The sequence below is a fragment of the Microbulbifer sp. Q7 genome (assembly GCF_001639145.1).
GTDB lineage: Bacteria > Pseudomonadota > Gammaproteobacteria > Pseudomonadales > Cellvibrionaceae > Microbulbifer.
The window spans coordinates 2,501-60,171 of record NZ_LROY01000001.1 but is presented as its reverse complement, the minus strand read 5'-3'; the positions used below and the strand labels follow the sequence as shown (position 1 = coordinate 60,171).

General features: G+C 60.4%; 49 protein-coding genes (2 of these 49 running past the window's edge). 28 read left to right on the top strand and 21 right to left on the bottom strand.

Annotated features, from left to right (window positions below):
• On the bottom strand, positions 1-796 hold the start of the coding sequence (locus tag AU182_RS00250; RefSeq protein WP_066959249.1) for an LPS-assembly protein LptD. The gene continues 1,832 nt to the left of window position 1, outside the view; only the first 796 of its 2,628 coding nucleotides appear in the window; its start codon is at positions 794-796; its stop codon lies beyond the left edge, outside the window.
• 321 nt (positions 797-1,117) lie between these two features.
• Between AU182_RS00250 and AU182_RS00245 the strand changes: the two genes are divergently transcribed.
• The 14 genes from AU182_RS00245 (at position 1,118) to oppF (ending at position 18,156) form a co-directional block, all read left to right on the top strand.
• Positions 1,118-2,227: an aminoglycoside phosphotransferase family protein gene (locus AU182_RS00245; protein WP_066959247.1), complete on the top strand. Its 1,110-nt coding sequence runs from the start codon at positions 1,118-1,120 to the stop codon at positions 2,225-2,227.
• Between the two features lie 8 nt (positions 2,228-2,235).
• Positions 2,236-2,931 carry an N-acetylmuramate alpha-1-phosphate uridylyltransferase MurU gene (gene murU / locus AU182_RS00240; protein WP_066959245.1) on the top strand — a complete coding sequence of 232 codons (696 nt, stop codon included), beginning with the start codon at positions 2,236-2,238 and terminating at the stop codon, positions 2,929-2,931.
• 212 nt (positions 2,932-3,143) lie between these two features.
• Positions 3,144-3,812 carry a ribulose-phosphate 3-epimerase gene (gene rpe, locus AU182_RS00235; protein ID WP_066959243.1) on the top strand — a complete coding sequence of 223 codons (669 nt, stop codon included), beginning with the start codon at positions 3,144-3,146 and terminating at the stop codon, positions 3,810-3,812.
• 673 nt (positions 3,813-4,485) lie between these two features.
• Complete coding sequence (gene trpE, locus AU182_RS00230) at positions 4,486-5,967, top strand: anthranilate synthase component I (protein ID WP_066959235.1); 1,482 nt, start codon at positions 4,486-4,488, stop codon at positions 5,965-5,967.
• A 35-nt stretch (positions 5,968-6,002) separates the two neighbouring features.
• Positions 6,003-6,860 (top strand): ion transporter, encoded by an 858-nt coding sequence (locus AU182_RS00225; RefSeq protein WP_066959234.1) that lies wholly within the window; start codon positions 6,003-6,005, stop codon positions 6,858-6,860.
• Positions 6,857-7,435, top strand: coding sequence for an aminodeoxychorismate/anthranilate synthase component II (locus tag AU182_RS00220; protein ID WP_066959225.1), 579 nt, complete (start codon positions 6,857-6,859; stop codon positions 7,433-7,435). Before AU182_RS00225 ends, AU182_RS00220 begins: the two co-directional genes overlap by 4 nt.
• 211 nt (positions 7,436-7,646) lie before the next feature.
• A complete protein-coding gene (gene trpD, locus AU182_RS00215) occupies positions 7,647-8,681 on the top strand; it encodes an anthranilate phosphoribosyltransferase (protein ID WP_066959223.1) in 1,035 nt (344 codons plus the stop codon).
• 4 nt (positions 8,682-8,685) lie between these two features.
• On the top strand, positions 8,686-9,480 hold the full coding sequence (gene trpC / locus AU182_RS00210; RefSeq protein ID WP_066959221.1) for an indole-3-glycerol phosphate synthase TrpC: 795 nt from the start codon (positions 8,686-8,688) through the stop codon (positions 9,478-9,480).
• Between the two features lie 299 nt (positions 9,481-9,779).
• The gene (locus AU182_RS00205) at positions 9,780-11,972 is read left to right on the top strand and encodes a M3 family metallopeptidase (protein WP_066959219.1); all 2,193 of its coding nucleotides are present in this window, start codon (positions 9,780-9,782) and stop codon (positions 11,970-11,972) included.
• A gap of 679 nt (positions 11,973-12,651) precedes the next feature.
• Positions 12,652-14,199 (top strand): peptide ABC transporter substrate-binding protein, encoded by a 1,548-nt coding sequence (locus tag AU182_RS00200; RefSeq protein WP_066959217.1) that lies wholly within the window; start codon positions 12,652-12,654, stop codon positions 14,197-14,199.
• A gap of 105 nt (positions 14,200-14,304) precedes the next feature.
• Entirely contained in the window at positions 14,305-15,228 is a 924-nt protein-coding gene (gene oppB / locus AU182_RS00195; protein ID WP_066959215.1) for an oligopeptide ABC transporter permease OppB, read from the top strand.
• Positions 15,229-15,243: 15 nt separating this feature from the next.
• Entirely contained in the window at positions 15,244-16,152 is a 909-nt protein-coding gene (oppC, locus tag AU182_RS00190; RefSeq protein WP_066959213.1) for an oligopeptide ABC transporter permease OppC, read from the top strand.
• A gap of 10 nt (positions 16,153-16,162) precedes the next feature.
• Positions 16,163-17,140: an oligopeptide ABC transporter ATP-binding protein OppD gene (gene oppD, locus AU182_RS00185; RefSeq protein WP_066959211.1), complete on the top strand. Its 978-nt coding sequence runs from the start codon at positions 16,163-16,165 to the stop codon at positions 17,138-17,140.
• Positions 17,140-18,156 carry a murein tripeptide/oligopeptide ABC transporter ATP binding protein OppF gene (oppF, locus tag AU182_RS00180; protein WP_066959209.1) on the top strand — a complete coding sequence of 339 codons (1,017 nt, stop codon included), beginning with the start codon at positions 17,140-17,142 and terminating at the stop codon, positions 18,154-18,156. Before oppD ends, oppF begins: the two co-directional genes overlap by 1 nt.
• Before the next feature lie 118 nt (positions 18,157-18,274).
• Here the strand turns inward: oppF and crp are convergent, their stop codons facing one another.
• A complete protein-coding gene (gene crp / locus AU182_RS00175; protein ID WP_066959206.1) occupies positions 18,275-18,910 on the bottom strand; it encodes a cAMP-activated global transcriptional regulator CRP in 636 nt (211 codons plus the stop codon).
• A gap of 366 nt (positions 18,911-19,276) precedes the next feature.
• On the opposite strand from crp, the gene AU182_RS00170 reads away from it, so the two are divergent.
• Positions 19,277-19,684, top strand: a complete 408-nt coding sequence (locus AU182_RS00170; protein WP_066961856.1) for an OsmC family protein — start codon at positions 19,277-19,279, stop codon at positions 19,682-19,684.
• A gap of 92 nt (positions 19,685-19,776) precedes the next feature.
• Here the strand turns inward: AU182_RS00170 and coq7 are convergent, their stop codons facing one another.
• From coq7 to AU182_RS00115, 11 genes are all read right to left on the bottom strand, one after another.
• Complete coding sequence (gene coq7, locus AU182_RS00165) at positions 19,777-20,424, bottom strand: 2-polyprenyl-3-methyl-6-methoxy-1,4-benzoquinone monooxygenase (RefSeq protein ID WP_066959202.1); 648 nt, start codon at positions 20,422-20,424, stop codon at positions 19,777-19,779.
• 21 nt (positions 20,425-20,445) lie between these two features.
• Entirely contained in the window at positions 20,446-21,741 is a 1,296-nt protein-coding gene (gene purD, locus AU182_RS00160) for a phosphoribosylamine--glycine ligase (RefSeq protein ID WP_066959200.1), read from the bottom strand.
• Between the two features lie 276 nt (positions 21,742-22,017).
• Positions 22,018-23,592: a bifunctional phosphoribosylaminoimidazolecarboxamide formyltransferase/IMP cyclohydrolase gene (purH, locus tag AU182_RS00155; protein WP_066959198.1), complete on the bottom strand. Its 1,575-nt coding sequence runs from the start codon at positions 23,590-23,592 to the stop codon at positions 22,018-22,020.
• Positions 23,593-23,905: 313 nt separating this feature from the next.
• Complete coding sequence (gene fis / locus AU182_RS00150) at positions 23,906-24,205, bottom strand: DNA-binding transcriptional regulator Fis (RefSeq protein ID WP_066959196.1); 300 nt, start codon at positions 24,203-24,205, stop codon at positions 23,906-23,908.
• Positions 24,202-25,212: a tRNA dihydrouridine synthase DusB gene (gene dusB / locus AU182_RS00145; RefSeq protein WP_082859105.1), complete on the bottom strand. Its 1,011-nt coding sequence runs from the start codon at positions 25,210-25,212 to the stop codon at positions 24,202-24,204. Before dusB ends, fis begins: the two co-directional genes overlap by 4 nt.
• A 184-nt stretch (positions 25,213-25,396) precedes the next feature.
• Positions 25,397-26,629, bottom strand: coding sequence for a DUF3426 domain-containing protein (locus AU182_RS00140; protein ID WP_066959194.1), 1,233 nt, complete (start codon positions 26,627-26,629; stop codon positions 25,397-25,399).
• Positions 26,630-26,865: 236 nt separating this feature from the next.
• Positions 26,866-27,756 carry a 50S ribosomal protein L11 methyltransferase gene (prmA, locus tag AU182_RS00135; protein ID WP_066959193.1) on the bottom strand — a complete coding sequence of 297 codons (891 nt, stop codon included), beginning with the start codon at positions 27,754-27,756 and terminating at the stop codon, positions 26,866-26,868.
• A 410-nt stretch (positions 27,757-28,166) separates the two neighbouring features.
• On the bottom strand, positions 28,167-29,510 hold the full coding sequence (gene accC / locus AU182_RS00130; RefSeq protein WP_066959191.1) for an acetyl-CoA carboxylase biotin carboxylase subunit: 1,344 nt from the start codon (positions 29,508-29,510) through the stop codon (positions 28,167-28,169).
• A gap of 15 nt (positions 29,511-29,525) precedes the next feature.
• On the bottom strand, positions 29,526-30,002 hold the full coding sequence (gene accB / locus AU182_RS00125) for an acetyl-CoA carboxylase biotin carboxyl carrier protein (RefSeq protein WP_066959189.1): 477 nt from the start codon (positions 30,000-30,002) through the stop codon (positions 29,526-29,528).
• Between the two features lie 68 nt (positions 30,003-30,070).
• Positions 30,071-30,505, bottom strand: coding sequence for a type II 3-dehydroquinate dehydratase (gene aroQ / locus AU182_RS00120; RefSeq protein WP_066959187.1), 435 nt, complete (start codon positions 30,503-30,505; stop codon positions 30,071-30,073).
• A gap of 305 nt (positions 30,506-30,810) precedes the next feature.
• Positions 30,811-32,700: a protein-disulfide reductase DsbD gene (locus tag AU182_RS00115; protein WP_066959185.1), complete on the bottom strand. Its 1,890-nt coding sequence runs from the start codon at positions 32,698-32,700 to the stop codon at positions 30,811-30,813.
• Positions 32,701-32,974: 274 nt separating this feature from the next.
• On the opposite strand from AU182_RS00115, the gene AU182_RS00110 reads away from it, so the two are divergent.
• From AU182_RS00110 to AU182_RS00095, 4 genes are all read left to right on the top strand, one after another.
• On the top strand, positions 32,975-33,709 hold the full coding sequence (locus AU182_RS00110; RefSeq protein WP_193754264.1) for an N-acetylglucosaminyltransferase: 735 nt from the start codon (positions 32,975-32,977) through the stop codon (positions 33,707-33,709).
• 78 nt (positions 33,710-33,787) lie between these two features.
• The gene (locus AU182_RS00105) at positions 33,788-34,348 is read left to right on the top strand and encodes a copper chaperone PCu(A)C (protein ID WP_066959184.1); all 561 of its coding nucleotides are present in this window, start codon (positions 33,788-33,790) and stop codon (positions 34,346-34,348) included.
• Between the two features lie 51 nt (positions 34,349-34,399).
• On the top strand, positions 34,400-34,978 hold the full coding sequence (locus AU182_RS00100) for a YajG family lipoprotein (protein WP_066959182.1): 579 nt from the start codon (positions 34,400-34,402) through the stop codon (positions 34,976-34,978).
• A 208-nt stretch (positions 34,979-35,186) separates the two neighbouring features.
• Entirely contained in the window at positions 35,187-36,956 is a 1,770-nt protein-coding gene (locus tag AU182_RS00095; protein ID WP_066959179.1) for an EAL domain-containing protein, read from the top strand.
• Positions 36,957-37,095: 139 nt separating this feature from the next.
• On the opposite strand, the gene AU182_RS00090 is transcribed toward AU182_RS00095, so the two are convergent.
• Complete coding sequence (locus AU182_RS00090; RefSeq protein WP_066959177.1) at positions 37,096-38,103, bottom strand: adenosine kinase; 1,008 nt, start codon at positions 38,101-38,103, stop codon at positions 37,096-37,098.
• A 292-nt stretch (positions 38,104-38,395) separates the two neighbouring features.
• Between AU182_RS00090 and mrcB the strand changes: the two genes are divergently transcribed.
• The 3 genes from mrcB (at position 38,396) to AU182_RS00075 (ending at position 44,289) form a co-directional block, all read left to right on the top strand.
• Positions 38,396-41,095 (top strand): penicillin-binding protein 1B, encoded by a 2,700-nt coding sequence (gene mrcB / locus AU182_RS00085; protein WP_153039069.1) that lies wholly within the window; start codon positions 38,396-38,398, stop codon positions 41,093-41,095.
• A gap of 157 nt (positions 41,096-41,252) precedes the next feature.
• Positions 41,253-43,577: a TonB-dependent siderophore receptor gene (locus tag AU182_RS00080; protein WP_227718061.1), complete on the top strand. Its 2,325-nt coding sequence runs from the start codon at positions 41,253-41,255 to the stop codon at positions 43,575-43,577.
• A gap of 31 nt (positions 43,578-43,608) precedes the next feature.
• Complete coding sequence (locus AU182_RS00075; RefSeq protein WP_066959174.1) at positions 43,609-44,289, top strand: Fe2+-dependent dioxygenase; 681 nt, start codon at positions 43,609-43,611, stop codon at positions 44,287-44,289.
• A gap of 27 nt (positions 44,290-44,316) precedes the next feature.
• Here AU182_RS00075 and hemB read toward each other — a convergent pair whose 3' ends face one another.
• Entirely contained in the window at positions 44,317-45,327 is a 1,011-nt protein-coding gene (gene hemB, locus AU182_RS00070; protein WP_066959173.1) for a porphobilinogen synthase, read from the bottom strand.
• Between the two features lie 91 nt (positions 45,328-45,418).
• Between hemB and AU182_RS00065 the strand changes: the two genes are divergently transcribed.
• Positions 45,419-45,811: an MAPEG family protein gene (locus AU182_RS00065; RefSeq protein ID WP_066959172.1), complete on the top strand. Its 393-nt coding sequence runs from the start codon at positions 45,419-45,421 to the stop codon at positions 45,809-45,811.
• Positions 45,812-45,873: 62 nt separating this feature from the next.
• Here AU182_RS00065 and hemL read toward each other — a convergent pair whose 3' ends face one another.
• The 4 genes from hemL to AU182_RS00045 all read right to left on the bottom strand — a co-directional run bounded on the left by hemL (position 45,874) and on the right by AU182_RS00045 (position 50,585).
• On the bottom strand, positions 45,874-47,157 hold the full coding sequence (gene hemL, locus AU182_RS00060; RefSeq protein WP_066959171.1) for a glutamate-1-semialdehyde 2,1-aminomutase: 1,284 nt from the start codon (positions 47,155-47,157) through the stop codon (positions 45,874-45,876).
• Positions 47,158-47,345: 188 nt separating this feature from the next.
• Positions 47,346-48,137: a hydroxymethylpyrimidine/phosphomethylpyrimidine kinase gene (locus AU182_RS00055; protein ID WP_066961848.1), complete on the bottom strand. Its 792-nt coding sequence runs from the start codon at positions 48,135-48,137 to the stop codon at positions 47,346-47,348.
• A gap of 130 nt (positions 48,138-48,267) precedes the next feature.
• On the bottom strand, positions 48,268-48,690 hold the full coding sequence (hemJ, locus tag AU182_RS00050) for a protoporphyrinogen oxidase HemJ (protein WP_066959170.1): 423 nt from the start codon (positions 48,688-48,690) through the stop codon (positions 48,268-48,270).
• 77 nt (positions 48,691-48,767) lie between these two features.
• On the bottom strand, positions 48,768-50,585 hold the full coding sequence (locus AU182_RS00045; protein ID WP_066959168.1) for a chloride channel protein: 1,818 nt from the start codon (positions 50,583-50,585) through the stop codon (positions 48,768-48,770).
• 118 nt (positions 50,586-50,703) lie between these two features.
• Between AU182_RS00045 and argC the strand changes: the two genes are divergently transcribed.
• From argC to erpA, 4 genes are all read left to right on the top strand, one after another.
• Positions 50,704-51,759, top strand: a complete 1,056-nt coding sequence (gene argC / locus AU182_RS00040) for an N-acetyl-gamma-glutamyl-phosphate reductase (protein WP_066959166.1) — start codon at positions 50,704-50,706, stop codon at positions 51,757-51,759.
• A 75-nt stretch (positions 51,760-51,834) separates the two neighbouring features.
• The gene (locus AU182_RS00035; protein ID WP_066959165.1) at positions 51,835-52,575 is read left to right on the top strand and encodes a DUF6776 family protein; all 741 of its coding nucleotides are present in this window, start codon (positions 51,835-51,837) and stop codon (positions 52,573-52,575) included.
• Positions 52,576-52,677: 102 nt separating this feature from the next.
• Complete coding sequence (locus AU182_RS00030; protein WP_227718060.1) at positions 52,678-53,088, top strand: polymer-forming cytoskeletal protein; 411 nt, start codon at positions 52,678-52,680, stop codon at positions 53,086-53,088.
• A gap of 153 nt (positions 53,089-53,241) precedes the next feature.
• Positions 53,242-53,595 (top strand): iron-sulfur cluster insertion protein ErpA, encoded by a 354-nt coding sequence (gene erpA, locus AU182_RS00025; RefSeq protein WP_066959162.1) that lies wholly within the window; start codon positions 53,242-53,244, stop codon positions 53,593-53,595.
• Between the two features lie 33 nt (positions 53,596-53,628).
• Here erpA and AU182_RS00020 read toward each other — a convergent pair whose 3' ends face one another.
• A complete protein-coding gene (locus tag AU182_RS00020) occupies positions 53,629-54,741 on the bottom strand; it encodes an anhydro-N-acetylmuramic acid kinase (protein ID WP_066959160.1) in 1,113 nt (370 codons plus the stop codon).
• Positions 54,742-56,127, bottom strand: a complete 1,386-nt coding sequence (locus AU182_RS00015; protein WP_066959158.1) for a peptidoglycan DD-metalloendopeptidase family protein — start codon at positions 56,125-56,127, stop codon at positions 54,742-54,744. It lies immediately after the preceding gene.
• A 354-nt stretch (positions 56,128-56,481) separates the two neighbouring features.
• Between AU182_RS00015 and tyrS the strand changes: the two genes are divergently transcribed.
• Positions 56,482-57,671: the 5' portion of a tyrosine--tRNA ligase gene (gene tyrS / locus AU182_RS00010; protein WP_066959156.1), read on the top strand. The gene runs 118 nt beyond the window's last position; only the first 1,190 of its 1,308 coding nucleotides appear in the window; the start codon lies at positions 56,482-56,484; the stop codon falls past the right edge of the window.

Below are 57,671 nucleotides of genomic sequence, written 5' to 3'. Positions count from 1 at the left end.
CCGGGAAGCGCAGATAGGGGAAGTAGAACACCGGGATATCGGCAATTTCCAGGCGCACATTGCGCGCGGTGCCCTGGCGTTCCACATTGTCGATGGCGATCTCTCCGCCGCGCATTCTCCAGAAAACGTCGTCCGGTTCACAGCGGGTGTAGTTGCCATCGGTCAGAATCAGCTCCCCACTGGCTTCTCGGGAAGCGAAGCGCGCGGATCCATGCACGAACTCGTCGTGCACCACGTAGGTGGCATCTTCGATGGAGGCCGCTTTGCTGTCGGTATGGATCTCGGCGGCCTTGCCGCGCACCAGCAGGCTCGGTTCGCGCATTTCGATGGCGCCGCTCAGGTAGGCGGTGCTTTCCGCCCGATTCACATTGACCTGGTCGGCAAACAGCTGCCGGTAGCCCTGGGTAATGTGCACATTGCCGCGCAGCTGCGCGGTACCATCTTCCAGCCAGTTAGAGCTGTCGGCCGTGGCGCGCAGAGGGGCCTGTTCCGGCAGCAGGTCGGCGTTGGGATACAGTCGTGGGGGCTCGATAAACGCGCCGCCACACACCGGCGCCAGCGTGTGGCGGTAGGTCGGGTCCAACTGGGACTTGGAAAACCAGTCCAGGTGCAGGTAGGGGTTGTCGGATGATAGGGTGCCCGTTACCGCCGAGGCCCGGGGCGAGTCGGTGTCGGCCGCATCCGCCGCCGCCAGCCACAGGGGCTGGGCAGCGAGCAGGCCGAAAGCGAGGGAGCGCGGGCGTGATAATTGTCCAATAGCCAGCGCAAGGCGGCGCCAGCGGGAAGCTTCCAGCATCGAGTGATTGGTTCCAGCTATCTTTAGAATCTGTTCTGGTGGCGAGAATGTGCGATCAGATCGCATTGCGCGGCCCCCAAAAGGGAACTAACGCCGGGCAGTGTGACAGAAACTGCGGTGAAGTCCGCAACAATGTGTGCTGCCGGCAAAAGCTGGTGCGCAAAAATCAGCGGTCGATTCTACTTGAATGGCCGTACCCATGGAAACAATAGCGGGTGAACCCGGGCGCCGGCGCAGTTACAATGCGCAGTTTTTAGGCGGCTGACGGGCCGGGAAGGCTGAAAACCCGCCGTAAAATGAATTGATTTATGCAGGTAGCGGATGAATGAACGTGTGAACGAAGCCCCGGATGAGCGCCGCCAACAGCTGCGCCAGTGGGCGGCCCGCGCCCTGCAGAGTGGCCACGACGCGCTGCAGGTGCCGCCTGTGGCAAGCAGCCTGGATTTGAAGCCCCTGTCAGGAGACGCCGGATTCCGGCGCTATTTTCGTACCGATACCGCCCCGACGCTGATCGCGGTGGACTCTCCGCCGGGCAAGACCAACGTCAGCCGCTTCGTCGCCCTGGCCGACTACCTGCGCCGCAATGGGATTCACACCCCGCTGGTAATCGCCGCAGACATCGAGCAGGGCTATATGCTGCTGGAAGATCTGGGTGATACACAGCTGTTGCGTGAGCTGAACCCAGACAGCGTCTCTGGCCTCTATGCGGAAGTCATGAACGAGTTGCTCTGCCTGCAGCAGATCAGCCGCCCAGAGGGCATGTTCCCGCCCTATGACCGCGCACTGTTGCACATGGAAATGCGCCTGTTGCCGGAGTGGCTGATTGGCAAGCTGCTGCAGCGGGAGATTTCCGAAGAAGAGAATCAGCTGCTCGAGCGCACCTTCGCACACCTGCTGGACAGCGCCAGTGCCCAGCCCCAGGTGCTGGTGCACCGGGACTACCACAGTCGCAACCTGATGATCCGCGACGGCGAACGGCCGGGAGTGGTGGATTTCCAGGATGCGGTGTGGGGGCCGGTCACCTACGACCTGGCTTCGCTGTTGCGCGACTGCTACATCCGCTGGCCTCAGGAGCAGGTAGAGCGCTGGGCGCTGGCCTATGCATCGTCGGCGATCGATAGCGGTGTCATCCCGGAAGTTCAGGCGGAAACCTTCCTGCGCTGGTTCGACTGGATGGGCCTGCAGCGCCATTTCAAAGTACTTGGCCTGTTCCCGCGCCTGTATCTGCGCGACGGCAAGCACGGCTACCTGCCGGATCTGCCCCTGGTGATCCGCTACACACTGGAAGTGTGTGATAAATATCCGGAGCTTCAGCCATTCTCCGACTGGTTCCGCCAGGAAATCCTGCCCCTGATCGAGCTGCAGGACTGGTACCGCGACTACCGAACCGCCGGCGAACGCCAGGCCCTGGAAACCGAAACCCCCAAATAAGTGCCAAGATGACCAGCAGACACAATTCCGCTCCTGCCGCCATGGTGCTCGCCGCCGGGTTCGGCAAGCGCATGCGCCCGCTCACCGATCACACCCCGAAACCGCTGATCCCGGTGTTGGGCAAACCCCTGATCGAATATGCCATCGAGCGCCTTGCGCAGGCGGGGGTCACCAACCTGGTCATCAACCTCGCCCACCTGGGTGGCAAGATCCGCGATCACCTGGGCAGCGGTGAACGCCTCGGCGTCACTATCCAGTACTCCGCAGAAAGTGAGCCCCTGGAAACTGCCGGCGGCATAAGCAAAGCCTTACCGTTACTGGGTGATGCGCCGTTTCTGGTGGTCAACGGCGACGTCTGGTGCGATTTCGACTTCAGCCACTGGGTCAATAACCCGCTGCCGCAACACTGCCCCGGCCGCCTGTTGATGGTGCCCAATCCACCGCACAATCCCGAGGGCGACTTCGGCATCGACCAAGGCCTGCTCTCCGGCACCACCAAGCCCAGATATACCTTCGCCGGCATTAGCTACCTGCGTCCGGAGATCCTCACCAGCTACCCCAATGCCCGCGAGCGCTACGGCCTGGGTGAGGTCTTTGCCTTTAACGAAGACAAGATGCAGGCGGAAGTCTACGAAGGTGACTGGTGCGATGTGGGCACCCCAGAAAGGCTGAATAAACTGGAAGAAAGACTGAGAGCCAGTTAACCCACCCGTTAACGAAGCACAAAAGTAGAAATCGAAGGCCGGGTACCCAGTGGAGCTTTTCGGGATCGTCGCAAACAGGATGTTTGCGCCGAAGCGCCCAGGGATGGGTTCACAGCGGTCCCGAAAAGCTCCACTGGGTGCCCGGCCGCCACCGGCGGTCGTAAAAAACTTCAAGGACCCCGGAGCTACAACCAAAGCACCGAGACGAGAAAATGCCAGACTACAAAATTGCACCTTCCATCCTTTCCGCCAACTTCGCCCGCCTGGGTGAGGAAGTCGATAACGTCCTCGCCGCCGGCGCCGACTGGGTGCATTTCGACGTAATGGACAACCACTACGTCCCCAACCTCACCATCGGCCCCATGGTCTGCAAAGCCCTGCGCAACCACGGCGTCACCGCCCCCATCGACGTCCACCTCATGGTTGAGCCCGTCGACGACATGATCCGCATGTTCGCCGACGCCGGCGCCACCTACATCACCTTCCACCCGGAAGCCAGCAAACACGTCGACCGCTCCCTGCAACTGATCCAGTCACTGGGGTGCAAGGCCGGCCTGGTATTCAACCCGGCCAGCAGCCTCGACGCCGCCAAATACGTAATGGACAAGCTCGACATGATCCTCCTCATGTCCGTAAACCCCGGCTTCGGTGGCCAGAAATTCATCCCCGCCACCCTCGACAAGCTCAAAGAAGCCCGCAAACTCATCGACGACTCCGGCCTCGACATCCGCCTGGAAATCGACGGCGGCGTCACCAAAGACAACATCCGCGAAATCGCCCAGGCCGGTGCCGACAGCTTTGTTGCCGGCTCTGCCATCTTCAATGCGGATGACTATGCGGAAGTGATCAAAGTGATGCGTTCGGAGCTGGCTCAGGTGTGAGCTTCGTAGCCTTGGTGGCTTCGTAGGCGAGTCTGTGGCGGCCGGGCACCGGGTGGCGCTTTTCGGGACCGCTGTGAATACGTCCCTGTACGCTTCGTCGGCAACATCCCTGTTGCCGACGATCCCGAAAAGCGCCACCCGGCACCCAGCCTTCGCATCGTATTTCAGTACTCTGTTCGTACAGCCGTTCAGTGCACTCTGAGTTTGGATCGAAGCCGGAGTACCGGGTAAAGGTTTTTGAAAGCGTCGCAAACAGGATGTTTGCGCCGCAGCGCCCAGGGATGGGTTCACAGCGGTTTCAAAAACCTTTACCCGGTGCTTCGGCGCCTCTGCGACAGAAAAGAACCACCAAGGACCACAAATGGTCTAAAACGGCCAATTTCAAGTCACGAAATCTCAAGCTTGCCGCCTCTACCAGAGATTTGTACACTTGCTCGCCGGAATACAGGGAAGCAACTCGACGCTGCGACCCCAACGCTGCGAGAAAGTGACATTGAACTGCACTGCCCCCCACATCAACAGCTGGCGATGGCGCCACTGATCCGCTGAAGCCTGCAGGCCCATACAAGGGGTCCGACGGGCGCCTTTCCCGCGGGTAGGATTCCACCAACGATGTGCAATCCAAAATAAGACCCGCAGTAAAAATCGAAGCATTGCACAGACCGGAGTCGCCATGACCCCCAGCGAATACGCCCAGCTTACGTCTGCAGGTTACAACCGCATACCCCTAGTCCGCCGCGTACTGGCCGACATAGAAACCCCGCTCACCACCTACATGAAGCTCGCTGCCCGCGATGGTGGTCGCTACAGCTACCTGCTGGAATCCGTGCAGGGCGGTGAAAAATGGGGGCGCTACTCCATTATCGGCTTGCCGGCGCGCACCGTTCTCAAGGTGACCGGTCACGACGTGGTGGTCGAGCGCGATGGCAAAGTCGTCGAGCAGAAAACCGTTGCAGACCCGCTGGCCTTCGTCGAAGAGTTCCGCGGCCGCTACAAGGTGCCGGAAATCGAAGGCCTGCCGCGCTTTAACGGCGGCCTTGTGGGTTATTTCGGCTATGACGTAGTGCGCTATATTGAGCCCAAACTGGCCGACAGCTGCCCGCCGGATACCCTCGGTAACCCGGATATCCTGCTGATGGTCAGCGACGAGCTGGTGGTGTTCGACAATCTGGCCGGCGCGGTGCTGTTTATCGTGCACGCGGACCCGGAGCAGGAAAATGCCTTCGAAGGCGCCCAGCGTCGCCTCGACGAGCTGGTTGGTCAGTTGTCCCAGCCGCTCGCCAGCGTCGAACCCCTGGGTATCGACGGCGACCACACCGCGGAAGACACGTTTACCTCCCATTTCGGCGAAGAAGCCTTCAAGCAGGGCGTGCACAAGGTCAAGGATTACATTCTGGCCGGCGATGTCATGCAGGTGGTGCCTTCCCAGCGACTGTCGGCACCCTTCACGGTACCGCCACTGAACCTCTACCGGGCCTTGCGCAGCCTGAATCCGTCGCCATATATGTACTTCCTCGATCTGGGCGACCACCAGGTAGTGGGTTCCAGCCCGGAAATCCTGGTGCACCTGGAAGACGGCGATATGACCGTGCGCCCGATTGCCGGCACCCGCCGCCGCGGTGCCACCGAAGAGCAGGACCTGGCACTGGAGCAGGACCTGCTGGCGGACCCGAAAGAGATCGCCGAGCACCTGATGCTCATCGACCTGGGCCGCAACGACGTGGGCCGGGTTGCGCAGACCGGTAGCGTCAAGGTGACGGAAAAGATGGTGGTGGAGCGTTATTCCCACGTGATGCACATTGTCTCCAACGTGACCGGCAAAATTAAGCCGGAGCTGCACGCAATCGACGCCCTGCGCGCGGCGCATCCGGCGGGCACCCTCTCCGGTGCGCCCAAGATTCGCGCCATGGAAATCATTGATGAACTGGAGCCGGAAAAGCGCGGCGTCTACGGCGGTGCCGTGGGCTATCTGGCGTGGAACGGCAACATGGATACTGCCATCGCGATTCGCACTGCAGTGATCAAGGACGAAAAAGTTTACGTGCAGGCCGGTGCCGGCCTGGTGGCGGATTCTGATCCGCAATCCGAGTGGGATGAGACCATGAACAAAGCGCGGGCCCTGTTCCGCGCCGTGGCCATCGCCACCGGGCAATAACCCTATTGTTAGGAACCATTGGAAGAAGTAACCCGATGAGTAGCGAAATTTCGGTACAGCAGAAGCGCGGCTTTGCCGAGCAGTGTCGTCGCCTTGTGGAGGCACCTATTTTTAATCAGGTGATTATTGGCCTGATTATGGTGAATGCCGCCGTTGTTGGCCTGGAAACCTCCACCTGGGTGCTGGAGCGTTTCAGCAGCACCTTGTATGGCATCAACCAGCTGATCCTGCTGGCGTTTATGGTGGAAGCGGCGATCAAGATTACCGCCCATGGCAATCGCCCGTGGCGCTACTTCGCCAATGGCTGGAACTGCTTTGATTTCTCGATCATCGTGCTCAGCCTGATTCCGGCTGCGGGGCCCATGGCCACGCTGGCGCGCCTGGTGCGGGTACTGCGGGTCTTGCGATTGGTGTCGGCGTTCCCGGAATTGCGCTTACTGGTTGACACCCTGCTGCGCAGCCTGCCGAGCATGTTCCATATCAGTCTGCTGATGGGGATTATTTTTTACATTTACGGGGTGGCCGGGTACTTCCTGTTTCACGAAATTGACCCCACCCACTGGCGCACACTGCCCATCGCCCTGTTGAGTCTGTTCCGTATCGTCACCTTTGAGGACTGGACGGACATCATGTACACAGCGATGGAGTCCATGCCCTACAGCTGGATCTATTTCCTGAGCTTTGTGGTGATGGGCGCGTTTGTGATGATCAACCTGTTTATCGGGGTGGTGCTGAACAACCTGGAAGAGGCCAAGCTGCGCCGACTGGATGAGCTGGCAATGCCACCGAGCCAAACCGAAATCCTGCGCGAACTCCGCGCAACCCAGGACTCCCTCGCTCGCCTGCAGAAGCGGCTGGGTGATATGGGGAATGAGAAAGGGACTGAATCATGATCCTGATGATCGACAACTACGACTCCTTCACCTTCAACATCGTGCAGTATCTGGCGGAGTTGGGGGCGGAGGTTGTGGTGAAGCGCAACGATGAGATTTCCGTTGCTGATATCGAGAAGCTGAACCCGGAGAAAATCGTCATTTCACCGGGCCCGTGTACGCCGAACGAAGCGGGTATCTCCATGGAGACCATTCGCACTTATGCGGGCAAGCTGCCGATCCTTGGTATCTGCCTCGGCCACCAGAGTATTGGTCAGGTGTTCGGTGGCCGGGTGGTGCGTGCGGGGGAAGTGATGCACGGCAAAACCTCGCCGATCATTCACAACAATCTCGGTGTGTTTAACGGGCTGTCCAATCCGTTCGAGGCGACCCGTTACCATTCGCTGGTGGTGGAGAAGGGCAGTTTGCCGGATTGCCTGGAAGTTACTGCGTGGACCGAGACCGAAGACGGTGAGATCGACGAGATTATGGGTATCCGCCATCGTGAACTGCCGATCGAGGGGGTGCAGTTTCATCCGGAGTCGATTTTGACTCAGCATGGGCACGATATGTTGCGGAATTTTTTGGAGTCTTGAGGTATTGGTACGGCGCTCCGTAGATGGCTTGGTGGCGGCGCTGCTGCCGGTATCCGTTTGCGAGACACGCCGTGAACCCATCCATGGGGGCTCTTCTAAAACGTCCCTGTTTTAGAAGGTCTCGCAAACGGATACCGGCATCAGCACCTTAGCTTTGACCGCCGGATAATTTGCGAGCCTCAGGAACACATACTTAGGGGAGGGGAGAATAATGAATATCCAGCAGGCCATCGGAAAACTGGTCGAGGGTGAACATCTCACCCGCAAAGAGATGCGCAAGGCCATGGGCCAGATTATGCGCGGGGAAGCGGAAGACGCACAGATCGGCGGTTTCCTGGTGGCCCTGCGCATGGCCGGAGAATCGGTCGAAGAAATCACCGGCGCGGTGGAAGTCATGCGCGAGCTGGCTACCAAGGTCGAAATCGACCACACCAATGCCGTGGACATTGTGGGTACCGGCGGTGATGGTGCCAACCTGTTTAATGTGTCCAGCGCCTCCAGTTTTGTCGCCGCCGCCGCTGGTGCGCGAGTGGCCAAGCACGGTAACCGTTCGGTTTCGTCGTCCTCCGGCTCCGCCGATCTGCTGGAAAAAGCCGGTATCTATCTGCCGCTCACCCCGGAACAGGTCGCCCGCTGCATCGACGGCGTGGGGGTGGGCTTTATGTTTGCACCCAGCTATCACAGCGCCATGCGCCACGCCATCGGCCCGCGCAAGGCACTGGGCCTGCGCACCATTTTCAATCTGCTGGGGCCGCTCACTAACCCGGCGGGGGTAAAACGGCAGGTCATCGGGGTATTTGATTACCAGTATTGCCGGATGCTGGCGGAGGTGCTGCAGACCCTGGGCGCGGAACATGTGCTGGTGTTACACAGTGACGACGGCCTGGATGAGGTCAGCCTGGCGGCCGACACCCGCGGTTGGGAACTGAAGAGCGGCGATCTGAAAAAAGTCACGATTACCCCGGAAGATTTTGGTATCGAGCGCCAGAATCTGGACGGGTTGTGTGTTTCGGGTTCTGAAGATTCGCTGGCATTGATTCGCGATGCCCTCGGCAAACGGGAAACTCCCGCGGGTGACAAGGCAGCTGATATCATTGCGCTCAATGCCGGCATGGCCATCTACGTCAGTGGTGTGGCCGCAAGCCGGGCGGAAGGGGTGAGCATGGCGCAGGACGCCATCTACAGCGGCCTCGCCGGAGAAAAGATCAACGAGCTGGCCGCCTTTACCAGCGCATTCCGAGAGTGAAGTAATGAGTACCCCAACAATTCTGAAGACCATCGTCGCGCGCAAATGGGAAGAAGTGGCCGAGCGCAAGCAGCTGGTCAGTCAGGATGAGATGCAACAGCGCGCGCTCAAGCAGCCACCGTGCCGTGGTTTTGTGAAGGCCATCGAGGCCAAGCGCAACGCCGGCGAAGCGGCGGTCATCGCCGAAATCAAAAAGGCCTCCCCCAGCAAGGGGGTGATCCGCGAAGACTTCATTCCCGCTGAAATTGCCACCAGCTATGAAAAGGGCGGTGCCGCCTGTCTGTCGGTGCTGACCGATGTGGACTTTTTCCAGGGCGCCGATGAATACCTGCAGCAGGCGCGCAACGCGGTGCGCCTGCCGGTCATCCGCAAGGATTTTATTGTCGATCCGTATCAGGTGTACGAGGCGCGGGCCATCGGTGCCGACTGCATTCTGCTGATCGCCGCCTGCCTGGACGACGCGCAGTTGACGAGCCTGAATGATCTGGCGCTGGAGCTGGGGCTGGATGTGCTGGTGGAAGTGCATGATCGCGAGGAGCTGGAGCGGGCCCTGAAGTTGCCCAATCGCCTGATCGGCATCAACAACCGCAACCTGCACAACTTCGAGGTGCAGCTGGAAACCACATTCAAGCTACTGGACCTGATTCCCGACGATCGTATCGTGGTGACCGAAAGCGGTATCCATACCACGGATGACGTTGCGGCCATGCGTGGTCACAATGTGGATACCTTTCTGGTGGGGGAAGCCTTTATGCGTGACCCGGAGCCGGGTCGCCGTCTGATGGAGCTGTTCAACTAGGCCAGTTATTGGAAGGTAATAACGGAAGTACTGGAAAACCGGGCAATTTGCCCGGTTTTTTTATGCGCTGTGTTGTTCAGGCGGCGGTGGCCTTCGGGGCCGTTGACGGGACGAATGGTGGCCTGTGCGGGTTAAAACGCAAGGTGGTGAATTTCTGGTCAGGCTCGAAATGGTGTATTGTCACGTTAGTCACTTTCAGTGGGGCAGGTTGCTTTACTGTCGTGGCTGTCCTTGCGGGTAAGCCTGCGCATGGCGCAGGTGCCTGGCATCGGTACCAGAAATACACACCGGAGAATGAAATGCGTAAATCCCTGCTCGCGGTTGCCATTTTGGCTGTGGCTGCCTGTTCCGAGGCGCCCAAGCCCGACGCGAACCAGTCTGAAACGTCTGCCGCGGTTGAAAATACCCAGGCCGCGACGGATCTGAACACCGCCGCAGGGCAGGACAACCCGCTGTTGCAGCCGAGTCTCCTCCAGTATCAGGCGCCGGACTTCGGGAAGATCAAGGACAGCCACTTTGCGCCCGCGTTCGAGCAGGGTATGCGCGAGCATCTGCAGGAAATCGAGGCGATCGCCAGCAATCCTGAGCCGGCCAGCTTCAACAACACCGTTGTGGCGATGGAGCAGGCAGGTGCTCTGCTGACCCGGGTTTCCAGCGTCTTCTTCAACCTGGTTGGTAGTGATAGCAACGAAGCCCGCCGGGCGCTGCAAAGCCAGCTGGCGCCGAAACTGGCGGCGCACTCCGACAGCATCTACCTGAATGCCGACCTGTTTGCCCGCGTGGAGGCTCTGTACAAGCAGCGGGTTGCGCAAGAACTGGATGCGGAATCCGCGCGCCTGCTGGAAGAGTATTACGACAAGTTCGTAAAAGCCGGTGCCAAGCTGTCTGCGGAGCAGAAAGCCACCCTGCGGGCATTGAATGAAGAGCACTCCAAGCTCGCCACCCAGTTCAGCCAGAATCTGCTGAAGCTGAGTAAGGATATTGCGGTGATCGTCGATGACGAGCGTGAGCTGGATGGCCTGTCGGAAAGCCAGGTCAAGGCTGCCGCAGAGGCCGCCAACAGCGCCGGTCATGCAGGCAAGTACCTGATCAGCATCACCAATACCACCCGCCAGCCGATACTGGCCTCTTTGAATAACCGCGCGCTGCGTCAGCGCGTCTGGGAAGCCTCCGCGTACCGCGGAACCTCGGGCGAGCTGGATAACCGGCCGCTGGTCAAACGCCTGGTGCAGATTCGCGCGGAAAAAGCCGATCTGTTGGGTTACGGCAACTGGGCAGAGTACCGGTTGACCGGCACCATGGCGGAGAAACCGGAAAACGTCCTCAACATGCTCAGTTCCATGGTGCCGGCGGTGGTGAAAAACACCCAGGCCGAACAGGCTGATATTCAGGCCATGATTGAGCGCGAGGGCGGTGAGTTCGCGGTGCAACCCTGGGACTGGGCCTACTACGCGGAGAAAGTGCGCCAGGAAAAATACGACCTGAACGAAAGCGAGGTACGCGAATACTTCGAGTTCAACCTGGTGCTGAAAGATGGTCTGTTCTACACCATGAACCGCCTGTACGGCATCACCTTCAAGCCCCGCCCGGACCTGCCGGTATACCACCCGGATGTTCAGGCCTTCGAGCTGTTTGATCACGATGGTGAGAGTCTCGCGATTTTTTATGCCGATTATTTCGCGCGCGAGGGCAAGCGCGGTGGTGCCTGGATGAACTCTTTTGTCGGGCAGTCGCACCTGCTGGAGCAAAAGCCGGTGGTAGTGAATGTGATGAACATTCCCAAAGGCCCGGAAGGCGAGCCGACGCTGGTGAGCTTCGACCATGTCACCACCATGTTCCACGAGCTGGGACACGGCCTGCACGGCATGCTTTCGCAGGTTCACTACCCGAGCCTTGCGGGCACCGCCGTCTCGCGCGACTTTGTCGAGTTCCCGTCAACCTTCGAGGAAGACTGGGCGAGCCATCCGGAAGTGCTGGCAAATTACGCCTACCACTACAAGACCGGCGAGGCCATTCCCGAAGCGCTGCTGGCAAAAGTGCTGAAGGCGAAAAATTTCAATATGGGCTTCGATACCCTGGAATACATGTCTGCGGCATTGCTGGATATGGAGTGGCACTCCCTGCCGGCGGATGCGGAGCCGCAGGATGTCGAGCAGTTTGAAGCCAGGGCGCTGGCGAAGCATGGGGTGGACCTGGCCGCGGTGCCACCGCGTTACAAATCCACCTACTTTGCCCACTCCATTGGCGGCGGCTACTCGGCCAGCTACTACGCCTACATGTGGAGTGAAATCCTCGCTGCAGACGCCTTTGCCTACCTGCGCGATCGCGGCGGACTGACCCGGGAAAACGGCGCGCTGTATCGCAAGAATATCCTGGAGGTGGGCAACTCCCGCGCACCTATGGAGTCGTACGTCAAATTCCGCGGCAAGGAGCCGACCACCGACGCGCTGCTGATCCGCCGCGGTCTGCAGCCGGTTGCCGGTGGTCAGTAAGTGATCACCTGAAACATCGCGCAGGGGCGCCAGTCCCTCGCTACTGAAAAACCGGGCTTCGTGCCCGGTTTTTTTATGAGCGACCAGCCAGGCTCAGGGTAGAGCAAGTCTTGGGCGGTTTGCGGTAAATGCCGCGCCCCGTGCCCGATACGGGGCATTGGTGTTTGCGGAAACTTCTTTCCTGCCGTGCTTGGCGGGTTTCTGCCATAAATGGTAGCGGGCCTCTGCTAGCCGATCTGCACACGCCCGGTCGACCTGGGCCTTTCCCACGCTACAGCCAAATATTCAAGGAGGCTGCTAGTATGAGGGTGCGCGAGAATGAACGACCGGTTCTGCTTATTCGATTTATTCGATGAAGTATCGGTGTGAGCACCCCAGAGATGGCTCACAGTTGTATGGCAGTATTTTTGCATCACTGTCACTTCTCAGGTGGCCTCCGGCGCCTGAACAGAACTTTTCGCGGCCAATGCTGTATAAGTTCTAACCTGCGGGCTGATCGCCAACAGGGCCAAGCAAACAATAAATGAAGTTCCACAAGAACGAGAAATAAATGATGCGACGCAACCAATCTTCTAACCTTCGCCGTACCTGGTATTTGGGACCTGTACTGACAGCCTTATTCGCACTTGCCGGGTGTGGGGGACCCTCAGAGCCCGCTGCGGAGTCCAGCACCCCCGCAGTGAAGCTGGACCCAACCAGGCTTGCCGCAGACCAGACCCTGGTTCGGGGCGGTGGCTCGGAGCCGGAATCCCTGGATCCGCACAAAATTTCCGGGAACATAGAATCCGCGTTGCTGCGCGATCTGCTGGAGACGCTGGTTATTGCCGCACCAGACGGTGGGGTTCGCCCTGCGGTTGCGGAAAGCTGGCAGACAACCGACAACCAGACGTATATTTTCAACTTGCGCGAAGACGCCAAGTGGAGCAATGGTGACCCGGTCACCGCCCAGGATTTCGTCTACTCCTGGCGCCGACTGGTGGATCCGGCTACAGCCTCAAAATACGCCTGGTACCTCGCCGCCGGCAAAGTAGCGAATGCGCAAGATATTAGCGAGGGCAAGCAGCCTCCGGAAAACCTCGGTGTTGAGGCAGTGGATACGCATACCCTCAAGGTCTCCCTCGAAGTGCCGGTGCCTTACTTTGTCTCCATGCTGGTTCACTCCTCCACTTCACCGGTGCACAAAGACACGGTTGAGCAGTATGGCGATCAGTGGACCCGGGTTGGGAATTTCGTCGGCAACGGCGCCTTCAAACTGACCGAGTGGGTCGTAAATGAACGTATCGAGTATGTAAAGAATGATCTCTACTGGGATGCGGCCAACGTAAAACTGCAGAAAGTGCGCAACCTGCCGATCGCATCGCCCAATGCAGAATTGAAACGCTACGAAGCGGGTGAAATAGATTTTGCTTACTCGATTCCTATCGAACACATCAGCCGCCTGAAAAAAGAGCGTCCGGATGAAGTTAAAACCACGCCCTTTATCGGCACCTACTACTACGAGTTCAATAATACCAAGGCACCGTTTGACGACGCGCGTGTGCGCAAGGCATTGGCCTACGCCATCGACCGCGAAATCATGGCATACAAGGTCATGGGGCGTGGCGAGGAGCCTGCATTCCACCTGACACCTGCAGTGGTCAAGGGCTTCGATGCTCCGCCGACGGCCTGGAGCCAGAAGAGCCAGCAAGACCGCGCGGCCAAAGCCAGAGAGTTGCTCGCCGAAGCGGGCTACAACGCGCAGAACCCGCTCAAGTTCAGCATCCTCTACAACACCAACGACAACCACAAGAAAGTGGCGGTCGCGATTAGCGCGATGTGGAAACAGAATCTGCAGCACGTGGATGTCACTCTGGAAAACCAGGAGTGGAAAACCTACCTCTCCACCCGCGCCAATACCGATTTCGATATTGCCCGCGCCGGCTGGATTGGTGATTACAATGAGCCGTCCACCATGCTGAAGTTGCTGTTGACCGATGGCGGGAGCAACTATGCCAAGTACAGCAATCCCATGTACGACGCGCTGCTGGCGAAAAGTTCGCAAGAAATGGATATCACCAAGCGTGCGGAGTATTACGCCCAGGCCGAAGAAATTCTCGCTGAGGATATGCCGATCGCACCGATTTATCAGTATGTAATCCAGCATATGGTCAAACCCCACGTGGGCGGCTATGCCGCTGATCCGCTGGATAATTATTATTCCAAAGATATGTGGATCATCGAACATTAACCGTTAACCCGGCGCCTTACACGAGGCTCCGGGTAGTTTATACAAAGGTATGGAAGCGTTTCAGAACAAGTAAGTTGCTAACAAAACGATAAAAAGAAATTCTATATGCTGAGATTTATCGCCAAACGTGTGCTGGAAGCCATTCCCACACTGTTTATTCTGATCACGGTCTCCTTTTTCCTGATGCGCTTTGCGCCCGGTAACCCGTTTTCTGCCGAAATAACCATGACGCCGGAAGTCATGGCGAACATCGAGGCAAAATACGGCTTCGACAAGCCGGTCTACCAGCAGTATTTCAATTATCTCGGCAGCCTGTTACAGGGCGACCTGGGGCCATCCTTTAAATACAAAGATTACAGCGTGAATGAGCTGGTCGCCCAGGCCTTGCCGGTTTCGGTCAAGATTGGCCTTTTTGCGTTTATCGTTGCGGTCACCTGTGGTGTCTGTTTCGGTACTATAGCTGCGCTCCGGCAGAATACCTGGCTCGACTACACGATCATGACCAGTGCCATGGCGGGGGTGGTCATTCCCAGCTTCGTGCTGGCACCTTTGCTGGTGTTGATCTTCGCCATCTGGCTCGAATGGCTTCCCGCGGGCGGATGGCACAATGGCGCCGCACAGTATGTTGTGTTACCTGTGCTGGGGATGTCCCTTTACTACATCGCGTCGATCTCCCGCATCATGCGTGGCAGCATGATTGAAGTACTGAACTCCAACTTTATTCGCACTGCGAAGGCCAAGGGCCTCTCTATGCCCTATATCATTGTGCGCCATGCCCTGCGGCCAGCGATTCTTCCGGTGCTGTCTTATCTGGGCCCTGCGCTGGTGGGCATCATTACCGGCTCGGTAGTGATTGAAACCATTTTTGGTTTGCCCGGCATTGGCCAGTTGTTCGTCAATGGTGCCCTCAATCGCGACTACTCCATGGTATTGGGCCTGACCATCCTGGTCGGCGCGCTCACCATTACTTTCAATGCAATCATCGACATTCTGTATGCCGTGGTCGACCCCAAAATCCGCTACGCGTAACCTGAGGCCTGCCAGATGTTATCTACTACAGCCAATAGAGAAGCGGTTGAAAATCTTTCTACACAGCTGGAAGTGAAAGGTCGCAGTTTATGGGACGACGCCCGCCGTCGTTTTTTCAATAACCGCGCGGCACTGACCAGTCTGATCATTCTCGGCTTTGTCACGTTATTCGTATTTCTTGGCCCAGTGCTGAGCCAGTTTGCGTTTGATGAAGTGAACTGGGGTGCTATGCATGCGGCACCTTCGCTGGCCTCGGGCCACTATTTCGGCACCGACTCCCTCGGCCGTGACCTGTTTGTGCGTACCGCCATGGGTGGGCGTATCTCGCTGATGGTTGGGGTGATGGGCGCACTGGTGGCCGTCTTGATCGGCACTCTGTATGGCGCCACCGCCGGCTTTGTCGGCGGCCGCACCGACCGCTTTATGATGCGTACCCTGGAGATTCTCTACTCATTCCCGTTTATGTTTTTTGTCATCCTGCTGGTGACCTTCTTTGGCCGCAATATTCTGCTGATTTTTATCGCCATTGGTGCGGTGAGCTGGTTGGATATGGCGCGGATCGTGCGCGGCCAGACACTCAGTATTAAAAGCAAGGAGTTTGTCGAAGCGGCGACTGTCTACGGTGTTTCCAAATGGGCAATGATTACCCGGCACATCGTGCCCAACGTGTTGGGGATCGTAGTGGTGTATGCCACGCTGCTGGTGCCGCAGATGATCCTGTTCGAGTCTTTCCTCAGCTTTCTCGGGCTGGGTGTGCAGGAGCCGATGACTTCCTGGGGCTCACTGATGAACGAGGGTGCTCAAACCATGGAAATCGCGCTCTGGCAATTGATTGTGCCTGCGATTTTTATGGTCACCACCTTGTTCTGTTTCAATTTTATCGGCGACGGCCTGCGCGATGCGCTGGACCCGAAAGATCGCTAGAGAGGTGCCCATGAATTTACTCAACGTCAAAGATCTCCGGGTGGAGTTCACCACACCGGAGGGCGCCGTCACTGCCGTCAATGATTTGAACTTCTCCCTCGATGCAGGGGAAACACTCGGAATTGTCGGAGAGTCCGGTTCAGGAAAGACCCAGACCGTATTTGCCATGATGGGGCTTCTGGCCAAAAACGGCATCGTCAGTGGCAGTGCCATTTTTAAAGGTCGGGAGATACTGGGTTTGCCCGAGCGTGAACTCAACAAGATTCGCGCAGAAAAGATCGCAATGATCTTCCAGGACCCGATGACTTCTCTGAACCCTTACATGAAAGTTGGAAACCAATTAGCGGAGGTTCTGATCAAGCACAAGGGCATGAACAAACGAGAAGCTCTTGTTGAGGCCAGGCAGATGCTGGATGCGGTCAAGATTCCCGAAGCGCACAAACGTCTCAATATGTATCCCCACGAATTCTCCGGTGGCATGCGCCAGCGCGTCATGATCGCCATGGCATTGTTGTGTCGCCCCGAACTTTTAATTGCCGATGAACCTACCACGGCACTTGATGTTACCGTCCAGGCACAAATTCTCTCCCTGCTGAATGAGCTGAAACGGGATTTCAATACTGCCATCATCTTGATCACTCATGACTTGGGTGTGGTGGCCGGAGCCTGTGACAAGGTGCTGGTCATGTATGCAGGACGCACCATGGAATATGGTAGTGCCGACGATATTTTTTACCGTCCCAGCCATCCCTACAGTGAGGGCCTGCTGCAAGCCATCCCGAGGCTGGATGCGGAAGAGGGCGCCTTGCCCACCATTCCGGGCAATCCGCCCAACCTGCTGAATTTACCTGCCGGCTGCCCGTTTCAGGAACGCTGTCATCGCGTGCAGGAACGCTGCCGCCAAGAGGCACCCGTACTGACCGCCTTTGACACTACGCGCATGCGTGCCTGTCACGCCGACCCTGCCGCAATTCTGGAGGCCAGCTGATGCAAGATGCCGAAAAAGAAATGTTATTGGACGTCCAGTCCCTGAAAGTCCACTTCTCCATCAAACGGGAAAACGCCTGGCCTTGGACAAAACCGGTGAGCCTTAAAGCCGTGAACGGCGTTGACCTGAAACTGTTTGCCGGAGAGACACTCGGCATTGTCGGGGAGTCCGGCTGCGGGAAATCCACCCTTGCGCGGGCGATTATCGGACTCACCGAAGTGACCGATGGTCGTGTACTGTGGCTCGGTCAGGATCTTGCGGCGCTGGATGAAAAATCCATGCGTGCCACTCGCAAAAATATCCAGATGATTTTTCAGGACCCACTGGCCTCCTTGAATCCGCGTATGACGATCGGCGACATTATTGCGGAGCCTTTGCGTACCCTGCATCCAGACATTCCCAAAGCGGATGTCACGGAACGCGTGCAGGCAATGATGAAGAAGGTGGGGCTGCTACCCAACCTGGTCAATCGCTACCCGCACGAATTTTCCGGTGGACAGTGTCAGCGCATCGGTATTGCCCGTGCTCTGATACTCGAACCCAAACTGATCATCTGCGATGAGCCGGTGTCCGCACTGGACGTGTCGATACAGGCCCAGGTCGTCAACCTGCTAAAACAGTTGCAGCGGGAAATGAACCTGTCATTGATCTTTATTGCCCACGATTTGTCCGTGGTGAAGCATATTTCCGACCGTGTGATCGTGATGTACCTCGGCAATGCGGTAGAAGTAGGTACCAAAGACAAGCTGTTTGCGGCTCCCAGGCACCCATACACCCAGGCATTGATGTCCGCGGTGCCGATTCCGGACCCGAAAAAAGAAAAGAATAAGCAGATTCAATTGCTCGAGGGCGATCTGCCATCGCCGATTCACCCTCCCAGCGGGTGCGTGTTTCGCACCCGCTGTCCCCACGCTGCGGCAGAATGTGCCGAGCAGGTGCCGGTACTACAGGGTGTAGAGGAGCACCAAAGTGCCTGCTTGCGCAGCGCGGAGCTAGTGGTCCAGTTCTCCGCTTGAAGGTTGTCGCCAGCGAAGAACTGAAGTTGATCTCAGGGAGTGATAACCCGGTGCTTTTTGTGCGGGCATAAAAAAAACCGGGCGTCTTGCCCGGTTTTTTCTGTGGCGGGAGAGGCGGTTAGCGCGTCCCGTACACCACCATGGTCTTGCCCTTCACCGATACCAGGCCCTGTTCTTCCAGGGTCTTCAGTACGCGGCCGACCATTTCACGGGAGCAGCCTACGATGCGGCCGATCTCCTGGCGGGTGATCTTGATCTGCATACCTTCCGGGTGCGTCATCGCATCGGGCTCGTTGCACAGGTCCAGCAGGGTGCGGGCCACGCGGCCGGTCACGTCCAGGAACGCCAGGTCACCCACCTTGCGGGTGGTGTTGCGCAGGCGCACCGCCATCTGGGTGGCGAGGTTGAACAGGAATTCCGGGTGCTGGCGGGAGAGCTCCTGGAACTTGCTGTAGGAAATTTCCGCGACCTCACACTCGGTCTTGGTGCGCACCCAGGCGCTGCGGGTGTCTTGGTCGAACAGGCCCATTTCGCCGAAGAAGTCGCCATCGTTCAGGTAGGCAACGATCATTTCGCGGCCTTCGTCGTCTTCGATCAGTACGGTCACGGAGCCGCGCATGATGAAGTACAGGGACTCACAGCGGTCTCCGGCGTAGATGATGGTGCTTTTGGCCGGGTAGCGACGGCGGTGGCAGTGGGCGAGAAAGTCTTCAATGTTGCCAGTAGACAGGGTTTCTTCGGTAGCAACCGTCACGGATCTACTCCTTTTCTAGAATTTTTGTGCCTGATCCCGGTAAGCGGAGGATTATCCCGCTTATTACACGGGGCTGACAGGGGCAGTAGGCGGCAATCGTCCGCAATGTGATCTGGGCCACCCTTTGCCGAGAGGGCGTTGGTGGCCGCGGGTGTGCGGAATGTGATGTTGTTTATAACGGTTGTGCGAGGTCGATACAACCGCCGTGAGTGATGACTTACTATTCGATAATTGGCGGGTGATGTTGATCACAGTTTGATCGATTGCGGTGACTGCCGTGGAAGCGGTGGGGCATGCGCGTGCCGGTATGATAAGCTCGCGGCCCCATCTTATATGAGTAGGAGTCTTTCCATGGCGGCTGGTGTTATGCAGGGGCAGGTAACCTGGGTCAATGGCGTCACATTTGTCGGTGAGTCCGGCAGTGGCAATTCGGTGGTGATGGAAGGCGGGCAGAAGAACAATGGTATTCGCCCGATGGAGATGATCCTGCTCGGCGTTGGCGGCTGCGCGTCCTACGATGTGGTGGGCATATTGCAGAAATCCCGCCAGGATGTGGTCAGCTGCCATGTAGAACTCAAGGGTCACCGCCCTGACGCGGTACCGGCACCGTTCGAGAAAATCGAGATGGAGTTCGTGGTGCGCGGGCGGGATATCAAGGAGAAGCAGGTGGCCAAGGCGGTGGAACTGTCGGCAGAAAAGTACTGCTCGGCCTCGATTATGCTGGGCAAGGCCGGGGTGGAGATCGTTCACTCCTACCGGGTCGAGGAGGCCTGAGACCAGCCGGTTTCAGGCGAAAGAAAACCCCGGACCTCGCGAGAGGGCCGGGGTTTTGCATTTTGCGGGCAGCGTAACGACTGGTAGTCGACTTAGACCCGGTAACTTACCGAAGTCATGGCTTTCGACACCAGGGTCATCAGCCCTTTCACCGGCCCGGGGAAGCGCGCCCCGCCTGCATCCAGTGCGGCGTGCTGATGTTTGGCTTCATCCACCAGCATCTGCTCGACCACCGCGCGACTCTTTTCATCCTGCGCCGGCAGTTCCTGCAGGTGCCCCTCCAGGTGCTTGCACACCTGCTCTTCGGTGGCGGCAACGAAGCCCAGACTGACTTTGTCGCTGATCTTGCCGGCGGCGGCGCCAATGCCAAACGAGAGACCATACCAGAGGGGGTTGAGCACGCTCGGGCGACTGCCCAGCTCATCCAGCCGCTGCTCACACCAGGCGAGGTGGTCTATCTCCTCATCGGCGGCGTGTTCCATTTCCTGGCGAATCTCGGGCAACTTGGCGGTCAGCGCCTGGCCCTGATATAGGGCCTGGGCGCACACCTCACCGCTGTGATTTACCCGCATCAATCCCGCCGCGTGGCGACGCTCACTATCGGACAGTGCGGCTTCATCCACGGTCCTGGCGGGTGACGGCCGCTCGTGACAGGGGGAGCCGGGGCTCAGGGTGCGCAGGGCGCGGTCCGCCTGTAGTAGCAGGCGGTCGAGTCCGGTCAGTTGGCGATGATTATTCACAGTGTGCTCCTAAACGGCGGATTACGCTTGCTCGGATTCTTCCCGTTCGACCGCGCGGTAGCCGATGTCCTTGCGGAAGAAGGAACCTTCCCAGTAGATCTTGCGCGCACATTCGTAAGCATTGGCTTGGGCTTCCGCTACTGTGTCGCCCAGTGCGGTGGCGCAGAGCACGCGGCCGCCGCTGGTAACGACACGCTCGCCGTCGAGGGCGGTGCCGGCCTGGAACACCTTGGCATTCTCACTATCGGCCTTGTCGAGTCCGGAGATGGCGTCGCCCTTGCGGTAGCTGCCGGGGTAGCCGTGGGCGGCAAGTACCACGCCCAGCGCGGGGCGGGGATCCCATTCGGCAGTGACTTTGTCGAGGCGTTTTTCCACGGCGGCCATGCACAGCTCCACCAGATCGGATTGGAGGCGCATCATGATGGGCTGGGTTTCCGGGTCGCCGAAGCGGCAGTTGTATTCGATGACCTTGGGGGCACCCTCTTCGTTGATCATCAGGCCGGCGTACAGGAAGCCTGTGTAGGGCATGCCTTCACTGGCGAGACCCTGCACGGTGGGCTCGATGACTTCTTTCATCACCCGCTCGTAGACGTCGGGGGTGACCACCGGTGCCGGGGAGTAGGCGCCCATGCCGCCGGTATTGGGGCCGGTGTCGCCATCGCCGACCCGCTTGTGGTCCTGGCTGGTGGCCATGGGCAGGATGTGTTCGCCGTCGACCATGACGATGAAGCTGGCCTCTTCGCCGGTGAGGAATTCTTCGATCACTACGCGGCAGCCGGCGTCGCCAAAGGCGTTGCCACTGAGCATGTCGCGCACGGCCAGTTCGGCCTGTTCTACGGTTTCGGCGACGATGACGCCTTTACCGGCAGCGAGGCCGTCGGCTTTGACGACGATGGGCGCGCCTTTTTCCCGCAGGTAGGCGATGGCCGGTTCCACTTCGGTGAAGTTCTGGTAGTCGGCGGTGGGGATGGCGTGGCGCTCTAGGAAGTCTTTGGTGAAGGCTTTGGAGCCTTCGAGCTGGGCGGCGGCTTTCTCGGGGCCGAAGATGTTGTGGCCGCGGGCATTGAAGTAGTCGACGATGCCGTCTACCAGTGGGGCTTCGGGGCCGACGATGGTGAGGTCGATGCCTTTTTCTTCGACGAGGTCGGAGAGGGCGGAGAAGTTGTCGACGCCGATGTTGACGTTCTGGAGTTTGGGTTCGCGGGCGGTGCCGGCGTTACCGGGGGCGACGAAGACGGTGTCTACGGCGGGGTTTTGGGCGGCCTTCCAGGCCAGTGCGTGTTCGCGGCCACCAGAGCCGATTACCAGGATGTTCATTCTTGAGTTTCCCCGTGCCTGTGTTTTAGGTGGGCTAGTTTAGCATTCAGAAGTGCAAATCTGACTTCGAACCGGCATCGGAGTTTCAACGTACCTGGCCAGTCCGTGGCGGGGCTGCAACTGGTGGCCTTTCGCGAGACACGCCGTGAACCCATCCCTGGGGGCTCTGCACCGCCATCCATGGCGGTGAAGGTCTCGCGAAAGGCCACCAGTCACAGCCCCTTTGTATCTGACTCTGCGGGTTGTTTGCTGCAGAGTCATGACAGATCGCGTCAATCAGTGACGGAAGTGACGCATGCCGGTAAACACCATCGCCATACCGTGCTCGTCCGCCGCGGCGATGACTTCTTCATCGCGCATGGAGCCACCGGGCTGGATCACGGCGCTGATGCCTACCTTGGCGGCGTTGTCGATGCCGTCGCGGAAGGGGAAGAAGGCGTCGGAGGCCATGACCGCGCCCTTCACTTCGAGGCCGGCGTGTTCGGCCTTGATGGCGGCGATGCGGGCGGAGTTGACGCGGCTCATCTGGCCGGCGCCGACGCCGATGGTGCGGCCGTCTTTGGCGTAGATGATGGCGTTGGATTTAACCATCTTGGCGACTTTCCAGGCGAACAGCAGTTCGTCCAGTTGTTCGTCAGAGGGCTGTACCTTGGTGACCACCTTGAGGTCTTCCTTGGCAACCATGCCGTTGTCTTTTTCCTGAACCAGCAGGCCACCGGTGACGCGCTTGTAGTCGAAGGCGGCGGGGCGGGTGCTGTCCCATTCGCCGCATTCCAGCAGGCGTACGTTTTTCTTGGCGGAGACCGCCTGGGCGGCTTCGGCGCTGACTTTGGGGGCGATGATGACTTCGGAGAACTGCTTGTCGACGATCAGCTGGGCGGTTTCGGCGTCCAGTTCGCGGTTGAAGGCGATGATGCCGCCGAAGGCGGATTCCGGGTCGGTGGCGAAGGCCAGTTCGTAGGCGGTCTTGATGTCCGCCGCAACGGCGACGCCGCAGGGGTTGGCGTGCTTGACGATGACGCAGGCTGGCTCGTCGAACAGTTTGACGGTTTCCAGGGCGGCATCGGTGTCGGCGACGTTGTTGAAAGAGAGTTCCTTGCCCTGCAGCTGGGTGGCGGTGGAGACCGAGGCTTCCTCAGCGTCGGCTTCCACGTAGAACGCCGCTTTCTGGTGCGGGTTCTCTCCGTAGCGCATGTCCTGGGCTTTTTCGTACTGGACGTTGTAGGTGTTGGGGAACTCGCGGGCAACGTTGTCGGTATTACGGGCGCCGAAGTGGTTGGCGATCATGCCGTCGTACTGGGCGGTATGCTCGAATGCCTGCACCATCAGGTCGTAGCGGGTTGCGTAACCCAGCTGGCCGTCGTTGGCTTTCATTTCTTCGATCACGGTGTCGTAGCTGTGGGCATTGACCACGATGGCGACGTCTTTGTGATTCTTGGCGGCGGAGCGGACCATGGTGGGGCCGCCGATGTCGATATTTTCGATGGCGGTGGGCAGGTCGCAATTGGGGTCGGCGACGGTGGCCTTGAAGGGGTAAAGATTGACCACGACCATGTCGATGGGCTTGATGCCGTGTTCGTCCATGACTGCGTCGTCCTTACCGCGACGGCCAAGGATGCCGCCGTGTACTTTCGGGTGCAGGGTTTTGACGCGCCCGTCCATCATTTCCGGGAAGCCGGTGTAGTCGGAGACTTCCACCACCGGGATACCGGCCTCGCCCAGCTGGCGGTAGGTGCCGCCGGTGGAGAGAATCTCCACGCCCATGGAGGAGAGTTCGCGGGCAAATTCCACAATGCCGGTTTTGTCGGAAACGCTGATCAGCGCGCGGCGAATGGCCACCTTGTCAGTCATAGCTGTTGGTCCGTCGTAGTTTCTGAAAAGGGTAGTTGTTCACGAAGTCGCTAAGTCAGAATCGAAGCCAAACTGCTGGGTACGGAATTTCGAAACCGTCGGTGCCAGGGATGGCACCGACGGAGCTACATGGATGTATTTATGCGTTTTCGAAATTCCGTACCCAGTGGTTTGGCGCCACTGCACCGGATCTGGAGTGCGGAGCGGGCAAATTGCATCATTAGCAAATAGCGAGGGGGGATGAGCCTGGCTCATCCCCCCTCGTCGAATTTGTACCGCTCCGGCTTGTAACCGCCGGTAGCGGTTGGCCGCCTTACAGCAGGCCGTAGCGCTTGAGCTTCTTGCGCAGGGTACCCCGGTTGAGGCCCAGCAGCTGAGCTGCGCGGGTCTGGTTGTGGCGGGTGTGCTTCATCACCACTTCCAGCATCGGTGCTTCAATTTCGGACAGCACCATATCGTATACATCGGTCACCATCTGACCGTCGAGGTGACGGAAGTAGTTCTCCATCGCCTGCTCAACCGCATCGCGCAAGGCTTGCGGTTGTTGTAGTTGAGTCTGGCCCCCAGTGGACACCGCATCGCTGGTATCCGGAATTAGTGCTTCATTAGTCATGCCGCTTTTGCCCCTCTAGTTATTCGGCGTTCAAACCACTCACGAACGCTGGCATGTTGTGCTTCTGCGCTATCCAATTGGTTAAAGGTTTTGCGAAAGGACTCGCTTTCGGCGAGCGTCTTTACGTACCAACCCACATGTTTGCGGGCAATACGTACCCCCATAACCTCACCGTAGAAACGGTGTAACTCACCCAGGTGAGTGATCAAAATATCCCTAACTTCTTCCAGTGAGGGCTCCGGCAGCTGTTCCCCCGTAGCGAGGTAGTGGGCAATTTCCCGGAATATCCATGGACGTCCCTGAGCCGCACGGCCAATCATGACCGCTTTGGCGCCGGTGTAGTCCAACACCTTGCGGGCCTTTTCCGCGCCGGTAATGTCGCCGTTGGCAAAGACAGGAATCTTTACCGCGGACACAATCTCGGCAATGGTATCGAATTCGGCCTGACCGTGGTAGCCACAGGCGCGGGTGCGACCGTGGACTGCCAAGGCAGAAACTCCGAGATCCTCGGCCATTTTGGCCACCGTCACGCCATTGCGGGTATCCGGGCACCAGCCAGTGCGAATTTTCAGCGTCACTGGTACTGAGACGGATTGAACCACCGTTTCCAGAATGTCGGCGACCAGTTTTTCGTCGCGCAGCAGGGCGGAGCCCGCTGCCTTCTTGCACACCTTTTTTGCCGGGCAGCCCATATTGATGTCGATGATCTGGGCACCGCGCTCAACATTTGCGCGCGCGGCGTCGGCCATCATCTGCGGGTCACCACCGGCAATCTGTACCGAAATGGGGCCTGCCTCACCGGCGTGGTCCAGGCGCATACGAGATTTGCGGCTGTTCCACAGGCTGGTGTCGGAGGTGACCATCTCGGAAACCACGAGACCGGCGCCGAGTGCTCGGCACAGTTTGCGGAAGGGGCGATCGGTAACGCCGGCCATGGGCGCCAGAATGACTGGCGCACCAATGTCGTAGGGGCCGATGGCGAAGCTGCTTGGTAAATCCGTGGGCAACTCGGCCTCCCGCAGGTCTGGTCTCAATCGGTGTCAAAGAGCCGCCTATAATAGCGGCTGGTCGGCCGCTGGAAAAGCGAAAAAGCGCGCAAATTGTTCGATGGCTGGCCGTTTAGGGCGAAGTTTGTGCAATATTTTGTGGAAATTTGCGCCTTCGTCCGCTGGTGGGGCGGCGCGCCCGGGATTATTGCGGGGCAATACGCAGCTCGTAGTTCACCGCTTCGGGGCCGGGGTCCACGATATCGAGTGCAATGTGGACCGGGTTGCCCGCGGGCATCAACCGGCGCCCGGACATCTCGCCCTTGAGGTAGTCCTGCGGGGTGAAGCGACGACTGGCGACGGGATTATTTTTGAGGTCGGTAAACCGTAGCTGCAGGGCCGGGAAAGGCTGGTCGAAGGGTGCGCGGTTCAGGAGTACCGCTTCCACTGCCAGCGCGCCGGCAATTTGCGGATGGCTACGCACCACCAGGTTAGAGGTGTGCATGGCGTTGATGTCCACCTGAGCCGGCAGCTTGCAACCGATCAGCGGGCAGGCCTGGGCATAGATGGCGCGCCAGGGTTCGCGCTTGCTCAGGGTGTCGAAACGGAAGTAGGCGGTTTGCGCCGCCAGCGCCAGCATCAGTAGCAGAACGCCCAGGGTCCACAGCCATCCGGGGACCCGGTTGTGTCGCTTGGGCTGCCAGTTGACTTCGATGGGCGCGGGCCCGATGGCGGAGATCAGCTGGTCGCGGGGCAGTAGCGGGGCCTCGTCTCTCTGGCGCGGGTCGATGTGGTCGTCCACAGCGGCGGTGGCGGTGAGTTCGGTCTGATCTGCCAATGGCGGGGAGGGCAGGTCGTCGCTGAACCGGGGCTCGTCGTCCGACGCCGGATGCTCGAAGTCCTCGTGCGCGTGGTGTGCGGGAGTGATACCGCTGGATTCCTCGCGCGCAATTTCTTCAGCCCAGGGGTCTTCGCTGGCGCGGCTCAGGTCATTGATTTCATCGTCGAGGCTGCTGCTGAGGTCCAGGCTCTGCTGGCTGTCTTCTTCCTGGTCGAGGTTTTGCCACTGGTGTTCGCCGAAGGCGTCGTCGATCAGGGGGCTCTGGCGTGTGGACTCGGGCTTTTCGCTGTTGCTGCTCTGCGTCGGGCCGGTTTTGGGGGTTGTCTGTTTGGGCAGCGCGTCTGCGTCGTCGCTGTCGTCACCTTCCAGCTCGATATCGTCGTGGATCAGGAAGTCATCATCTTCCAGCAGGTCGTCGATGGCTTTCCTGGTTTCAGTCGGGGCAGGGTCGTCTTCGTTGAAGACGATATTTTCATCGGCGCGGAAGACCTGCAGGCAGGAGCCACAACGTACGGCACCACGGGCGGCGCGCAGCTGTTGTTCGCTGACGTGAAACGAGGTGCTGCAGTGGGGGCAGCGGGTGACCAGTTGCGACATGGAATTCGACGATTATTGGTTTGGCGGGGAAGTTTATCAGTCGGAGGGCTTGGCGCGTAGCCCGGAGGCGGTTTCGATACTTCGTAAGCCGGGCTTCGGGCGGCGCTGCTACCGATACTCTTGCGCGGGACACGCTACGAGTACATCCCTGTAAGCTCGTACGCGGCCATCCTTGGCCGCGTACGGTCCCGCGCAAGAGTATCGGTATCAGCGCCTTAGCATCTGAACACAGTGTTTTATCGTGCTCTCGTTCCGCTCAGGCGTACCCATTCTTCCTTTTCACCGTTCTCATCAAAGTCGATCCACTGGCTGTAGGCGGCTTTCACCTTCTCTGCCTGGCTATTGAGAATGCCGGACAGGCAGATACGGCCGCCGACCCTGGTGCGCTCGACGAGTTGCGACGCCAGTTCTACCAGTGGGCCGGCGAGTATGTTGGCGAGCATGATGTCGGCGCTGGACTCCTCCGGCTTGGGGGCTTTTTCTGGCAGGTAGACCGGGAAGCGCTCGGGGTCTATGCCGTTGCGAACCGCATTGTCGCGGCTGGCGAGGAGGGCCTGGGGGTCGATGTCGGTGCCCATGGCGGACTCGGCGCCAAGCAACAGGGCGGCGATACCGAGGATGCCGGAGCCACAGCCGAAGTCGATGGTGGTTTTGCCCTGTACCTGTTCACCGGCGAGCCATTGCAGGCACAGAAAGGTGGTGGGGTGGGTGCCGGTGCCGAAGGCGAGGCCCGGGTCGAGCATGAGGTTGACCGCCTCCGGCGCGGGCGGTTCGCACCAGCTGGGGCAAATCCAGAGGTTGTCGGCGCACTGGATGGGCTTGTAGTGGCTCATCCACTCGCGCTCCCAGTCTTTGTCTTCGAGCTGCTCCCAGCGGGCGTTGGGGAGCAGTTCACAAAGAAAGGAGGCGGCTTTGGCTTCGGTGACGCTGGTGTCGACTTCAGCATCGAACAGGCCGGTGACGAGGGTTTCATCCCACAGGGGTGTTTCGCCGAGGCCCGGTTCGAGGATGGGCTGGTCGGCGTTGTCTTGTAGGGTGACGGAGACCGCGCCGGCGAACAGCAGGGCGTTTTCTATTTTCTCCGCCTGTTCGCGGTTGGTGTTCACTCTTAGTTGGAGCCAGGGCATTAGGTTCGTCCGGGTTTTGTGGTCTTTGGGGTACTCGGAAAGTTCGTGGCGTCACCCCTGCCGGTAAGACTTTGCGGGACACGAGCTAGGCGCCCCCCCGTTAACCCATCCCTGGGGGCTCGGCTGCGGCCATCCGGGCCGCAGACGGTCCCGCAAAGTCTTACCGGCAGGGGCGACTTCAATTCGAAATTCGGTACATTCTACAAGTGAAGCTGGACGCTAACAGGGTAAGGAGGGAATTGCTGAAGGGGAAGTGCCGGGGATCCATTTTCAAAAGCGTCGGCGACAGGGACGTCGCCGCCGCAGCGCCCATGGATGGGTTTACAGCGGTTTTGAAAATGGATCCCCGGTGCTTTTCCGCCCCGGAGGTTAATCGATGCGACTTACCTTGGAGGGGAAAGCAGTGGGGCTTATTCGAGCCCCAGTTTCTTCTCAAGGTAGTGAATATTCACTCCACCCTTGGCAAATTCCGCATCGCGCACCAGATCTTCCTGCAGCGGGATGTTGGTCTTGATGCCGGTGATGATCGTTTCACTCAGTGCCACACGCATCCGCGCCAGGGCGGTTTCGCGGTCTTCGGCGTAGGTGATGATCTTGGCAATCATGGAATCGTAGTTTGGGGGCACGGTGTAGCCGGAGTACAGGTGCGAGTCCACACGTACGCCGAGGCCGCCCGGGGCGTGGAAGTTTTCCACCTTGCCGGGGCAGGGGAAGAAGCTCTTCGGATCCTCGGCGTTGATGCGGCACTCGAACGCATGGCCGGTGATCTTGATGTCTTCCTGCTTGAAAGAGAGCTTTTCGCCCGCGCAGACGCGGATCTGCTCCTTGATCAGGTCGACGCCGGTGACCATCTCCGAGACCGGGTGCTCCACCTGAATACGGGTATTCATTTCGATGAAGTAGAAACGCTCGTCTTCGTACAGGAATTCGAACGTGCCCGCGCCGCGGTAGCCGATATCGATACAGGCCTGTACACAGGAATCCTGTACTTCTTTACGTACCTTGTCCGGGATGCCGGGGGCTGGGGCTTCTTCCAGCACCTTCTGGTGGCGGCGCTGCAGGGAGCAGTCGCGGTCGCCGAAGTGCACCGCATTGCCCTGACCGTCCGACATTACCTGGATTTCCACGTGACGCGGGTTCTGCAGGAACTTTTCCATATAGACCGTGCTGTCACCGAACGCGGCGCCGGCTTCAGACTTGGTCACCGAAATGGCATTGAGCAGGGCGCCTTCGCTGTGCACCACGCGCATACCGCGGCCACCACCGCCGGCAGCAGCCTTGATGATCACTGGCAGGCCAATGCGGCGCGCGATTTCCAGGCACTTCTCGCCGTCTTCCGGCAGCGGGCCATCGGAGCCCGGTACCGTGGGGACGCCAGCTCGTTTCATTGCCGCGATGGCGGAAACCTTGTCGCCCATCAGGCGAATGGTGTCGGCGTCTGGACCAATGAACGTGAAGCCGCTTTTCTGCACCTGTTCGGCAAAGTCGGCATTCTCTGCGAGGAAGCCGTAACCGGGGTGTACCGCCACCGCATCGGTGATTTCCATCGCCGCGATAATGGCCGGGATATTCAGATAGCTCTGTGGGGACGGGTTGGGGCCGATGCACACGGCCTCATCCGCCAGGCGCACGTGCTTGAGGTCGCGGTCAACCTGGGAGTGTACCGCCACGGTACCGATACCCATCTCTTTACACGCGCGCAATACACGCAGGGCGATTTCGCCGCGGTTGGCGATCAGTATTTTTTCAAACATGCGTCGTCACCCTACTCAGGAAATGATCACCAGGGGCTGGTCGAACTCTACCGGCTGACCGTCTTCCACCAGAATGGCTTCGATGGTGCCGGCCTTGTCGGCTTCAATCTGGTTCATCATTTTCATGGCTTCAACGATACAGATGACATCGCCCGCTTTGACTTGCTGGCCCACTTTCACGAAGGGGGCGGCGCCGGGGCTGGAAGCGGCATAAAAGGTGCCGACCATCGGTGATTTCACCGGGTGGCCGGTGAGTGCCGGTACGGACTCTGCTTCGCTTTCTGCGGCGGGGGCCGGCGCAGGAGCTGCCGCGACCGGGGCGGCGGGTGCAGCGGGCGCCATCATCGGCATCGCCATTTGCGGCATCTGCATGGAGGCGCCGCTGGTGCCGCGGCTGATGCGCACGGACTCTTCCCCTTCCTTAATCTCCAGCTCGCCGATATCGGACTCCTCGAGCAGTTCAATCAGTTTCTTGATCTTGCGAATATCCATAACAGTGTCACTCTCAATTTGTGAATACAAAGACGCCGGCACGCAGCCGGCGAATGAAAAAAGTCTGTTTAAAGCCGCTTCAGGGCCGCTTCCAATGCCAGGGTGTAGCTATCTGCTCCGAACCCGCAGACCACGCCCACTGCCAGATCGGACAGGTAGGAGTGGTGTCGGAACGCCTCGCGGGCATGGGGGTTGGAGAGGTGGACTTCAATAAAGGGAATGGCCACCCCCGCCAGGGCATCGCGCAGCGCCACACTGGTGTGGGTAAAGGCAGCGGGGTTGATGACGATAAAGTCCACCTTGTCGGCATACGCCTGGTGAATCCGCTCTACCAGCGCCGCCTCGCTGTTACTTTGCAGGCAATCGAAGGCGCAACCGGCCGCGTCGCACTGGGCGCGGGCGGACTCGTTGATCTGGGCGAGGGTGGTGGAGCCGTATATCTGTGGCTCTCGGGTGCCCAGCAGGTTCAGATTGGGGCCATGCAGCAAAAGCAGTTTCGCCATCTTGTGCCTCGCTCTATGCCTCACGCTTGCGATTGGAAGTACACACGAAACTGTGACTAAAATCTGGAAAAAGTCAGAGAACGTGCGGGTAAACAGCGTTAATCAGCAGGTTTGCCGAATATGGGCCGGAGTTTGCCGCAAAAGTGACCCTCTGTCCATGCCCCAAAACTGGAAATAGAGACGTTGTGCGCAGATCGCCGAATTTAACGACCTATTGGCGGCAAAGTTTTAGCGGAGGTGGCCTATTCACCCATTTGAATGGCCACAAAGACAGGGGCGGCCGGCTGGCCGCATCCGTGGGAGATTCAGGGTGTGTTTTGTTCGGAGCTGGCGACCGCTTCGTCGCCAGCGGCGCCGCGCATGGCGGTGAGCAAACCGTCGCGGGTGAGGATCTGCGGCAGGATCAGCGGCTCACCGCCGCCTGCGGGAAACAGCAAATACAGCGGCACGCTGGAGCGCCCGTAGCGGGCCAGTAATTCGGTGATCTGCGGGTCCTGGTTGGTCCAGTCGCCTTTCAGGGCGGTAAAACCCAGGTCACCCACTGCCGCGGTCACCGCGTCGCTGGAAAGCACCACCTTCTCATTGGCCAGGCAGGTAATGCACCAGGCCGCGGTCATATTGATCAGCACCGGACGGCCCTCGCTGCGGGCGTCCGCCAGCGCTTCGGGGGAGTACACCTGCCAGTAATCACTTTTGCCCGACTGCGCCTGCTGCCCTGTCGCGCTCTGCAGGCTGGCCAGATTGGGCAATGCCCAGACGGCGCCGGCCACCGCGACCACGGCAACGGCATGGCGCAGCCATTTTTGCTGGCCGTCGCGGTGCGCACCTGGCCACAGCCACAGGGCAAAGGCGATGGCTACCGCACCGGCGAGCACCAGCGTGACACCGTCACTGCCGGTCTGGCGGCCGAGCACCCAGAGTAGCCATACCGCGGTGAGGTACATGGGAAAGGCGAGGAGCTGCTTGAGCGTCTCCATCCAGGGTCCGGGGCGCGGCAGACGTCGGGCGAGGCCCGGCATGTAGGTGAGCAGCAGGAAGGGCGCCGCCATGCCGGCGCCAAGGGCCGCGAATACCGCCAGTGCCATGGGGGCCGGCTGGGTAACGGCGAAGCCGAGCGCGGAGCCCATCATCGGTGCGGTACAGGGGCTGGCCACCACCGTAGCGAGTGCACCGGTGCTGAAGGAGCCGCCGAGGCCGCTATTCTGGGCGCCGTGTGCACCCAGTCCCATCAGGCGCCCGCCAAATTCGGTCACACCGGAGAGACTCAGCCCCATGGCGAAGAACAGGTACACGAGGGCAGCGATCACCACCGGGGATTGCAGCTGAAAGCCCCAGCCCACCGCCTCGCCGGCCGTGCGCAGCACCAGCATGATCGCGGCAATCAGGACAAAGGTGCCGATAACACCGGCGGTATACGCCCAGCCGTGCAGGTGCTGGCGCTCGCCGGCATGGGTGATGGCCAGAGCCTTGATCGACAGCACCGGAAATACGCAGGGCATCAGGTTGAGCAGCAGGCCGCCGCCAAACGCCAGTGCCATGGCGAGGAGCAGGCCGCCAAGCGCACCACTGGTGGCGGCTGCGCCGGACAAGTTGCCCGGGTTCTGGCTGGCTGCGCCACCGGCGCCCCCGGTCGGCCCGGGCCCGTCGACGATTGGGGAAACGGTTTTTGCCACCGGGTCCAGTGCGAAATTACGAATCTGCGGGGGGTAGCAGAGGCCGGCATCCGCGCAGCCCTGGTAGTGCACCTGAACCTGGATGGCGTCGTCTCCGCTTAGTGCCAGCGGAACTTCCAGCTGCCAGCGGTAGACTTCTGTTTCTTTCTCAAAGTAGTCGTCCCAGATCACCTCACCCTTTTCCAGCTTGAGAGGTAGTGCGGTCTTGCGCTCTCCCTCCACGGTGTACAGCGCGAGCTTGTCGCGGTACAGGTAGTACTCGGGGGCAATCTGGAATAGGGCGCTGGCCCCGTTGTCGGTAAGCAGGATGTCCAGCTGGTAGGCCTGGTCCACCGGCAGGAAGTCATCCTGCCCGCTACTCAGGGCAGCGAACGGTGACGAGGACTGCGCGGCGCTGAAGCTGTCCCGGGCAAATGTGGGCGGTGTGAACAGCGCCAGGAGGATCAGGGCCACACTGAGCACCGCGAGGATGGAAAAGTGTGATGCTGCTTTGGATGGCAAGCCGAAGGTCTTCGCAGTCATGGGCAATAAAATTCTTTATAGTCGGTCTGTATTGGACTGGTGTTGCCGGCTCTCGTTCCATGACTGCCGTGGCATCCGGTGCGTGCAACCTGGCGCGTGATGGCTGGTCGCCAGTCATTGCGCGCGGTTGGCGAGATCCAGTATACCGGGGTGGCCGAGTATAGCGGTGCTTGTGGTACAAAAAAACAGCAGCCCATTGCGGCGCAGTGGTACATTGGAGGCGTTTATCAAAAGAGTGAATGGTGTCTCAAGCCGTAACCGGGGCTGGGGAGATGTGCGCGCTGTACAGCGGCGATTGGTACAGGCGGCGTTGCTGCTGGCTGTGCTGGTGGCGGTGGGATGTGCAACACCGCCACCGGAACCGCAGGCGCCAGTGCTGCCGGTAGAGCCGCCGCAGCCCACCGGGCCGAGTCCGGAAGAAATCCGCCATCGCGCCGTGCAGCATTTTCTGGCCCGCGCGGAGGTGGCTCAGCGGGAGGGATTTATCACCATGCCCGCCGGCGCCAGTGCCTACGACTTTTACCTGCAGGTGCAACAGCTGGATCCGGGAAACATACAGGCCGCAGCCGGTATCCAGACCCTGGTGATGCAGCTGGTTGAGCAGGCGCGTGACGCCCTGCGCCAGCGCTCCTTTGGCCGGGTGAACAGCCTGCTGAACACGGCCGACGAGATTGCCCCGGGCAATCCGCTGTCCAAAGAGGTGCGCAGCCAGTTGCGACGCGAGCAGCAACGGGCGCGACAGGATGTGACGCCGGGAGGTCCGGGCGCCCAGACGGTGGCGCTACCCGAGCGGGATCTGACTGCGCGCTCCGATGCCATGGTGCAGATGCTGGGTTCCATCGCCCGGCGTATTCGCGAGCACGGGCTGCGGGTGGTGATTGTTGCCCGCACCGATGCTGAGGGGCGCTGGGTTTACAGCCAGTTGCGCCAGGCTGTGCCCGGATACCGCGTGCGCGGGGATATAAAGCTCGGCAATCCACCGCGATTACTGTTACAAAAGAATCCCTGATTACCGGCCAAATGCCGAAGTCGGGCGTAGAAAGAATAACAAGCCCTGAAACATAAACGGGTACAGGAGGAAAGCGCGATGATCAAACCGCTATTGCGAGTCCGTTACTGTGTGCTGAGCGTACTTTTTGTCGCCCTTGCCGGCGGCGTTGTCGCGGCGGAAAACACAAGATTGCATGCGCAGGTGACCGCTGAAGCGCCGAGCGACAAGTTGGCAGCAGAAGTGGAGGCCGCGGGCTATGCCCTGGAAATGCCGCCCGGTGCACCCATGGGGGCAGCCTACGTTGCCCTGCGCAATCTGTCTGCTAACGAGCGGGTGCTGGCCAGGGTGGAGTTGCCCGCTCACCCGGCGGGGAAAATTGAAATGCATACCACGCAGGAGGTAGACGGCGTTAGTCGTATGCGTCCGTTGAAAAAAATTGCGCTGCCCGGTCACGGCACCATTGAAATGCGCCCGGGTGCGACCCATCTGATGGTACATGGGGTGACATTGAAAGCCGGGGAGTTGCTGCCGCTGCGGCTGGTGTTTGCCGATGGGACCACCCGCGATATGCAGCTGCCGGTCTACGGTCGCGAGCAACAAAAGGAGCGCGCGGAGCCGGATACGGGGCACCACCACGGGCATCACCATCACGGTTGAGTGCTCGTCACCCGATCAACAGAAAGCAGTTGTTAACACTGGAGAATTTGAATGAAAAGTTTTGCCACACTATTGGTAACTGGATTTGCCTTTATGCTGGCGGCCTGTGCGCACAGCCCGGTGCAGGTGGCGGTCAAGCCGCAGGTAACGGTGGCGCCGGACAACCTTGGCGCCGGCTATACCGTGCACGCCCGCGGGGTCAACCAGCTGCCCGGTGGTGGTCTCGGGTCGCTGGGTGGCATCTACGCGGACTCCTCTAACGTGACCCTAGCGAACGACATCGAAACGTCCATGGTCGGCGCCCTGTACCAGGGGCTGGAAGCCTGGTCTTTTCGTCGCGTGGAAACCGGTGGCGACGTACAGGTTGTCGCGAACTTGATCGACCTCAAGTACGACAGTCCCAATAAGCTGTACACCACGAAAGTGAATTCCGGTGCGTCGATTCAATTGCAGGTGACGGTGAAAGGGGCCACCTTTTTTGGCAACTACAGCACCAGTGGCAATGATCGCAATCTCATCAAGCCGAGTCCTGAAGAGGTGGAGAGCACCATTAACCGGTTGCTGAGCGCCACACTCCAGCGCGCATTCGAAGACGAAAAACTGAAGGCATTTTTGCGTCAGCACCTGTAAATGGTGTCATAGTTCCAGTTTCCGGCGGCATGTGAAGCGCATCACAATTGCCGCCGGGAACGATAAGTAGGTTTCCGCGCCGGTGAAGATGCCGGTATTATTTTCTCTCATCGAGAGTGAGTGCCCTGCGCACTTTTTTACTCGGTAGCTGCAACACTGGGCTGCCTCGGTAAAGCCGGACCAAGTTGCTGGCTGAATTGGAATTGCATTGACTGAGTTCACACCCAAAAACGCCGCCTATCACGGTCAGCTGGATGAGTCCGGTTCTGACCTGTTGCCTGGTGGGCATTTGAGCCGGGAGGCGGCGGAGTTGGCGCTGGGTGAGGTGGCGGATGGCGTGATCGTGACCGATCGTCACGGCGTTGTGCGCTATAGCAATCCTCTGGTGAGTGAACTCTGCGGCAATCTGGTGGGGCTGTTGCCTGGGCAGTTACTCAGCGACAGCCTGCCGCTGTTTACGGACGAGGGGCAACCGCTGGATCTCAAGCTGGCCAGCGGCGACAGCGGAGAAGACATTCCCCGCCGGCGCGAGTTGCATGCCAATATCCGCAGAGAGGAAGGCGATCTGATCGCGGTCAGCGTGCAGATCAATAGTCTCACCAGTGGTGCGGCGCTGGACGGCTATGTGCTGGTGCTGCGACACACTTCCGATGCCCGCCGTATCTCCACCCGCCTCAGCTGGCAGAGCAGTCATGATGCGCTCACCCATCTCCCCAACCGCCAGACGTTTGAGCACGCGCTGCAGCAGCTGCTGAAGGCCGACAATGGTGCCCGCCAGCACCATATCCTGCTGTACCTCGATGTGTACCAGTTCAAGGTGGTCAACGACACCTTGGGCTACAACGCGGGCGACGCACTATTGATTGCACTGGCGAAGATTCTGACTCGCTGCCTCGGCAATGGCGACCTGCTGGGTCGTGTGGGCAGTGATGAATTTGCGCTGTTGTTGAAAGATTGCACGCTGGAAGAGGCGCGGCGCATTGTTACCCGCTTGCGCGAAGCCGTGAATGATTATGTGTTCCAGTGGGAAGACAGCGAAACCCGCCCGGCACTCTCCATTGGCGCGGTCAGTGTTGATCGCCATGCTCCACCTGCGAGCCAGCTACTGGCTTCGGCCAATGACGCGTGCAGTGCGGCGCGGGACCAGGGGCGCAACCGGGTCAAATTTTTTGGGGATTCGCGCAAGGCGCTTGAGAAGCGTCGCGAGAGTACCTGGCTGGCAGAAATTCACGCCGCCATTCGCGAAGATCGCCTGTTGCTTTATCGGCAGCCAGTGGTGGCGCTGCAGGGTAACAACCACGTGCATCACTACGAGGTACTGGTGCGTATGCAGGGCCGGGACGGGGACGTGATTTCTCCGGGGTTGTTTCTGCCGGCGGCAGAGCGCTACGGGATGATCGATGAGGTGGACCGTTGGGTGATCCGGAATATTTTGCGATACATGGCGCTGGAGCAGGTCCATGGCTCCGCCGGTTTCCACTATGCCATCAATATTTCCGGCATCAGTCTCGGCGACGAGCTGTTTGCGGATTTTGTACTGCGCGAACTGACCGAGGCGGGCGTGGCGCCGTCGCGGGTACAGTTTGAGATTACCGAGACCAGCGCGATCGCCAACCTGGATCGGGCGCTGCTATTTATCCACAAATTGCGCGCCGCGGGGTGTAGTTTCGCACTGGATGATTTCGGCCGCGGCGCCTCGTCTCTGGCGTACCTGCGTCAGTTGCCGGTGGATTACCTGAAGATTGATGGTTCGTTCGTGCGCAATATGCTGGAGGACGAGATCGACAGTGCCATGGTGAGCACCATCGACCATCTGGCGAAGCGCATGGGTATCGCCACCATTGCAGAATTTGCCGAGACGCCGGAGCTGCTGGAGAAACTGCGCCTGATGGGGGTGGACTACGCCCAGGGCTTTGGTATTGCCGCGGCGGCCTGCCTGCCGGAAATCAGCGGGCCTCGCCCGACGTCGGTTAATTAACCTCGCCGCGTATGCGGCGGCCGTGGCCCTCTGGTAACGGGCTCAAGTGTCAGGTTTGAGCCCGGTGCCCCGTGAAGCCGGCACCTTAACTTCTCTCGCAGCGACACACCCCGATAGAGTTCCTGGCGGGGTTCCCTGGTTACGCGTCGGCGACCTGCCCCAGTAACGCTCTGTGCTGCTCCGCACGCAATCTCGGTCCATACTGACTCACCACCTGCGCGGCTGCGCGACAGGCCAGCTCTCCCGCGTCGGCGAAGGCCATGCCGCGATTGATGCCGTACAGGAAGGCGCCCGCGAACATGTCGCCGGCGCCATTGGTGTCGATGGCTTTTACTTGCGGGGCGGCAGCGCGGTGTTCCTGTTCGCCATCCCACAGCAGTGCGCCGTCGGCACCGAGGGTGATGGCAAAGGCGCGGCAGTATTTACGCAGGTCCTGGGCGGCGTCTTCCAGGGTCTCGGTTTTGCAAAACTGCAGCGCCTCTTCACGGTTACAGAACAGCAGGTCAACGCCATTGTCGCCAATCATTTCTTTGAGGCCATCGTGGAACAGTTGCACCATCATGGGGTCGGATAAGCTCAGGGCGGTTTTAACGCCGCTGGCTTCGGCGTGCTGGCGCAGCTCGATGGCGGCGGCGCGGCCGGTGGGCGAGGAGACCAGGTAGCCCTCGATGTAGGTCCAGCGGGATTTACTGAGGGCTTCGCGGTCGAGCTCATTGACCGACAGCTCGGCGCTGATACCGAGGAAGGTGTTCATGCTGCGCTCGGCGTCCGGGGTAATCAGCACCAGGCATTTGCCGGTGGTGCCGGGCTCGGCGTTGTGCAGGGCCTTTGGAAAGTCGACACCGGCGGCGGTCAGGTTGTCGCGGTAGAAATCGCCGTTGTCGTCGTCCGCGACCTTGCAGGAGTAGAAGGTGTCGAGGCCGAAATAGCTGGCGGCGATGATGGTGTTGGCGCCGGAACCGCCGCAGGCATGGCTGGCGGTTACCAGATGGTTTTGCAGGTCGTCCACCAGTTGTTGCTGGCGTGTGTCGTCCACCAGTGTCATGACCCCTTTGTCGACACCCAGGGTTTGCAGGTCGCTGTCGGTGACTTCAATTTCGGTGTCGAGAAGCGCGGCGCCAATGCCGTAGAGATCGTACTGGTGCATAGAAATTTCCGTTACTGGTAGGTGGCAGGTGGGTACCCGAATCCAATTGCCCTTGCCGCGGGCGTTTGGCGCATTATGGCGGCCGATGGGTCAAGTGCAAGTCGGCTCCCACGGGTGGATGCGGCGCCTGCACCCGCAGAATGTGACCGACTGGGTTTGACTTGTGCGAATGTGACCCTATAAATGCCCGCTATAACTGCCTCAAGTGTGGCCGGATCATGCGGCCCGATCCCCGCAAGTCGAAGCAAGAAACGAGTTTATCTGAATATCTATGGCAACAAACAAACGCCGTATGAACGCAAAACGTGCAAACAGTAACGGTGGCTCCGGCCGCCTGCGCCGCTGGATCAAGCGTCTCAGTCTGCTGGCACTGCTCGGCGTGCTGGTGCTCGCGGGCTATATGGTGTGGCTGGATGTGCAGTTGCGGGAGCGGCTGGACAGCCGCCAGTACCAGCTGCCCGCCAGGGTCTATGCGCGCCCGCTGATCCTGCAGGAGGGCATGGTCATGCGGCCGGATGAGCTGGAGTCCGAGTTCGCCGCACTCAATTACAAGAAGGTTCCTGCGGTCGAAGAACCGGGGCAGTGGCAAAGAAATGGGATGGAATACCTGGTCTGGCGCCGTGACTTCATCCACGCCGATAAACGCGAGCCTGCGGCCAAGGTGCAGTTTCGTCTGCGCAATGATGAGTTGAGCAGCCTGCGCAGTGAGAGCGGCGATCGGTTAAAAGAGTTCCGTCTGGATGCTGCGTCCATCGGCACGTTACTCGGTGGTGGCGATGATCGCACGCCGGTGCGCATTGAAGATATACCACCGCTGCTGGGGGCGACGCTGATTGCAGTAGAAGACCAGGATTTTGTGCACCACTTCGGGGTATCGCCCCGCGGCATTGCCCGCGCCATGGTGGCCAACTTCAAGGCCGGTGGCGTGGTGCAGGGTGGCTCCACCATCACCCAGCAGCTGGTGAAAAATATCTTCTTCGACCACAAGCCGAGTCTGTGGCGCAAATTCAACGAAGCGTTGATGGCGATCCTGATGGAGGTGCATTACGACAAGGCCTACATCCTGCAGGAGTACATCAACGAAGTCTGGCTGGGCCAGCAGGGCAGCCGGGCCATCTATGGCTTTGGGCTGGCGTCTGAATTCTATTTTCAAAAGCCGCTCAATCAGCTGGAACCCCATCAGATTGCCCTGCTGGTCGGGCTCGCAAAGGGCGCCTCTTTTTACAATCCGTGGCGCAACCCCGCAAGGGCGCTGGAGCGCCGTAACACGGTGCTGGATGTGATGCTCGAACAAGGGCTGATCAGTAACGAGCAGCACGACCGCCTGCGCAAAAAGCCTCTGGAAGTGGCCGCTGCCGGTGCCGCCGCACAGAATCCTTATCCCGCGTTTACCGAGCGACTGCTGTCAGAGCTGCGCCCCTACTATTCCGTTGAGGAGCTGCGCACGGCGGGTTTGCGTGTTTACACCACTCTCGCGCCCTCGGTGCAGAAGCTGGCGGAAGATGCGGTCAGTGCAGGTGCGGCCAAGCTGGAAAAAGACCGCGGTATTCAGGCGGATTCCCTGCAGGGCGCGACCGTGGTACTGGAAAACCTCAGCGGCAATGTGCTCGCCATGGTGGGCGACCGGCGCCCGCACTACCCCGGGTTCAACCGGGCGCTGGAGGCCCGGCGTCAGGTGGGCTCGCTGATCAAGCCCGCGGTGTACCTGACGGCGCTGGAGCGGGCACACGAATACAACCTGGGCACTTTGATCGACGACGCCCCCATCCGCGAAGAGACCGCAGACGGCCAGGTGTGGATGCCGGCCAACTTCAGCAACCGCAGCCACGGCCTGGTGCCGCTGTACGTGGCCCTGTCGCGCTCCTATAACCAGGCCACCGCCCGTCTGGGGCTGGATCTGGGCATCGAAAATGTGCGCCAGACGATTCGTCGCCTGGGCGTACAGGCGCCCCTGCCGCGGGTGCCCTCGCTGTTTCTCGGCGCCGTGGAGCTGACCCCGTTTGAGGTGGCTGGTATGTACCAGACCATCGCCAATGGCGGTGAACATGTGGAACCTCGCACCCTGTTGGCGGTTTCCGATGCGGATGGTGAGCAGGTGCAGCGCTTCCGGTCGAAATCCAGCCGCGGCGTGGATGAGGTGCCGGTGTACCTGCTGCGCTACGGGCTTGAGCAGGTAATGCGCGAGGGCACCGGTAAAAGTGCCTACCGCCGCCTACCCAACAGCGTACCCTTTGCCGGCAAGACCGGTACCACCAACAATTATCGCGATAGCTGGTTTGCCGGGTTCAGCCCGGGGGTGACCGCAGTGGTGTGGCTGGGGCGCGATGACAACGAACGCACCAGTCTCACCGGTGCTACCGGCGCCTTGAGCATCTGGACCGACATCATGCGCCAGCTGCCCCACCGCCACGGGCGTATCAAGGCGCCCCGCGGTGTCGAGTGGAAACCGCTGAACGAGCAGGGCCAGTTTATGGACCCGCGCAACTGCCAGGGCGGGCGCGAAATTCCCGTATCGGTGGAGAGCCGCCTGGAAACCGATCCCCGCTGCCAGCGTCGCGGCTGGTTCCGCAACTGGTTTGATCGGGAAGATGAAAATGTTGCCCCGCGCGAGGACATGACCCCGGGTTGGGGCATCGATCCCGAGCAGCAACGCCGTGAACGCGAGCAGCAGCAACAGTATCAGCGGGAGCAACAACTGCGGAATCAGCTGGACCAGGAGAATCGGGAGAGCCCAGTGGTGCCGCAGGAGCGGCCGGAGACCGGCCGTGACGAAATCCCCCTGACGGAGAGCGAGCGCTTGCGCCGCCTGGAGGAATCCGGCCGGATTCAGGAGCAGCGGTACCTGGAGGAGGAACGCCGGGCCGAGGAGGAGCGCCGGATACTGGAAGAGCGGTTGCGCCGTGAACAAGGGCTGCAGGAGCAGCGGCGTTCTGGCGCACCGGTAGAAGAAGCGCAGCCCTGGCCGCCGCAGGAGCCCGATCAGTGGCCCTAGAGGCTGGCCCAAGAGGCTGTAATAGTGGCTGCAGTGAGCGCACGCAGCCGGCAAAACATTAAATAACTATGAGAATTATTCTCATTAGCATTTATTTCTGACTTGTCTCCCCCTATACTCCGCGCCGTCTAATCGGTCATTTAGGGAGATATGGATAATGTCAGGATCACGCATCAAGTCTTTGCCTCTTTCCATGGGGGCGCAAACCATCGCCGCTGCACTTACTCTGGGTGCACAATCTGCACTCGCCGTGGAGTCCACACGGCAGTGTGACGATCGCACGAGTTCAGCCTGTACTGCCGACGCGGAAAAATCCGCCATGGAGCACATCGAAATTCACGGTGTGCGCAACTCCGTGTATCGGGTGGATCGCTCCGGGGACCCCCGTCGGGTCGCGGATCTGGTGGACACGCCGCAGACCATCAGCGTACTGACCCTGGACCAGATCCAGGAGTCCGGCAAAACGGATCTGGAGGATATTCTTTCTGCTCAGTCCGGTGTGACCCTGGGCACCGGGGAGAACGGCAATGCCTTCGGTGACCGCTACATCATCCGTGGCCACGAAGCCCGCAGCGATGTGTTTGTGGACGGTCTGCGCGACCCGGGCATGACCACCCGCGAAAGCTTTGCCACCGAGCGCGTTGAGATCACCAAGGGGCCGAGTGCCACCTTTGCCGGGCGTGGTTCTTCCGGCGGCGCGGTCAACAGCATCACCAAAAAAGCCTCTACCGAATACAACTTTGGCCGGGTGGATCTCGCTGGCGGTAGCGACGATCACCGCCGTTACACCGTGGACTACAACCTGTCCCTGAGCGATGCCCTGGCCCTGCGCATCAATGGCCTTTCCTCCGCGCAGGACAAGCCTGGCCGCGCAGGCATTGAGCGCGAGCGCGATGGTGTGCAGCTGTCCGGAGTTTTCCAGGCATCGGAAAAGCTGGCGTTTGTGGCAGACGCCTATTATCTGGATGCCCACGACAAGCCCGACCTGGGCAGCGTCTTCGATCGCGAGGCCCGCGAACCCATCGAAGATATTCTGGTGTATGCCCAGGACAACGATTTCCAGGATTCCGAGGTCACCACCTTCACCCTGCGCACCGAGTATCAGCTGTCTGACAACGTGCGCCTGTTCAACGCCACCCGTAAGGGCCAGACCGAAAACGGATACGTCACTACAGGTCTGCGCAGTACCAGCCGGGCCGACCAGGACCCGGACGCACCGGGTGTCGCCACCATGACCCTGAGTACGCACCAGGGCTGGCAGGAAGTGGACTACACCACTTCCCAGTTCAATCTGTTCTGGGATGCCGAGGTGTTCGGTCGCGCGCACACGCTGGTATTTGGCCTGGAGTACACCGATGAGTCGGTGGACAACGGCGTTTTCGATATCGACTACGGCAACGAAGGCAACTGTCTCACTAATGGCCGCGGCGGTGTTTCCTCTTCTTACTGTGTGATTGATACCGACGGCAACCAGGTCAGTAATGTGGGCGGCCTGATAAATCGCCGCTTCAGCCGCGGCGACACCGATGCCCTGTTCGATATCGAAACCGTCTCCGCCTATGTGATGGATACCGTGGCGGTGACTGACGAGCTGGACGTTTTCTTCGGCCTGCGCCAGGACAGCTTCGACTACAGCAACGCCACCAGCGGTCGCGGTGGCGACCAGTTTTATGACTTCTCCGACGCCATGTTTAACGGCCACCTGGGTCTGGTGTATGCCGTGGCGGATAACGGCAACGTCTATGCCACCTACAGCACCGCCACCAACATCAACGGCGGCGAGTCCGACCTGGGTGCCAACTGCGGTTACGGCGGCCTCTGTGGTGATCCCGACCAGGCGGCACAGGCGGATCCCGAGCTGGTGGAAAACCTGGAGCTGGGTACCAAGTGGATGCTGTTTGGCGACAAGCTGATGGCCATCGCGGCCCTGTTCCGCATGACCAAAAGCGACGTGATGGAAAGTGTGGGCGACAGCTACTCCACCCTGGGCACCCTGAATACCGGTGAAAATCGCGTGCAGGGTATCGAGTTCGGCCTGTCCGGTAATATCACCGAAAAACTGAGCGTGCAGGCGTCCGCGTCGCTGATGGATTCCGAAGTGCTGGACTCCTACAACCCGGACAACATTGGCCTGGCGCTGTCCAACTTCGCCGATGACAGCTACTACCTGCAGCTGCGTTACCAGCCCAGCGAGCGCTTTGCCTTTGGTGGTGATTACAGCTATCAGGGGCAGATGTACGGCGGTCAGCCGGACACGGCTGCGGGCTACAGCCAGGACACCGGTGCGTACAGCATCGTGGTGCCGAGCTATCAGGTGGTGGGGCTGTTTGCCAACTTCCACGCCACCGAGAAGCTCACCCTGCGCGCCAATATTGGCAACCTGTTTGATGAAGAGTATTGGACAGCAGCTTACCGTTCCGGGTCCTTCATGTACCTGGGTGATGGCCGCAGCTTCCGTGCGACCGTCAATTACGAGTTCTGATTTGCGCAGTAACGCTTGAAGAGGGCGGCCGATGGTTGTTATTGAAAATATGCTGGCGCCACAGGAAGTGGCGCATTTTCGCGAAGTGTTGCGGTCACTGCCCTGGGCGGACGGCAAAGGCACCGCCATGGGAATGGCGGCAGAGGTAAAAAACAATCACCAGGCCGACCCCTCCGCCCCGGAGGTCCGGCAACTGGCCAATCAGTTGCTGGGCCGTATGGGGGAAACCCCCAGGCTGGTTGCCGCGGCACTGCCTGACCGGATATTTCCGCCGGTATTCAACCGCTACGGTGAAGCCGAGGAGTACGGCTGGCACGTGGACGGGTCCATCATGCGGATTCCCGGCTCGAATGCGGTACTGCGCAGCGATATGTCGATGACGTTGTTTCTGAGCGCGCCGGAGGAGTACGAGGGTGGCGAGCTGGTGGTGGCCACAGAATTTGGCGAACAGCGGGTAAAGCTGCCCGCCGGTTCGGCGGTGGTGTATCCATCGAGCAGCCTGCACAAGGTCACCGCAGTCACTGCCGGTCAGCGCGTTGCTGCGATTACCTGGATGCAGAGCATGGTTGCCGATGCGGGGATGCGCCGGACCCTGTTCGAACTGGATCAGAGTATTCAGGCCCTGCTTGTCGGAGGACAGGTGGACAGAGCCGAACTGGATCGGCTCCACCATATCTATCACAACCTGATTCGCCAGTGCGCGGCGACCTGAAGTGCTCGGCGACCTGAAGTGTGCGGATCAGTCGTTCAGTAAACGCGCCGCCTCTTCCGCGAAATAGGTCAGCACCCCGTCGGCACCGGCGCGTTTGAACGCGAGCAGGGATTCGAGGATCACGGCTTCGCGATTGAGCCAGCCGTTGTGAAAGGCCGCGCAGTGCATGGCGTATTCGCCGCTCACCTGATAGGCAAAGGTTGGCACCTTCAGTTCGTCTTTCACCCGGCGCACCACATCCAGATACGGCATGCCCGGTTTCACCATGATCATGTCTGCGCCTTCGGCCAGATCCAGCGCGCACTCGTGCAGGGCTTCGTCGCCGTTGGCCGGGTCCATCTGGTAGCTGAACTTGTTGGCGCCTTTCAGGTTGCCGGCGGAACCGACTGCATCGCGGAATGGCCCGTAGTAGCTCGACGCATATTTCGCGGCGTAGGACATGATCTGGGTATTCACATGGCCGTCCCGCTCGAGGGCTGCACGCACTGCCCCGATACGACCGTCCATCATGTCGGAGGGCGCCACCACATCGGCGCCGGCCTCGGCGTGGGACAGCGCCTGCTGCACCAGCACCTCCACGGTATCGTCGTTGACGATGTAACCGGCGTCGTTCATCAGGCCGTCCTGACCGTGGCTGGTGAAGGGGTCCAGGGCCACGTCGGTAATCACACCCAGTTCCGGTGCGGCGTCCTTGAGGGCGCGCACCGCGCGCTGTGCCAGGCCGTCTTTGTCGTAAGCCGCACGGGCGTCGTCGGACTTGGCCGAAGGGTCCACCACCGGGAACAGGGCCACCGCCGGAATGCCCAGCTGGATCAGTTCCTTCGCTTTGGCGGTGAGCAGATCCACGGTCAATCGCTCGACCCCTGGCATGGAGGCCACTTGCTGGGTCTCGCCGCGGCCCTCGATCACAAACAGCGGCAGGATCAGGTCATCGGTGGTGAGATGATTCTCGCGCACCAGTCGGCGGGAGAATTCGCTCGCGCGCAGGCGGCGCGGGCGGGAATGGGGATAGGCGCCGCGGTGAAGGCTGAAACTCATGGATGGTCACTCCGGCTGGAACAATGGGATTGGCGCGCGCCAGGGGCGGCGACTAAGCTGGCGGCAATCATACCAAAACGGAGTTGTTCTGATGGCAATTGCATTCTGGTGCCTGCTGGTGGCGCTACTGATGCCACCGATGTTCGCCGCCATTGCCAAGGCGACGGCGGAAGGCCGCTACAACAATCGCTCGCCGCGGGAGTTTCTGGAAAAGCAGTCCGGGGTCTCGCGACGCGCGGATTGGGCCCAGCGGAACAGCTTTGAGATTTTACCGGCCTTTATCAGCGGTGTGTTTGCAGCGATTGCCGCCGGCACCGATGAGCAGTGGCTGGCGCGGTTGTCTGTGGCCTTTATCGTCACGCGGGTAGCCTACGGCATCTGCTACCTGAAAGACTGGGCGCTCGCGCGCACGCTTTGCTGGTCCGCGGGCCTGGTGTGCTGTCTGTGGTTGCTGGTGAACGCGGCCCTGGCGGTTGGCGGCTAACCAGCCGCGGGGAGTAACGGCCCCCCACCGGGAGGGGCCTTACATAACCTGCCAGGCGGTGTTCAGGACAGGCGCGCAAATACCTTGCGCGCGGCGCTGATGGTGGCCTCGATATCCTCGTCGCTGTGCGCGGCGGACATAAAACCGGCTTCGTAGGATGCCGGTGCCAGATAGACACCTTCCTCTAGCATACCGTGGAAGAAACGGTTAAAGCGCTCGGTATCGCAGGCCATGACCTGCTGGTAGTTGCTCACCTGCTCCGCATCGGTAAAGAAGAAGCCGAACATGCTGCCCACCTTGTTGGCGGTGAGCGGAATGCCCGCTTCTTTTGCCGCAGCCAGAACACCCTCTACCAAACGATCGGTCTTCTCCGTCAGCTGGTCGTAAAGCCCCGGTTCCTGAATCAGCTGCAGGGTTTCCAGGCCGGCGACCATGGCCATCGGATTGCCCGACAGGGTGCCCGCCTGATAGATCGGGCCCAGGGGTGCGATCTGTTCCATGATCTCGCGCTTGCCGCCAAAGGCCCCCACCGGCATACCGCCGCCGATGACTTTGCCCAGGGTGGTGATATCCGCCTCGATACCGTAATGGCCCTGGGCGCCGGTGAGGCTGACGCGGAAACCGGTCATCACCTCGTCCAGGATCAGCACCGCACCGGACTGGTCACAGACCTCGCGCAGCGCTTGCAGGAAGCCCGGCACCGGCGGGATGCAGTTCATATTGCCGGCCACCGGCTCGACGATGATGCAGGCAATCTGGTCGCCGATTTCGGCGAAGCACTTTTTCACCTCTTCGATATCGTTGTAAGTCAGGGTGATGGTGTGGTCCGCCAGAGAGGCCGGGACACCCGGTGAGGAGGGCACGCCCATGGTCAGCGCACCGGAGCCGGCCTTGACCAGCAGCGAGTCGGAGTGGCCGTGGTAACAGCCTTCGAATTTGACGATTTTGTCGCGGCCGGTGTAGCCGCGGGCCAGGCGGATGGCACTCATGGTGGCTTCGGTGCCGGAGTTTACGAAACGCACCAGGTCCATATTGGGCCATACACGGCACAGTTCTTCCGCGAGTTCAGTTTCCAGCTCGGTGGGGGCGCCGAAGCTCAGGCCAGACTGGGCCTGCTCCACCACCGCGTCGATTACGTCCGGGTGCGCGTGGCCCAGCACCATGGGGCCCCAGGACTGCACATAGTCGATATAGCGTTTTTCATCGGCATCGTAGAGGTAGGCGCCCTCGGCGCGCTCGATAAAAACGGGCGTGCCACCCACCGCGCGGAACGCGCGTACCGGTGAATTGACGCCACCGGGAATGACCTTTTGGGCTTCGGCGAAGAGGGTTTCGGACTTGCTCATAGATACTCGGGAACCGGGTTGGTTGTAGGGAAGGAATGCCAATAGAACGGCATCGGAACAGAATGTTGCGCGTATTATCTTCACCGTCGCGTCTCGCCGCAAACGCCAGGGAAGATTGCGCTGGGGGAGTCCGCACGACGCCGCCTGGTGAGGTGGTAGAGGCTTGTCAGAAGCGGGTGTTGGACCGATCAGTCCTTGCAGGTCCAGAACAGCCGGTTGGGTACCGGTCGCCCCATACCCAGGCGCCGGCTGCCGGCAATGGCGCTCCAGGTGAATTGCTGGCTGCGATTGACCGCCTCGAGAATGTTGAGGCCATGGGCAATGTGGCAGGCAATCGCCGTGGTGAGGGTGCCACAGGCGCCGTAGGCGGCGGGGGGCAGGCGCTGCCAGCGGAACTCCCGCACCAGGCCGCGCACATCGTAGAGCCGGTTCTCCAGCTGCTGATCGCCGGCGGGTACGCCGGTCAGCAACAGATAGCGGCAGCCGCTCTCGAGCAGCTCCTGTGCCTGGGCATCGTGGACATCGGCCTCGCCGGCCATGGCGCGGGCTTCGCGCCGGTTGGGCGCAACCAGGGTGGCCAGTGGCAGCAGCAGGTCGCACATGGCCCGCCACAAGGGTGGAGCCAGCAGGCTCTCCTTGTCTGCCAGGGTGGCATCCGGGTCGATGATCAGGGGGATATCCGGGTAGTCCCGCAGCACACTGTGTAGTGCGTGTACATTTTCCACCGAGCCGAGATAGCCGATTTTGATCGCCGCCACGGGCATGTCTTCGAGCACGGCCCGGGCCTGTTCCACCAGCAAGCTGTCGTCGACCGGCGCTACCCCTGCCAGGTCGCGCGTGTCACCGACGGTGATTGCCGACACGACCGACGTGCAGTGACACCCGAGGCTGGCCGCGGTTTCCGTATCCGCGGCAATGCCGGCGCTGCCGCTGGGGTCGTGGTGGGTAACCGTGAGAACGATGGGTTGGCGTGTATCCATGACCATTCGGGACCTGAAAAGCGATGTATCTATTCTAGACGCGCCACTGTCGAGCCGGGCCCTGCTGCGGTGCCCTCACGCGCCCCGGGCCGGCAAAAGGGGGCGTGGGGGCGCGTGATCGCGACAAGGGTCAGAAGGGTCTGACCACCGCGAGTATCACGATCACCACCAGAGCCACCACAGGTAGCTCGTTAAACACGCGGAAATAGCGGCCACTTTTGTTGATGGTCCCGGCGGCAAACTTCTTCACATAGCTGCCGCAAATATGGTGGTAACCGATCAGCAACACCACGAAGGTGAGCTTGGCGTGCAGCCAGCCAGCGGACTTGTAGTACTCGGGGTTAAAAGTAATGAGCCAGACGCCGAAGACGATGGTGGCGATCATCGACGGTATGGCAATACCGCGATACAGCCGGCGCTCCATGATCTGAAAGCGATCTTTGCTCAGGGAGTCGGTGGCGTCGACGTGATACACGAACAGACGGGGCAGGTAAAAGAGTGCGGCAAACCAGCACACCATGGATATGAGATGGAAAGCCTTGACCCAAAGCATCGTTGCTCCTTATCCGGAACACGGTCCGGTTGGTTTATTTATTCTGGATCGACGGGGGCACAGCCTCCGCCGAGCGCCTACTGGCGATAATAATGCTCGATATGCTGCGGCAGAATGATACCCGCCACCTCGCTGTCCAGTACACCGCTATTGCCCTGGTCGTAATCCCGGCCGATGTACAGCGCTCCCGCGCCCTGCTGTTCCAGTTGCTGCTGCGCTTCCAGTAGCGTCGCTCGCCAGCTCAACGGCGCCAGCTGCAGGCGCTCGCCGGGCAGGCGCAGCAGATCGATCTTCTCTTCCTCTTTCGGGTGTTCCTCGTTGCCTTCGGGCTCTTTAGGCGGGCGCTGCAGGAAATTGGCCAGGTCGGCGGTGCGCAGGGCCTGCGGCGTGTCATCCCCGCCGATCAGTAGCCAGGCCGGCTGCTGTTCGATCAGTCGCTCTGCTTGCGCTCGTTCCAATAGCTGGGGTGTTGCGGCGACCGCACGCTCCATAACGCTGGCGACGCCCACCCGGCTGAGCATCTGCGCGCGCCAGCTGGGGGTGCCGCTTTTGCCCAGCGCCCTGAGGGACTCCTGGTAGATGCCGTCGCTGCCGAACAGCTGCCGGCTCACCAGGCACGCAACCACGATGGTCATCATGCCGGGGAACAGCACATTCGGGTTGTAGGTCAGCTCGAGGATGGTCAGCAGCGCGGCCAGCGGGGCGTTAAGTAGCGCCGCCATCATCGCTGCCATCCCCACCATGGCATACAACCCCGGGCTGGCAGTGGCGGCCCCCAGCCACAGGTTGGCGAGATGCCCCGCAGCGCCGCCCACACAGGCGCCAATCACCAGGCTTGGGCCAATGACCCCACCGGGAATGCCCAGCCCGGTGGCCAGTGCGGTGGCCACGATCTTGGCCAGCACGATGGCGGCGAGGGCCGCAATGCTGAGCTGCCCGAGCATGGCCAGTTCCAGGGTGTCGTAGCCGGTGCCGAGAATCTCCGGCACCCAAAGGGCGAGCACTCCGGTGGCGACACCGGCAACTAGGAATCGCGGAAACGGCGAGTGTTTCTGCTGAAGCGGCACCAGATAGCGCTGGCTGAGGATAAACAGCGCGGCCAGTGCGCCAATGATCAGCGCAGCGACGAACAGGATGGGAAATTCGGCCAGGGACTCCAGCTGTGAGGCCGGCACGCTAAATGCGGCCTGGTGACCGAACGCCAGACGGGTGGCAGCGCTGCCGCTAACCGCGGCGATCATCACCGGCAGAAAGCCGGCGACGGTGTACTCGAGCATCACCACTTCCATGGCGAAGATCACCCCGGCCAGGGGTGTATTGAATGACGCGGCAATGGCCGCCGCAACGCCACACGCCAACAGGGTGCGCGCCGAGTTGTCGGGCAGCCGCAGACGCTGGGCAACCCAACTGCCGCTGGCTGCACCGAGATGTACCGACGGCCCCTCACGGCCGATCGATTGACCGCTCAATAGCGCGAGGGCGCCGCCAAAGAACTGCAGCACCGCATTTTTCATGGGCATGCGGCCCTGGTGGTTGTGCAGCCGGTCCAGTACATGCACCACGCCGGTCGGCCGTCCGGAGGGCGCCATCCAGTGAAATAGCAGGCCGAGTACGGCCGCGCCGGCCACTGGCAGGCCGAACCGCCACGATGCGGGGAGTGACTCAAAATCTTCCAGCCGTGGCAGGTACAGGATTGCAGGACCCTCACTCAGCTGGCGGAACCCGATCACCACTACCCCCGCACACACGCCGATGACCAGGGCGAGCAGCACCAGTAGTGCCAGTGCCTGTTGCGCCGAGAGCTTGACCCGCGCGCGCTCGAGCAGGCCCGAGTAATGCCGGGCGGAGAGTGGGGAAGTCGGTGGCTCGGGTTCTCGCTGATGGCGGCGCCGCACGGTTAGTCCTTTAAAATCGGTGGCTTATGGTAGAGTGCACGGCTCAGTATACAGGGGTCATGGCCCGCCAGCAGGCAGCGGTGGCCCGTACAGGGACAGACAACAGCGAGGAGTGGACGTGAGCGTCATCAAAGCGGCAATTGTTGGTGGAACCGGTTATACGGGCGTAGAGCTTTTGCGCCTGTTGTCTGGCCATTCACAAGTGGAGGTGACCGCGATCACCTCGCGCGCGGAAGCCGGAACACCGGTAGCGGACCTGTTCCCGAGCCTGCGAGGCCACTACGATCTGGCGTTCAGTGCCCCGGATGTGGAAGCGCTGGCACAGTGCGATGTAGTGTTTTTCGCCACTCCCCATGGTGTAGCGCAGGCGCAGGTGCCCGAGCTGGTGGCGCGCGGGGTGCGTGTCATCGATCTGTCCGCGGATTTTCGTTTGCAGGATATTCCCGTCTGGGAGCAATGGTACGGACAGCAGCACGCCTGCCCGGAGCTGGCCGCGCAGGCGGTGTACGGATTGCCGGAGGTGAATCGTGCACAGATTGCGGGTGCTCAGTTGATCGCGTGCCCGGGTTGTTACCCGACCGCCATTCAGCTCGGCTTGATCCCCCTGCTGGAGGCGGGGCTGGTGGAGCCCCGGGGCCTGATCGCCAATGCGGCCAGTGGTGCCAGTGGCGCCGGTCGCCAGGGCAAGACCGACCTGCTGTTTGCGGAGAACAACGATAGTTTTCGTGCCTATGGGGCTCCTGGCCACCGACACCTGCCAGAAATCGAGCAGGGGCTTGCCCAGGCTGCCGGCGGCAGTGTCGAGCTGACGTTTGTGCCGCACCTGCTGCCGATGGTGCGCGGTATCCACGCCACGCTCTATGCCAGGCTTAAAAATCCCGCGGCAGCGGAGGCTGCCCAGGAGTCGTTGCAGGACCTGTTTGAGCAGCGCTACGCGGCAGAGCCGTTTGTGGATGTGATGCCAGCGGGCAGCCACCCGCAGACGCGCAGCGTACGCGGTACCAATGTCTGCCGTCTCGCTGTCGTCCGGCCCCAGGGGCGGGACACCGTGGTTGTCCTGTCGGTCATTGATAACCTGGCCAAGGGGGCATCGGCACAGGCGCTGCAGAACATGAACATCATGTTTGGCTTAAATGAGAACCAGGGGCTGGAGAGCCCGGCATTGCTGCCTTAGAATCGAAGGCTTTGGTAAAACAGAAAAATACGCGACACCGCGATCACACTATCCAGAGAGCGACATCCGAGATACATGGCACGCAAAGTTAAAGGCAGTAAACAGTATCGCATGAAGGTGGTGCCTCACAGGCCCATCCACGGCGTATTTTCTGTGCTGGGGGTGTCCCTGCTGGTGCTCTCTACCAGTGCCGGCGCTTTCTTTGCGGGGCAGTATCAGCTGAGCAAAAGCCTGGACGAGAAGTCCCGTGCACACGCCCGCTCGCTGGACGAGGTCGATCGCCTGCGCGCCGAGAACGAGGCCCTGCGCGTGAGGGCCGCGACCGCGGAGCAGTCGGTGGCGATTGGCCAGCAGGCCAGCGAGTCCGTGCGCAGCGAGTTGGTGGCCAAGGAGAACCAGATTGCCGAGCTGCGCCAGGAGATCTCCTTTTACCGCGGGATTATGGCGCCTTCGGAGGGCAGTGATGGGGTTTCCATCGGTCGCTTCAGCATCTCAGAGGCGGGCGAGGGTCGCTATCAGTACAAGTTACTGGTGCAGCAGTCCGCTGCCCGCCACCAGGTGGTCACCGGTGCTGTTCGTTTTACCATTGTGGGGCAGCTGGAAGGAGAAGCGCGTCGCTATGCGCTGGCAGACCTTTCCCCGCAGGTAGAAAGCGAGTCGATTCCGCTACGCTTCAAGTATTTCCAGAATATCGAGGGAGAGCTGCAGTTGCCGGAGGGCTTTGTGCCGGAAGGTGTGGAGCTGTCGCTTAAATCCAGCAAGCGCAAAGGTTTCAGTATCGACCAGCGCTATGGCTGGCTGGTGCAGCAGAGCTGATTTGCTGACATGGGCGCCTTGCGGCGTTCTCCGCGGAGTGACCAGGTTCCGCGCAATTCATGAGGTTTTGGTTGAATTATGTTGAAAAAGAAAGAGAAAACTATGGCTAGCACTGGCGGCAACAGTACGACTTTGATCGCGCGTCACACCGAAGTGACCGGCGACCTGCATTTTCGTGGCAACCTGGTTGTTGAGGGGCGGGTCAACGGCAATGTCAGTGCGCACAGTGACAGCGACGCCCGCCTGCAGATCGTCGATGGCGGTGTTGTCGAGGGTGAAATTCGCGTGCCGAACGTGGTGGTCAATGGCAACGTGAAGGGTGACGTTCATGCCAGCGGGCATCTTGAACTGGCGTCCAAGGCGGTGGTTGAAGGCAACGTGCACTACAAGCTGATCGAGATGGTGAAGGGCGCCCAGGTCAATGGCTCCCTGGTCTCCAATGTGGAGGTGGACACCACGAGTGAGCCCCGTATGCTCGGCTATTCCGAAGAAACAGCGGTAGACGCGGAATAACGCGAAGGGCGCTGCTGGTCAATCCCGATCAGGCTGGCAATACTTGACCTGTTTGCTGGGTTTTACCCATAATGCGTCCGCACCGCTGTCATCCGGCAGTGGGCAGCCCCCTCCGTGGAGGGCAGGGCTGCGAATCTGTTTCGAGAGTGAATTATGTCTGAAGCTGTTTCCTTTTCCCCCGACCCGATTCAGGTGACCGACAAGGCTGTGGCCAAGGTCAAAGGCCTGCTGGAGGAGGAAGGTAACCCGGAGCTGAAGTTGCGCGTCTTCGTGACCGGTGGCGGCTGCTCCGGCTTCCAGTACGGCTTTACCTTTGACGAGCTGGTGGCGGAAGATGATGCCGTGGTGGAAAAGGACGGCATCGAAGTCCTGGTGGACGCCATGAGCTATCCCTACCTGGTCGGTGCCAGTGTGGATTATGAAGAGGGGCTGTCTGGCTCGCGCTTTGTGGTCCAGAATCCGAACGCGTCCGCCACCTGTGGATGTGGTTCGTCCTTCTCGATCTGAGTCGGTCGCTGCGCCGGATGGCGCAGGCGCTGATCAGGCGGGAAATATCCCTCCCAGAATGGTCTCTTTTGCTGCCCCGGTCACTGCGGGGCAGTTACCGCTGAGGCTGAGCATGGTCTGACGTGCCAGCCACGCAAAGCCCGCCCCTTCTACCCAGTCCGCATCGATTCCGTACTCGTTGGTGGCCGCCACCGACCAGGTGGGCAGTCGCCGGCGCAGACGCTCCATCAGGTCCCCATTGCGGGCGCCGCCGCCACACACCAGCAACTCTCCGCCGCGCGCAAACTCGCGCACGCCATTGGCGATGGAGGCTGCGGTAACCTCTGCCAGAGTGGCCTGAATATCCGCAGGGGGTACTTCCAGGCCTGCGCAGGCGCGCTCCAGCCAGGTTAGGTTGAATGCCTCCCTGCCGGTGCTCTTGGGGGCCGGTGCGGCGAAATAGGCGTCGGACAGCAGGCGATTGAGCAGTTCCGGGTGCGGTGTCCCGCTGGCGGCCCAGGCGCCGTTGGCGTCGTAGGCTTCTCCGCGATGCAACTTTACCCAGTAATCCAGCAGTGCGTTGCCGGGGCCGGTATCGTACCCGCGTACGCCGCCATCTGCGGCAAGCTCGGTGATATTGGCCATGCCGCCGATATTGACCACGGCCCGGTCGCGACTGGTGCGGAAGACCGCGTTATGAAATGCCGGCATCAGTGGTGCGCCGTGCCCGCCCAGCGCCATGTCGCGACGACGGAAGTCTGCCACGGTAGTGATGCCGGTCAGTGCGGCGATGGTGTTGGGGTCGCCGAGTTGGATGGAGAAGGGGGTGGATACGCTGCCGGGCGGGCGGTGCCGCACGGTTTGGCCGTGGCTGCCGATGGCACGGATCGCGTCGGGTTCGATGCCCGCTTCATGCAGTAGGGCCAGGGCTGCGGCTGCAAACTCCTGACCGAGCTGGCGATCGAGCTGGCCGGCGCGGTCCAGTTCAGAAGGGCCCGGCGCGCACAGTGCGAGAATCGCCTCGCGCATAGCCTGTGAAATGGGGTGGCCAAGCGCTGCGCGGGTCTTGCACTGCAGCTTGTTGCCCGAGTCGGAAAACTCCACCAGCACCGCGTCGATACAATCAACGCTGGTGCCAGACATCAGGCCGATGTAGAGGTCCGCCATTCAGTTTACGGAGTCCTTCTCTTCAGCGTTTTGCGCCAACGCTGGTTGCTCGAAGCGCTCCAGCTGGGCCATCAGTGGTTGAGTTTGCTCCTGGAAGCGGGCCATTTCCGATGTCGGGATGGCTTTCGCTTTGGGCAGCTTGCGCACGATGGTGGCCGGATTGCGATGGTGACCGTCCACCAGAAACTCGTAGTGCAGATGTGGCCCGGTCGCATAACCAGTGGCGCCCACGGTGCCGATCACCTGACGTTGTTTGACCCGCTGGCCGCGTTTTACGTGGCGTTTGTTCAGGTGCAGGTAGCGGGTGATGTAGCGTTCACCGTGCTGGATGAAGACGTAATTACCGTTGGCCTTGCTGTAACCCGCCTTGATCACCCTTCCGTCACCGGCGGAGTAAACCGGGGTTCCGCGGGGTGCGGCGTAGTCGGTACCGTTGTGCGGGCGACGGGTCTTGAAGATCGGGTGCAGGCGACGCGGGTTAAAGTGCGAGCTGATGCGGCCGATATCCACCGGCGTACGGATGAACGCCTTGCGCATGCTCTTGCCGTCGGGGGTGTAGTAATTGGTATCGCCATTGCTATCGGTGTAACGCACCGCGCTAAAGGTCTTACCCTGGTTGGTAAAGGTCACCGCCTGAATGGCGCCGTTACCGATCTTTTCACCGTCCAGGAACTCCTCGTCAAAGACGACGCTGAACTTGTCGCCCTTGCGGATATCCAGCGCAAAGTCGATATCTGAGCCGAAGATGTCCGCCATCTCCATGATCAGGTTGTTGCTCAGGCCCGCCTTGCTGCCATCCACGAACAGGGAGTTGTGGACCTCTGCCTGGCGGAATGCGGTGTAGCGTTCGGGGTCCCGCTGGTGCAGCGCGTACTTGTACTCGTTCGAGTTGTCGCGGCTGAACTCCACCTTGCTCAGGCGGTCGCGATGCAATTCAAGGCTCTGCAGGCTGCCTTCGCCGTCAATCTGGAAGGTCAGCTCCTCGCCGGGGGTCAGCTTGGCCAGCTGTTTCGCTTCCTTGCCGCTGGAAAGTAGCTGGTACATTTCGGCACTACTGATGCCAGCCCGCTGGAACAGGTCCGACAGGGTGTCGCCGTTGCGCACTGTCTCCTGTACTACCCGCAGGCCCTCCATCACGCTCTGCGGTGTGTCCGCAGAGGTGGCCACCTCTTCAGTGGGTGAGTGCTCGTGGAGCTGCAGCATCGCTGCTTCCGGCTGGCTGAGAGACACCTCCAGCGCGATGCGTTTTGCTTCCACCTCCGGGGTGGAAACGAACAACGCCAGCGCCAGAGCAAAGCTGGCGGCGCCGGCTGCCAGTGCGTGGGTGCGGGGAAAGTGTTTGCCCAGTGCGCCCAGCAGGCGTGGATTTTTACGGTGATCTTGCATGGTACTAACGGGTAGCGCTGACAGTGATTGTTATCGGGTTCTGGCCTGGCCATTGGCCAAGACTCTGTTGTTGATGCACACAGTGGCGTCTAAAAAACGAACACCGAGGAGGCTTTATAACAAAATTCCCGCCGTGGTTCACGGGGTAATTGACCTGTCTGTCCATGATTCAGTTCCTTTGCCCTGCCAGTAAATACCGTGCGACCGGTGAATGGCCCGGCTTTCGCCGCCACCACCCGCCCGCGCTTGTATTTGCCGCAGGATTCGGTACATTTGCAGCCCAATTTTTGCCCGCCCAAACGCTGGTTTTGCGGGCCTCCATGAGCACATCTGAACTTACCGCAAGGGGATACAATGGCCGGAGTGGATGCGACACTGCTGGAAGACCTCACGCGCCGTGGGCTGGTCAATCAGGCCACCGGTGACGGCGAACTGGAACAGCACCTGGCAGAAGGCAGTCGCACACTCTATTGCGGCTTTGATCCCACTGCAGATTCCCTGCATATAGGGAGTCTAGTCCCGCTGCTGACACTCAAGAGGTTTCAGGCGGCAGGTCATAAACCTATTGCGCTGGTTGGCGGCGCAACCGGCCTGATTGGCGACCCTTCCTTCAAGGCGCAGGAGCGATCACTCAATACGCCGGAAGTGGTTTCCGGTTGGGTCGAGAAGATCAAGGCGCAAGTCAGTGCCTTTGTGGACTTTGATGCCGGCGAAAACAGCGGCCTGGTGGCCAATAACCTCGACTGGACCAAAGATCTGAATGTGCTCGACTTCCTGCGCGATGTTGGCAAGCACTTCTCGATCAACAATATGGTGAACAAGGAGTCCGTGAAGCAGCGGATCCAGCGCGAGGGGGAGGGCATCTCTTTCACCGAGTTCGCCTACATCCTCCTGCAGTCCATGGACTTCTCAGAGCTCTATAAGCGCCATAACTGCACCCTGCAGATTGGTGGCTCGGACCAGTGGGGCAATATCACCGGTGGTGTGGATCTGACCCGTCGCCAGCATCGGGGTAAGGTGTTTGGCCTTACCCTGCCGCTGGTCACCAAGGCGGATGGCACCAAATTTGGTAAAACCGAGAGCGGTACCATCTGGCTGGACCCGCAGCGAACGTCCCCGTATGCGTTCTATCAGTTCTGGCTGAACACCGCCGATGCGGATGTCTACAAGTTCCTGAAGTACTTCACATTCCTTACCGTCGATGCCATCGACGAAATTGAAAAGGCCGATGCGGAACGGGCGGGGCGCCCGGAAGCACAGGGTGTGCTTGCCAGGGAGGTGACTCGTCTTGTGCACGGCGACGAGGGCCTCGCGGCCGCCGAGCGTATCTCGCAGGCGTTATTTTCCGGCGGTATCGACGACCTGTCCGAGGGCGATCTCGAGCAGCTGCGTCTCGATGGCCTGCCCAGTTCCGAATTGCCGGTTGAGTTTGGCGAGCAGACGTTGATCCATCTGCTGGTCGATGCGGGTATGGCGCCATCGGGCAAGCCAGTGAAGGATGCGCTCGGTCGCAATGCGGTGCTGGTTAATGGCGTTGAGGTGGG

Bases quoted from the DNA above. Each gene is read 5' to 3' on its own strand.
- AU182_RS00080 (WP_227718061.1), top strand. From the start codon at position 41,253: ATGTCAGGATCACGCATCAAGTCTTTGCCTCTTTCCATGGGGGCGCAA.
- mrcB (WP_153039069.1), top strand. From the start codon at position 38,396: ATGAACGCAAAACGTGCAAACAGTAACGGTGGCTCCGGCCGCCTGCGC.
- AU182_RS00075 (WP_066959174.1), top strand. From the start codon at position 43,609: ATGGTTGTTATTGAAAATATGCTGGCGCCACAGGAAGTGGCGCATTTT.
- AU182_RS00100 (WP_066959182.1), top strand. From the start codon at position 34,400: ATGAAAAGTTTTGCCACACTATTGGTAACTGGATTTGCCTTTATGCTG.
- erpA (WP_066959162.1), top strand. From the start codon at position 53,242: ATGTCTGAAGCTGTTTCCTTTTCCCCCGACCCGATTCAGGTGACCGAC.
- AU182_RS00035 (WP_066959165.1), top strand. From the start codon at position 51,835: ATGGCACGCAAAGTTAAAGGCAGTAAACAGTATCGCATGAAGGTGGTG.
- AU182_RS00245 (WP_066959247.1), top strand. From the start codon at position 1,118: ATGAATGAACGTGTGAACGAAGCCCCGGATGAGCGCCGCCAACAGCTG.
- prmA (WP_066959193.1), bottom strand. From the start codon at position 27,756: ATGCCCTGGCTCCAACTAAGAGTGAACACCAACCGCGAACAGGCGGAG.
- AU182_RS00055 (WP_066961848.1), bottom strand. From the start codon at position 48,137: ATGGATACACGCCAACCCATCGTTCTCACGGTTACCCACCACGACCCC.
- oppC (WP_066959213.1), top strand. From the start codon at position 15,244: ATGTTATCTACTACAGCCAATAGAGAAGCGGTTGAAAATCTTTCTACA.
- accC (WP_066959191.1), bottom strand. From the start codon at position 29,510: ATGTTTGAAAAAATACTGATCGCCAACCGCGGCGAAATCGCCCTGCGT.
- AU182_RS00220 (WP_066959225.1), top strand. From the start codon at position 6,857: ATGATCCTGATGATCGACAACTACGACTCCTTCACCTTCAACATCGTG.
- trpD (WP_066959223.1), top strand. From the start codon at position 7,647: ATGAATATCCAGCAGGCCATCGGAAAACTGGTCGAGGGTGAACATCTC.
- AU182_RS00105 (WP_066959184.1), top strand. From the start codon at position 33,788: ATGATCAAACCGCTATTGCGAGTCCGTTACTGTGTGCTGAGCGTACTT.
- AU182_RS00140 (WP_066959194.1), bottom strand. From the start codon at position 26,629: ATGTCGCAACTGGTCACCCGCTGCCCCCACTGCAGCACCTCGTTTCAC.
- trpC (WP_066959221.1), top strand. From the start codon at position 8,686: ATGAGTACCCCAACAATTCTGAAGACCATCGTCGCGCGCAAATGGGAA.
- hemL (WP_066959171.1), bottom strand. From the start codon at position 47,157: ATGAGCAAGTCCGAAACCCTCTTCGCCGAAGCCCAAAAGGTCATTCCC.
- AU182_RS00065 (WP_066959172.1), top strand. From the start codon at position 45,419: ATGGCAATTGCATTCTGGTGCCTGCTGGTGGCGCTACTGATGCCACCG.
- purH (WP_066959198.1), bottom strand. From the start codon at position 23,592: ATGACTGACAAGGTGGCCATTCGCCGCGCGCTGATCAGCGTTTCCGAC.
- accB (WP_066959189.1), bottom strand. From the start codon at position 30,002: ATGGATATTCGCAAGATCAAGAAACTGATTGAACTGCTCGAGGAGTCC.
- AU182_RS00030 (WP_227718060.1), top strand. From the start codon at position 52,678: ATGGCTAGCACTGGCGGCAACAGTACGACTTTGATCGCGCGTCACACC.
- hemJ (WP_066959170.1), bottom strand. From the start codon at position 48,690: ATGCTTTGGGTCAAGGCTTTCCATCTCATATCCATGGTGTGCTGGTTT.
- trpE (WP_066959235.1), top strand. From the start codon at position 4,486: ATGACCCCCAGCGAATACGCCCAGCTTACGTCTGCAGGTTACAACCGC.
- rpe (WP_066959243.1), top strand. From the start codon at position 3,144: ATGCCAGACTACAAAATTGCACCTTCCATCCTTTCCGCCAACTTCGCC.
- purD (WP_066959200.1), bottom strand. From the start codon at position 21,741: ATGAACATCCTGGTAATCGGCTCTGGTGGCCGCGAACACGCACTGGCC.
- AU182_RS00015 (WP_066959158.1), bottom strand. From the start codon at position 56,127: ATGCAAGATCACCGTAAAAATCCACGCCTGCTGGGCGCACTGGGCAAA.
- AU182_RS00020 (WP_066959160.1), bottom strand. From the start codon at position 54,741: ATGGCGGACCTCTACATCGGCCTGATGTCTGGCACCAGCGTTGATTGT.
- AU182_RS00205 (WP_066959219.1), top strand. From the start codon at position 9,780: ATGCGTAAATCCCTGCTCGCGGTTGCCATTTTGGCTGTGGCTGCCTGT.
- AU182_RS00090 (WP_066959177.1), bottom strand. From the start codon at position 38,103: ATGCACCAGTACGATCTCTACGGCATTGGCGCCGCGCTTCTCGACACC.
- murU (WP_066959245.1), top strand. From the start codon at position 2,236: ATGACCAGCAGACACAATTCCGCTCCTGCCGCCATGGTGCTCGCCGCC.
- AU182_RS00170 (WP_066961856.1), top strand. From the start codon at position 19,277: ATGCAGGGGCAGGTAACCTGGGTCAATGGCGTCACATTTGTCGGTGAG.
- oppD (WP_066959211.1), top strand. From the start codon at position 16,163: ATGAATTTACTCAACGTCAAAGATCTCCGGGTGGAGTTCACCACACCG.
- AU182_RS00225 (WP_066959234.1), top strand. From the start codon at position 6,003: ATGAGTAGCGAAATTTCGGTACAGCAGAAGCGCGGCTTTGCCGAGCAG.
- fis (WP_066959196.1), bottom strand. From the start codon at position 24,205: ATGACTAATGAAGCACTAATTCCGGATACCAGCGATGCGGTGTCCACT.
- hemB (WP_066959173.1), bottom strand. From the start codon at position 45,327: ATGAGTTTCAGCCTTCACCGCGGCGCCTATCCCCATTCCCGCCCGCGC.
- aroQ (WP_066959187.1), bottom strand. From the start codon at position 30,505: ATGGCGAAACTGCTTTTGCTGCATGGCCCCAATCTGAACCTGCTGGGC.
- oppB (WP_066959215.1), top strand. From the start codon at position 14,305: ATGCTGAGATTTATCGCCAAACGTGTGCTGGAAGCCATTCCCACACTG.
- AU182_RS00115 (WP_066959185.1), bottom strand. From the start codon at position 32,700: ATGACTGCGAAGACCTTCGGCTTGCCATCCAAAGCAGCATCACACTTT.
- oppF (WP_066959209.1), top strand. From the start codon at position 17,140: ATGCAAGATGCCGAAAAAGAAATGTTATTGGACGTCCAGTCCCTGAAA.